The sequence below is a fragment of the Rhizobium sp. YS-1r genome, from assembly GCF_000757525.1.
Lineage (GTDB): Bacteria > Pseudomonadota > Alphaproteobacteria > Rhizobiales > Rhizobiaceae > Neorhizobium > Neorhizobium petrolearium.
The window spans coordinates 1-41,820 of the sequence record NZ_JPYQ01000047.1 but is presented as its reverse complement, the minus strand read 5'-3'; the positions used below and the strand labels follow the sequence as shown (position 1 = coordinate 41,820).

Genomic DNA, 41,820 nt, shown 5'->3' with positions numbered 1-41,820 from the left:
CTCCGGCTCCGGTCGCACCTGTGCCGGCAAGTCCATCGTCACGCCATAGCGCGCCAGAATGTGGGCATCGACCCGGTCGATCCTGGCTCCTGGCCAGGAAACCGACGGCCTGGGCAAACTGACGCGCCTTGCGTGGGTTGGCCTGGTGGAAGGGCTGTCCGGCTTCATGCAGCCGAAGGCACAGAGCCCGATCGTAACGACCGGTCGCTTCAAGGCCACAGAAGCCCTGCCGTCCGCCCAGCTGTGCCAGGAAGGCATCGTGCCCTTTCGCGTCGTTGGAAAACCGGCTTCGTCGGCCAGTCGGATGAAGAAAGCAATCCAGCCATTGTTTGGAAACGTCGATCCCGACGATGCAAGATGCTATCGTCATGAGGCCCGTCCTTATCCTGCGGGATCGCCGCGCCAATGGCCTCCCGATCAACTGTTCGGGTGACAGAAGTCGAAACGGCAGCCTACCGGGCTCGGCCACCGTTTCTCACTACCAAAGATTGACCAAGGTACGCTCCCGCCCCCCTCAATCTAACAAATCGACACGGCCAGCATAGATAAGAATGACGTCATGCATGCCGGAAGGTGCGTCAACAAGCTGGGGCCGCATATAGCGGCCCCAGCTTGTTGTGTCAGACGTAGCGGTTGACGACGTTTTCCAGATATTCCTGGCGGCCGGAAACCGGTTCCGGATTGATGTTCTCACGCTCCACCATGGCGGCGATCTCGTCGAGCTTGTATTCGCCGCGCAGCATCTTCTGCGCCTCGGGGCTCTCCCACTTCTCGTAGCGGGCATCGAGCGGGGTCTTGAGCGCGCCGTCGTCCAGCATCTTCGCGGCTGCCTTGAGGCCGCGGGCGCAGCAATCCATGCCGCCGATATGGCCGATCAGCAGGTCCTGCGGATCGAGCGACTGGCGGCGCAGCTTGGCATCGAAATTCGTGCCCCCGTTCTTGAAGCCGCCGCCCGCAAGGACGTGATAGTAGGCGAGCGCCATTTCCGGCACGTTGTTCGGGAACTGGTCGGTATCCCAGCCGGACTGATAATCGTTGCGGTTCATGTCGATCGAACCGAAGATGCCGAACGTGTTCGCCATGGCGATCTCATGTTCGAAGGAATGGCCGGCAAGGATCGCGTGGCCCTGCTCGATATTGACCTTCACCTCGTTTTCCAATCCGTTCTTCTGTAGGAAGGCATAGACGGTCGAAACGTCGTAGTCATACTGGTGCTTGGTCGGCTCCTGCGGTTTCGGCTCGATGAGAATCGTGCCTTCGAAACCGATCTTGTACTTGTATTCGACCACAAGATTCAGGAAACGGCCCATCTGGTCGAGTTCGCGGGTGAAGTCGGTATTGAGGATGGTCTCGTAGCCTTCGCGCCCGCCCCAGAGCACGTAGTTGGAGCCGCCGAGTCGCTTGGTGGCGTCGAGGCAGGTCTTGACGGTCGCCGCGGCGAAGGCGAAGACGTCCGGGTCGGGATTGGTGGCGGCACCGGACATATAGCGCCGATTGGAGAAGAGGTTCGCCGTGCCCCAGAGAAGCTTCACACCGGTTTCGGCCTGCTTTTTCTCGAAATAGTCGACGATCTCGTTGAGGTTCTTCGTGTTTTCCGCGAAATTCGTGCCTTCCGGGCGCACGTCCGCATCGTGGAAGCAGTAGAACGGGCTGCCCAGGAGCTGGAAGAATTCGAAGGCGACGTCCGCCTTCATCTTGGCCGCTTCCATCGTGTCGGAAAACCAGGGGCGCAGGAATGTCTGGCCACCGAAGGGATCGCCACCCGGCCAGGTGAAGGTGTGCCAGTAGGCGACGGCAAAGCGCAGGTGGTCCTCCATGCGCTTGCCCGCGACGATCTCGTCGGGATTGTAGTGGCGGAAGGCGAGCGGATTGGCGCTCTCCGGGCCTTTGTATTTGATCTTCTGAATGTCGCCGAAAAAGCCTGTGCTCATAGTCATGTCCTCCTTGGGGAATGTTCATTCATATCTGACGCTTGCCCCTCATCCGCCTGCCGGCACCTTCTCGCCGTAAACGGGGCGAAGGAGACGCGCGGTGAGCTATCCACCCCCTCGAACGGTGAGCGGGGCACGTCCCCTCTCCCCGCGGGCGGGGAGAGGGTTAGGGTGAGGGGCAAACCCCGGTTCAATGCGCCAGCGACCTGATCGCCGGATACGCCGCCCGATAACGCGCGTATGCGGCCTCATAGGTATCGGAAAGCGCCGTAACGGGCTCGATCGTCTCCTCCGTCTTCGGCGCCGAGCAGACCGCCACCGGATCGGCCCCGGTCGCGGCGATGAGACCGAGCCGGGCGGCACCGAAGGCCGCGCCGAAATCGCCGTCCGCCGGGATATCGACAGGCATTCCGAGCGAGGTCGCGATCGAGGCCAGCCAGTAACGCGAGCGCGAACCGCCGCCGATCGCCGTGACGCGGGAAATCGATGTGCCGGCGGATTTCAGCGCTTCCAGATTGTCGCGGATCGCAAAGGTGACGCCTTCCAGCACCGCCTGGGTCAGCACGGCCCGGCTGCTTTCGTGTCCAAGGCCGATGAAGGCGCCGCGGATAACCGCATCGTTATGCGGTGTGCGTTCGCCGGAAAGATAGGGCAGGAAGGTGACGCCGGTCGGGGCCTTCAGACTATCGCCCAGTTCTTCCGTGAGTTCGGCAGCAGATCTGCCGGCAATGTGCGAATACCAGTTGAGCGCGTCGGTGGCCGACAGGATGACGCCCATCTGGTGCCAGGTCTTCGGCAGCGCGTGGCAGAAGGCGTGCACGGCGCTTTCCGGCTTCGGCAGGTAGGAGGCGTTGGCCGCGAACAACACGCCGGACGTGCCGAGCGAGACGAAGGCGCGGCCTTCCGCAACCGTGCCCATGCCGCAGGCGGATGCCGCATTGTCCCCCGCCCCGCCGGCCACCACAACATTGCCGGTGATGCCCCATTTGGAGGCCAGTTCGCCGCGCAGCTTGCCCGCCTGTTCCGTGCCTTCCACCAGCGACGGCATCTGCGTCTCGGACAATCCGGTCGCATCGAGCAATTCGGACGACCATTTGCGGGCGCCTGTATCGAGCCAGGAGGTTCCGGCCGAGTCCGACATTTCGGAAATGTGCTCCCCGGTGAGCCACAGGCGCAGATAATCCTTCGGCAGCAGTACCTTGGCGACCTTCGCAAAAACCTCCGGCTCGTGCTTCCGCACCCAGACGAGTTTCGGCGCGGTGAAGCCCGGAAAGACGATATTGCCGGTGATTTGCCGGAAGCGGGAATCGGCGTCGAGCATCGCCGCCTCCTCGTAGGAGCGCGTGTCGTTCCAGAGGATGCAAGGCCGCAGCACCTTGTCGTCCGCATCGAGCAGCGTCGCGCCATGCATCTGGCCGGAGAGCCCGATGCCCTTCACGGCGGCGAGTCCCTTCGGGAACTTCGCCTTGAGGCCGGCGACGGCTTCCTCCGTGGCGCGGATCCAGTGGGCAGGCTCCTGCTCCGACCAGCCGGAATGCGGGCGCGAAACGTCGAGCGCGCCACTCGCCGAACCGATGATCCTCTGATCGCCGTCGATCAGCATCGCCTTGACGCCGGAAGTGCCGAGATCGAGACCGAGATACATGGTGTTTCTCCTTCATGCTCTGCTTCTCAGGGCAGATTGTCTTTCAAGAATATGTCGATGCGGATGCGCTCCTGCCCGGCGATCACCGGCAGGCCATCCGCCTTGGCCTTCAGCACGCGGATGGCGCTGCGCACCTCATGGCCCGCATCCTGGTTCAGCACCGCATCGATCACGCCTTCGGCGAGTGCGGCGCGGGTCGAGGCGGTGAGTTCGTGGGCGATGACAAGAGGCCGCCTGGACATTCCCGCTTTTTGCACCGCCCGGATGAGGCCTCGATTGCCCGCACCGAGACTATAGATGCCAGCGATGTCAGCATGACGGCGCAACGCATCGGCAACCACCGTTTCGGCGAGCGCCGGATCGTCCCGGCCCTCCAGCACCGGCAGGATAAGGACATTCGGATAGCTCTCTCCGATGACCGACGAAAACCCTTCGAGCCGCTCGCGATGGTCGCGCACCAGCATGGAGCCGGCAAGCACCGCCACCGTCGCCCCTCGCTCACCCATGAACGGGCCGCTCAGGAAACGGCCCATCAGGCTGCCTGCGGTACGGCCGGCGGCGATATTGTCGATGCCGGCGTAATGATCGCGGGAGGCGTCCGGCAGGTCCGAGACAAGCGTGACGGTCGGTATGCCCGCTTCCTTCAAGCGGCCGACGGCAGCGCGGACTTCAGGCGCATCGATGGCGACGAAGGCGACTCCGGACGGCTTTTCTGCCAGCACCTTTTCGAGCGCGTCAACCAGTGCATCCGGATCAAAGGGTGGCACGTCGACGATGCGGATGTGCGTGCGCTCGGCGCTCGAACGGGCAATCGCGCCGCGCACTTCCTCGTGCAGGCCGATCATGAAGGAATTGTCGTTTTCCGGCAGGATGAAGACGAAGGAATAGGTGCGGCCCTTGGCAAGGTTCGCGGCCGCAAGATCCCGCACATAACCGAGCGCAGCGATCGCCTCTTCCACCTTCGAGCGGGTCACCGCGCGCACGCCCGGCCGGTCGTTCAACACGCGATCGACCGTGGCAAGGCTGACGCCTGCGCTCTTCGCGATGTCATGGACAGTGGGCTTCATGAACTCCTCCGCGGAAGGTCGTAGCCCAATTTTTGAGGTACGTAAATCAGAATTTACCGAAGGTGTCGGAAAACAGCCCTCCGACAGGGGGCCAGGTCACCGGTCGACAGGAAAAAGGGCCGCCACTTCAAGCGGCGACCCCTTTCCGGCGGTGGAGGGCTGTGATCAGTGGCCGCCCCCACCGGCTCCGGCTGGCCGCGCGGGTTTGGCAATCAGGAAGACGAAGAAGATGAGGCTGCCGAAAAGCACGGTCAGCAGCAGGAAAACGTCCGCGAAGGACAAGAGCCAGGACTGCTGGGTGATCATTCCGGAAAGCCTCTGCAGGGCAGCCGCGCTGCCGTCGAAACCATAGGAGTTGTAGTTGGCGCCGACGCTGTCGAGCCAGCTCATCGCAGCCGGGTTGCCGTAATTGACGTGCTCGGAGAGCCGGGCATAGTGTTCGTCCGTCCGCTGGGTCAGCATGGTGTTGATAATCGCCAGCCCCACCGCGCCCCCGAGATTGCGGGTCAGGTTGAACAGGCCGGAAGCGCCCTGGATGCGCTGCGGCGCGAGTGTGCCGAGCGCAATATTGTTGATCGGCACCATGCACATCATCATCGAGGCCCCGCGCAGGATCTGCGGCAGGAACAGTTCCCAGAAATCCCAGTCTTCCGTAATTCCCGTCATCAGCCAGGTGCCGAGGGCGAAGCCGACAAAGCCGACCGCCATCATCACCCTGAGATCGAGGAGGTTCGTCAGGCGCCCGACAATCGGCGCGGAGACGAACATGGCAAGCCCGGAGACGAACATGGTCTCGCCGATCATCAGGGAATCATAGCCTCGGATGCGTCCCAGATAGAGCGGATAGAGATAGGTGAGACCGTAGAGGCCGACACCCATCACGAAGGAGAAAAGCGAACCGAAGGCGAAGTTGGCATTGCTGAAGGCCCTGAGATCCACGACCGGGAACTCGACCCTGAAGGCGCGCCAGAAGAACACCACGGCGCCGACGAAGATCATCACCGTGCCGATGACGATACGCTCGTCGCCGAACCAGTCCTTGTTGTTACCCTCCTCGAGCACGTATTCGAGCGACCCCAGGAACACGGCCATGGAGAAAAGCCCCCACCAGTCGAACTTCTTCCAGAGCTGCATCTGGGGCTTGTCGAAGTCGATCAGGCTCCAGGCGGCGGCCGTCACGAGGATGCCCGGGATGATGTTGACGAGGAAAAGCCAGTGCCAGGAAAAGGCGTGCGACAGATAGCCGCCGACCGTCGGCCCGATCGTCGGCGCGAGCGTTGCGACAAGGCCGATGATCGGCGAGACGATGCTGCGCTTCGAGGGCGGGAAGATGGTGAAGGCGGCTGCGAAGACCGAGGGGATCATGCCGCCGCCGATAAAGCCCTGAAGCGCCCGGTAGACGATCATCTGCTCGATATTGGTGGCAGTGGCGCAGAGCGCGCTCGCCATCGTGAAGCCGCCCGCGCAGATGGTGAAAAGCACGCGCGTCGAAAGAATCCGCGCCAGCGTCCCCGACAGCGGGATCATGATCACTTCGGCGATCAGGTAGGAAGTCTGCACCCAGGCGACTTCGTCCGAGCCGGCGGAAAGGCCGGCCTGGATCTCGGCGAGCGAGGCCGAGACGATCTGGATGTCGAGGATCGACATGAACATGCCGAAGACCATCGCGAAGAAGGCGATGACCTTGCGTCTGTCCATCGGTGGGTCGACGGGTATCGCACCTGCCGCGGCCGTTGCTGTTGCCATGGCCGTTCTCCGTAGGTTTATTTTGCAGCGACCGCGTTGCTGTCGGCGGGAGCCGTTCGGGTGTCGACGTCGACGACGACGCTCAAACCGGCCCTCAGATGCTCGCGCTCCAGGACGTCCTTCGGGATCGAGATCCGCACCGGCACGCGCTGCACGACCTTGGTGAAATTGCCCGTGGCGTTTTCAGGCGGAAGCAGGGAGAAGACCGAACCGGAAGCAGGCGCGATGGAAACGACCGTACCCGTAACGGTGTGGTCGTCGAAGGCATCTATATGCACGCGGACCTTGGAACCCGGCTTCAGGTGGCCGATCTGGGTTTCCTTGAAATTCGCATCGATATAAAGCTCGGTAAGCGGCACCAGAGAGGCCAGCCGCTTGCCGGCGGTGACCAGATCGCCCGTCTGGACGGCGAGATTGCCGATGACACCATCGTAAGGCGCCTTCAGGACCGTGAAATCCAGATCGCGCTGGGCCTGGTCGCGGGCAATCTCCTCGGCACGGACATCGTTGACCGCTTCCTTGCGCTGTGCCTGCAAGAGGCCGAGATTGGCCTCCGCGGAAGCAACGGCCGCCTGACCGGCGACCAGATCGGCACGGGCCTTTTCGAGCGCGACCTCTGCATTGTCGAGGTCGGCGGTCGTACCCACGGATTTTGCGGCCAGTTCCGCCTGGCGCTTCTGGGTTATTTCGGCACCGCGAACGGCCGCTTCAAGCGCGCCCTGCTGGGCCTTGGCCTGCTCGATCGCCGCCTTGCCGCCAACGATCTGCGCATCGATGCGCGATATCGCGAGATTGGCGGATTCGACGGCTGCTGCGGCCTTTTCGAGCGCCAGCCTGTAATCGCCGTCGTCAAGTGTCACAAGCGGATCGCCCGCTTTGACGGACTGGTTTTCGACGACATTCACCTTGGCAACGTAACCTGATACCTTGGGAGAAATGACGGCGATATCGCCTTCCACATAAGCGTCATCGGTCGAAACGAGGAAGCGGCCATCGGTCCACCAGTCATAACCATACCAGGCTGCGCCGCCCAGAAGAGCAAGCCCGATGATCGGCAGCAGGAAACCGCGCTTCTTCTTTGCGGGCGCCTTCTGATCTGCCGGCGCCGGGATCGTTTCCGCCGCGGCAGGCTTTTCTGCAGCAGGATTCTCCTCGCGCGCTTTGGCTTCGGCAGGACCCGCATTGTCCGTCGTCACGGCGCGCAGTGCGCCGGCGTTTTGGGAGACCGTCATTTTTCTATTACCGTCTTGGGAGTGCAGTCTTTCATCGAACCGTTCGGTTCAGTGAGCTTGACATAGACCTTTCCATGGCACATATCAAGAGCAATCGAACCACTCGGTTCGAAAAGGTTAAAGAAGGCATTAAAATGTCCAAACAGACAGGGAAGCTGGCAATATCCGATCCGGGCCCGGCCGGGCGTTTCGCGGCGGGCGAGGACCCGGCGAAACGGGAACAGATCATCGATGGCGCGAAGGCCGTCTTCATGAAGCTCGGCTTCGATGCGGCAAGCATGAACGACATTACCCGCGAGGCCGGTGTCTCGAAGGGAACGATCTACGTCTATTTCCAGAACAAGGAACATCTCTTCACCGCAATGGTCGCGCGCGAGCGCGAGCGTATCACCACGAGGATGCGCGACATTCTTGAAGGCAGCGAGGAGGTCGAGGACGGACTTTATCATTTCGGCGTGAGCTTCGCCGCGCATATCACCTCGCCTCAGGTGATCAATGCGATGCGCACCGTAATCGGTGTCGCCGACCGGATGCCGAGCCTCTGTCGGCATTTCTTCAATTCCCCCTCGGTGAACGTGCGGACGGTTCTGGACGACTTCATCAAGCGTCATGTGGCGCTCGGCAACCTGAAGGCCGAAGATACCGATCTGGCAGCTCGCCAGTTCATCGACATGACGAGCGGCACCTTCTTCAAGTTCCGCCTGTTTGGCGATATCGACGACGTGCCGCCGCGGGAAGAACTGGATCACGTCGTCAGGGGCGCGATCCGGGTGTTCATGGCGGCCTATGGCGCCCATGACACGTCAGTGAAGGCGAAAACGGTAGAACACGCCTGATTTCAGGTGGTTGTTGCACAACCTCCTCTTGTCTTTGCGTTTCCACTTCTTAAATCGGTCGGGCAATTACGCCCTGAGATTGAGAAAAGGAGATGTGGATGGACATTGCAGCGCTCGTAGCAGACCCGGCGGCCTGGGTAGCGCTCGTTACTCTTGTGGTCATGGAGGTCGTGCTCGGCATCGACAACCTGATCTTCATCTCCATCCTCACCAATAAGCTGCCGGCCGAGCATCGCGTCAAAGCCCGCCGCATCGGTATCGGGCTCGCGCTCATCATGCGGCTCGCGCTGCTCGGCACCATCGCCTGGATCGTCCAGCTGACCACCCCGATCTTCGAAGCCTTCGGACACGGTTTCTCGTGGAAGGATCTGATCCTGATCGCCGGCGGTCTTTTCCTCGTCTGGAAGGCCACCAAGGAAATCCACCACAATGTCGATCCGGCCGATCACAACGAGGATTTCATCGCAAGCTCGGCAACCACGGGCTTCGCGGCTGCTATCGGCCAGATCCTGCTTCTCGACCTCGTCTTCTCGATCGACAGCATCATTACCGCCGTCGGCATGACCGAGCATTTGCCGATCATGGTGACCGCCGTTGTTATCGCCGTGACCGTGATGCTGGTCGCCGCAACGCCGCTCGCCAACTTCATCGAGAAGAACCCGACGATCGTCATGCTGGCCCTCGCCTTCCTCCTGATGATCGGCACGACGCTGATTGCCGACGGCATGGGCTTCCATGTGCCGAAGGGCTACGTTTACGCCGCCATGGCCTTCTCGGCGCTGGTCGAAGTGCTGAACATGCTGGCCCGCAACGGGAGACGGAAGAAGAAGGGCGAGCAGCAGACGCTGCATTGACGGAAAATCCGCCCCTCATCCCGCTGTTGCGACCTTCTCCCTATAAAGCGGGGAGAAGGTCAGGGTGAGGGCAGAGGCGAACGCCGAAGCTCTCCTCACCCCTTCGCCAGTTCCTTCTCGATCGCCGAAACGAGGCGGCTGTCTTCCGCTGTCACATCCGGCGCGAAACGGGCGACGATCTTGCCGTCGCGGTCGATCAGGAACTTCTCGAAGTTCCAGAGGATTTCCTGGTCGTCGGGAACCTCCATGCCATAACCGCGCAGGCGCTCCTTCATCGGACCATCCCCGGTCGTCGCCACGCCCGAACCGGTCAGTTCCTTGTAGAGCGGATGCTTGTCCTCGCCCTTCACCGAGATCTTCGAGAAGATCGGGAATTTGACGTCGTAGGTGAGCGTGCAGAACTCGACGATCTCTGTATCCGTACCCGGTTCCTGGCCCTTGAAATTGTTGGCCGGAAAGGCGGCGATGACGAACCCGTGCTGGCGCTTGTCCTCATAGAGCTTTTCGAGACCTTCGTATTGCTTGGTGAGCCCGCATTTGGAGGCGACATTGACGACCAGCATGACCTTGCCCTTATATTCGGACAGCGTCGTCTGGCGGCCGTCCGCCAGCTTGACCGGAATATCCAGAACGGCGCTCATCGGCAAATCTCCCTGAAATTGACAAAGCAGTAGGCGGACACAAACTATTCCAACAGTCATGCTTGTCCAGTGGACAGACATTGCCCGGCGGAACTTTAACCGGTCGGTGGGATTGATACGCCACCCGAAAGCGTCAATTCTTCTTTTTCGGCGGATGCTCATCCGTCGTTCAGCCTCAGAGCCGCCGGAGCCCATGACAACCGACCAGATTCTCGCCTTTACCGTCATCGCCATCATGATGGCGGTCTTCATCTGGGATCGCTTTCGCTATGACGTGGTTGCCTGCTGCGCCCTCGTGCTGGCAGTCACGCTCGGCATCGTGCCGGTCGACAAGGCTTTTTCCGGCTTTTCCGACGACATCGTCGTCATCGTCGGCAGCGCGTTGGTTGTCAGTGCAGGTGTGGCCCGCTCGGGGATCGTCGATACCGCCATCAAGAAATTCTTCCCGAACCTCAACACGCTGCCCACCCAGCTTGCGCTTCTGATGATCGTGGTGGCTGTGCTTTCCGCCTTCATCAAGAACATCGGAGCACTGGCGATCATGATGCCGGTAGCCTTTCAGTTTGCGCGCAAATCCGGCGCCTCGCCGTCCAAATACCTGATGCCCATGGCCTTTGCCGCCTTGCTTGGCGGCCTGATGACGCAGATCGGCACGTCTCCCAACATCGTCGTGTCGCGGCTGAGGAGCGAGCTCACCGGAACGCCCTTCACCATGTTCGATTTCACGCCGATGGGCGCAATCCTCACCATTGTCGGCATTACCTTTCTGCTCTTTTTCCACTGGCTGGTGCCGAGTCGGACGAAGCAGAACAATTCCATCGAGGAAGCGGTCGAGATTACCAACTATACGTCGGAAGTGTCGGTAACAGCGCAATCCTCCGTCCTGGACAAACCCATGAGCGAACTCTTGAAGCTCGGCGATGGCGAGGTGATCGCGACAGCCGTGCTGCGCGGCCCGGCCCGCATGTCACCCTTCCCCGATCTCGTGATGCGCGAAGGCGACGTGGCGCTTCTGGAAGGCCCGTCGAAGGCGCTCGATCGCATCGTCTCGGCAGGCAGACTGCAACTTTCCGGCAAGCCGCTGCGAGAAAAGGGGCAGGCCCAGCCCGACGTGATCTCCGTGGAGGCGATTATCTCGCAGGAATCGCCGCTCCGGGGGCTCTCCGCCAAGGAACTTGCGCTTTCCTACACGCGCGGCGTCAACCTTCTGGCCGTCAGCCGGCGCGGCGAACGGCTGAAGGAACGGCTCGGCGATCTCACGCTGATGGCAGGCGACGTGCTGGTGCTGCAGGGAAGCCGCAGGAACCTGCCGGGGGTGTTGCAGGATTTCTCGCTTCTGCCGCTCGCCCAGCGCGAGGTGCTGCTCGGCACGCATCGGCGCGCCTACGTTCCGCTCATCATCCTCGCGCTTGCGATGGCGACGACGGCGGTCGGTATTGCGCCGGTACCGGTCGCCTTCTTTGCCGCGGCACTTGGCATGGTCGTCTTCCGGGCAATCCCGCTTGCCGATATCTACAAGGCGGTCGACGGACCGATCCTCGTCATGCTCGCGGCGCTGATCCCGGTGTCGGATTCGCTTCGGAGCACCGGGGGCAGCGCGCTGATTGCAGGCTGGTTGGGCGATGTCGCGACGAATCTGCCCGCCTGGGGCGCGCTCGCGCTGATCCTTGTCACCGCCATGGCCGTGACGCCCTTCCTCAACAATGCCGCAACCGTCCTCGTCATGGGGCCGATCGCCGTCAGTTTCGCCACCAATCTCGGCTTCAAGCCGGAAGCCTTTCTCATGGCTGTGGCAATTGGCGCCGGCTCGGATTTCCTGACCCCCGTCGGCCATCAATGCAATACGCTTGTCTTCGGCCCCGGCGGCTACAAGTTCTCTGATTACCCGCGCCTCGGCCTGCCGTTGTCGTTTATCATCGTGCTCGTGAGTGTCCCGGCGCTGCTCTATATCTGGCCGGTAAGGTAGGGTTGCGCGGATATGCGGCCAAAAACCTTGACGCCTGCGATTGAATATGCGCTAAGGCCTGCCACAAATCCCGCATAGGCAAAAGCAGGTCCGCGCCTCGCATGACAGGCGCTAGAAATCGAGCATTATTCATGAACACACATGGCCCCCGCGTCCGTATTGCCCCCTCGCCTACCGGCGAACCGCATGTCGGCACCGTCTATATCGCCCTGTTCAACTATCTTTTCGCCAAAAAGATGGGCGGCGAATTCATCCTGCGCATCGAGGATACCGACGCCACCCGTTCCACGCCGGAATTCGAACAGAAGGTGCTGGACGCGCTGAAATGGACGGGGCTGACCTGGGCCGAAGGCCCGGATGTCGGCGGCCCCTATGGCCCCTACCGCCAGTCCGACCGCAAGGAAATGTACCAGCCCTATGCCCAGGAACTCCTGGACAAGGGCCATGCCTTCCGCTGCTTCTGCACGCCCGAGCGGCTGGAGCAGATGCGCGAAGCGCAGCGCGCCGCCGGCAAGCCGCCGAAATACGATGGTCTCTGCCTCCACCTGACGGCCGAGGAAGTCACGTCCAAGATGGCGGCGGGCGAAAGCTCGGTCATCCGCATGAAGATCCCGACCGAAGGCTCCTGCGATTTCCATGACGGCGTCTATGGCGATGTGTCCATCCCGTGGGACTCGGTCGACATGCAGGTGCTGATCAAGGGCGATGGCATGCCGACCTATCACATGGCGAATGTCATCGACGACCATCTGATGAAGATCACCCATGTGGCACGCGGCGAGGAATGGCTGGCCTCGGTGCCGAAGCACATCCTGCTCTACCGCTATTTCGAGTGGGAACAGCCGGTCTTCATGCACCTGTCCTTGATGCGCAATGCCGACAAGTCGAAGCTGTCGAAGCGCAAGAACCCGACGTCGATCTCCTACTATTCCGCGCTCGGCTACCTGCCGGAAGCGCTGATGAACTTCCTTGGCCTGTTCTTCATCCAGATCGCCGAGGGCGAGGAACTGCTGACCATGGACGAGCTCTGCGAAAAGTTCGATCCGGACAATCTCTCCAAGGCCGGCGCGATCTTCGACATCCAGAAGCTCGACTGGCTGAACGGCCGCTGGCTCCGCGAAAAGCTTTCGCCGGAGGATTTCGTTGCCCGCACGCTCGAATGGGCGTCGGAGAACAACCGCCTGACGGAAGGCCTGAAACTGTCGCAGAGCCGCATTTCCAAGCTCGGCGAACTGCCACAGCTCGCAGGCTTCCTGCTTTCGAATGACGTCGGCTTGACGCCTGCCTCCTTCGCCGGCCTGAAGACCAGCCCGGCCGAGACGCTGGAGATCCTCAATACCGTTCAGGCCGATCTCGAAAAGCTCATGGAATGGAACGTTGAGACGATCGACGCCGAGCTGCGCGCCGTTTCCGACAAGTTGGCCAAGAAGCTGCGCGTCGTCACGCCGCCGCTCTTCGTCGCCATGTCGGGTTCGTCCCGCTCGCTGCCGCTGTTCGACTCGATGGCGCTGCTCGGCCGCTCGGTCGTGCGCCAGAGACTGAAAGTCGCAGCGACCGTGATGGCTTCGATGGTGGGAAGCGGGAATTGAGGATCAGATGCCTTCATTCCTGAAGGAAAGAATATGAAGATACCCCCCTCTGCCCTGCCGGGCATCTCCCCCTCAAGGGGGGAGATCGGCAAGTGGTAGAGCGGCATATTCCCAACAATCTCCCCCTCGAGGGGGAGATGTCACGAAGTGACAGAGGGGGGTGAACTGAGGCGCTTGCTGCCCTTTAAGGCGAAACACGATGACCGACACGAATACCGAAACCGCCCTCTCCTCCGACGCCACGCAGGTGCGCGCCCAGAAGCTCAAGCTGCTTCGCGAGCAGATCGGCGATGTCTATCCCGCCCATTTCCACCGGACGATCTCGAACGCGGAACTGGCCGAAAGATATGCCGGCGTCGAGCCGGACACGGAAACCGGCGATATCGTCACCGTGGCGGGGCGCGTCTACTCCTCGCGCAATTCCGGCATGTTCATGGACATCCGCGATGCAGGCGGCAAGGTGCAGATCTTCTCCCACAAGGATACTACGCCGGAAGAGGCCCGCGCGCTGTTGCCGATGATCGATATCGGCGACATCATCGGGGTGACCGGCGAGGTGCGGCGCACCAAGCGCGGCGAGCTGACGGTGAACGCCAAGGAAATCACCATGCTCACCAAGTCGCTGCTGCCAATGCCCGAAAAATGGCATGGCCTGTCGGATATCGAGACCCGCTACCGCAAGCGCCATCTCGACATCATGACGAACGAGGAGTCCAAGCTCCGCTTCCGTCAGCGTTCGAAGATCATCTCCGGCATCCGCCGCTTCATGGAGGACGAGAACTTCCTGGAGGTCGAGACGCCGATGCTGCATTCGGTCTATGGCGGCGCGACGGCCGAACCCTTCAAGACCCACCACAACACGCTGAAGCTCGACATGTACCTGCGCATCGCGCCGGAACTGTTCTTGAAGCGCACGCTGGTCTCCGGCCTCACCGACAAGGTGTTCGAGATCAACCGCAACTTCCGTAACGAAGGCGTCTCGACCCGGCACAATCCCGAATTCACCATGATGGAATGCTATTGGGCCTATGCCGATTACGAGGACGTCATGGGCCTTGTCGAGCGGCTCTTCGCGCATCTGGCGATGAGCATCCACGGCTCGACCGAGTTCAAGTTCGGCGACAAGGAAATCTCCTTCAAGGGTCCGTTCCGCCGCGTGCCGATGCCCGAGGCTGTCAGGGAGGCGACCGGCATCGACTTCCTTGCGATCAAGACGGACGAGGGAGCCCGCGCCGCCGCCAAGGCCGCCGGCTTCGAGGTCGAGAAGGACTGGACCTGGGGCGAATGCCTTGCCTTCATCTTCGAGGAGAAGGTGGAGGGCACACTGATCCAGCCGGCTCACGTCACCCACTTCCCGAAGGACATCTCACCCTTTGCCAAGGAAGTTCCGGGCGAGCCGCGCCTCGTCGAGCGTTTCGAGACCTATTGCAACGCCTGGGAAATCGGCAACGCCTTTTCCGAACTCAACGACCCGGAAGAACAGCGCCGCCGCATGGTCGAACAGCTCGAGCAGGCGCACGCTCGCGGCGAGAAGGAAAAGCAGCTCGACGAGGAATTCCTCGATGCGATCGACCAAGGCATGCCGCCGGCCGGCGGCCTCGGCATCGGGGTCGACCGCCTGGTGATGCTGCTCACCGATTCGCCGTCGATCCGCGACGTCATTCTGTTCCCGGCAAGACGTGCCAAGGCGGATTGATTGGGAATGGTGGGCTTTGCAAACCCCTCACTTGCGATTTTCTAACACTTAGCTGCGCTAAGGTGTTGAATCGCTTTCTCTCCCGCAAGGGGAGAAATAGATATGCCACACCGCCGCGAGTCTACCTCTCCCTTGGCGGGAGAGGTTACAAAATCAGCATTAGCATGGCTAAGTGCTAGATTTTGTTGGTGAGGGGGTATGCCCAAAAGCCTAGTGTACGTCCTTTTTCGACCCAGCCTCTGACGCTTCCCCACCAGCTTTTGCCGCCGCCGCCGCCTCCTCCCCTCTGAGCTTCGCAAGCCAGGCGGCGCCGGCGGCGTCCGCATCGCTGGCGTCGCCTGCCGGAGACGGTGCCGCATCGGCATGAACGGCCTCGGCGGAGTCGTGACCGGACCGGATTTCGTCGGCCTCGGTGCCCTTGGACCATTTCTTGCCGCCTTCCACAGCAGTCCCGGGTTGCGGCGCGGGTAGAGACGCCTCCGGGACAGGCCGGGCATCGCCTGAAGCTTCGTCATGAGACGCTTCGGGCTTTTCGTCTTCACCGCCCCCGAAGAGCATGTTCTTCACCGACGCGAAGAAACTTTCTTTCTCTTTCGACTGGGCCAAGATGGGCTCGATGTGACCGGCAGGCTGATTGTCATGACCTTCCGCTTTGGTCTCTGCGGGGGGCGCAGGCTGATCGCCATGGTCTTCCCCCGCGGCTTTGCCATGTTCATCTGCAGGTGCGTCGTGCGCCTTAGCCGGAGCCACGGCATGGGCGCTGCCTTCGCCCATTTGGCCCTCCGCCGGGGCTTCGTGACCTGAGCCGAAGATCATCCCTGTGATAGAGCTGAGCAATCCGCCGCTCTCCGCGGCCGCAGCTTCACCTCCTTCGCCATGGCCTTCGGCCGGCGCGCCGTGACCGTCTGAAGTTTCCCCATGTCCGCCGGCTTCACCATGACCACCGCCGCCTGCTTTCTCTCCATGTCCGTCGGCTGGCGCTCCGTGCTCACCGGCTGGAGCGACCGCTGCCGGATCAATGCAATCGGCCTTGTCGGTCAGGCTTGCAGTGAGGGCCTCGACGTCTTCCAGCGGCAGGTCGATGCGCATGCCGTAATATTCGCCGTTCGAATTGGGCGAACCATCGAGATAATAGGCCGAATAGATCTCGGCGTCGGCGCCTTCGGGCACTTTCTTGAGATCAGGAATATAGACGACCTGCGCACCGATCATGCGGCCACGCATCCGGGCGCGGTCCTGGGGGCCGGCCTTGTCGATCATTGCCACCTGGACGAGATCAGCCTTCTCTTTTTCCTGTACCGCTCGGGCAACACGCAGCGCCGTCTTGATGCGCGCGACGCCATCGCCGGACTGATCGCTGGTCACATATTTGCGGATCCAGTAGCGCTGATCGCGCCTGATCTTGATGGTTTCGAGAGCGGTGCATTCGAGGCCATTGATCTCCCGGTAGGAGGGGCCGAGAATCTTGTCCGTGCCGATGATGACCGCCGCAGTGCCGCTGCCGCCGCCGAGAACCACAATGCCGCCCATGATCAGGACAAGCGTCTTGGAAAACCGGAACTTCAGACCCTTCACTTGCCGAGCTCCGGCATAATCAACTCCATCTTACGCAGGACACCTATGGAATATCGGCGGGATATTCCCTCATTCTTCTTGAAGAAGCTTTAACCCGCGGCAGCCGATGCCGACGCAATTTGGAACAGCCGCCGATCCCGGCAGGTCCGGGCCAAGGCCGGCGATGACCCCGCGGCAAATGCATCCTTGTTGCGAATGAGTTGCAATAGCGTTGACAACCAAGAAATATTTGTTACTTGGTATTGCGACTTAGTCGCAAAAAAGGTTTGATCCGCTCATGAGATATTTCCATCCTGTTCTTCGACTGGCTCTGGCTGCCACCCTCTTCTCCCTCCCCGTGGCGGGGCAAGCGCAGGAAAAGCCGAAGGTGGTGACCACCTTCACCGTGATCGCCGATATGGCAAAGAACGTCGCAGGCGATGTAGCCGACGTGGAAAGCATCACCAAGCCCGGCGCGGAAATCCATAACTACCAGCCCACACCCCGCGACCTCCTGCGCGCCCGCGATGCCGATCTGGTGCTGCGCAACGGCCTGAACCTCGAACTCTGGTTCGAGAAGTTCCTCACCAATTTGGGCGATATCCCGAACGTGACGGTCTCCGACGGCATAGAACCCATGGCGATCGCCGGCGGCGCCTACCAGGGAAAGCCGAACCCGCACGCCTGGATGTCGCCGGAAAACGCGGTGATCTATGTCGAGAACATCCGTAAGGGGCTGACTGAAATCGACCCGGCCCATGCCGATGTCTATGCCGCCAACGCCAGGGCCTACACCGATAAGATCAAGGCGCAGGTCCAGCCGATCCGCGATGAACTCGCCGCTCTTCCGGAAGACCACCGCTGGCTGGCGACGAGCGAAGGCGCCTTTTCCTATCTCGCCCGCGATTTCGGTCTCAAGGAGCTTTATCTCTGGCCGGTCAACGCCGACAGCCAGGGCACGCCGCAGCAGGTGCGCGCCGTCATCGACGCCATGCGCGAGCATGATATCAAGGTGATCTTCAGCGAAAGCACTGTGTCCGACAAGCCGGCCAGGCAGGTCGCTTCCGAAACCGGCGCCCGGTATGGCGGCGTCCTCTATGTCGACTCGCTGAGCGAGACGGACGGTCCGGTACCGACCTATCTCGACCTCCTCCGCGTAACGACGGAAACCATCGCGAAAGGCCTCTCCCAGTGATGATGGGCAAGAAGAAACCCGAGGCCGCCGGCCTTGATGTAAGCAATGTCACGGTTGCCTATCGCAACGGCCTGACGGCGCTGAGACACGCGACCTTTACCGTGCCGAAAGGCACGGTCACTGCGCTGGTGGGCGTCAACGGCGCCGGCAAGTCGACGATCTTCAAGGCGATCATGGGGTTCGTGCCGCTGGCCGAAGGTTCCGTCGAGATCTTCGGCATGCCGGCCCGGGAGGCGCTCAGGAAGAACCTCGTCGCCTATGTGCCGCAGGCCGAAGAGGTCGACTGGGATTTCCCGGTCCTCGTCGAGGACGTGGTGATGATGGGCCGCTACGGGCACATGAACTTCCTGCGCATCCCTTCGCGCCGCGACCACGAGATGGTGACCCAGGCACTGAAGCGAGTAAACATGGAGGAATACCGCAAGCGCCAGATCGGCGAGCTTTCCGGCGGCCAGAGGAAGCGTGTCTTTTTGGCCCGCGCGCTCGCGCAGGAAGGCCAGGTCATCCTGCTCGACGAGCCCTTTACCGGCGTCGACGTAACCACCGAGGAGCAGATCATCACGCTCTTGAAGGCGCTGCGTGACGAAGGCCGGGTGATGCTGGTCTCGACCCACAATCTCGGCAGCGTGCCGGAATTCTGCGACCGAACCGTCTTCGTCAAGGGCACGGTGCTCGCCTATGGCAAGACGGAGGACACGTTCACCGAAGCCAATCTTGAAAAGGCCTTCGGCGGCGTGCTGCGCCATTTTGTCCTCGGCGGCTCCGATCTTCACGAAGATGCCGACGAAAGAAGGATCAAGGTCATCAGCGACGACGAACGGCCCTTCGTCACCTATGGCAACGGCAAGGGTGAATCGAAGGAGAAGGCGGATGCTGCAGACGCTTCTTGAACCCTTCACCTATAGCTACATGCTGAACGCCATCTGGGTCAGCGCCCTGGTGGGTGGTGTCTGCGGTTTCCTGTCCGCCTATCTGATGCTGAAAGGCTGGTCGCTGATCGGCGACGCGCTCTCCCATTCCATCGTTCCAGGCGTTGCCGGCGCCTATATGCTCGGCCTCCCCTTCTCGCTCGGCGCCTTCATCTCCGGCGGACTGGCGGCCGGCGCCATGCTCTTCCTCAACCAGCGGACACGATTGAAGGAAGACGCCATCATCGGGCTCATCTTCACATCCTTCTTTGGCCTCGGCTTGTTCATGGTGTCGCTCTCTCCGACCTCGGTGAACATACAGACGATCGTGCTCGGCAACATCCTCGCCATCACGCCGGAGGACACGCTGCAACTCGTCATCATCGGCGGCGTCAGCCTCGTCATCCTGGCGCTCAAGTGGAAGGACCTGATGGTCACTTTCTTCGACGAGAACCACGCCCGCACCATCGGCCTGAACCCGGACTTCCTCAAAATACTGTTCTTCACCCTGCTGGCCGCCTCGACCGTCGCGGCGTTGCAGACGGTCGGCGCCTTCCTCGTCATCGCCATGGTGGTAACGCCCGGCGCGACCGCCTATCTGCTGACCGACCGGTTCGAGAGACTGATCCTCATGGGCCTTGCGATCGGTGCCGCGACCAGTTTCGTCGGCGCCTATCTGAGCTATTTCCTGAACGGCGCCACGGGCGGCATCATCGTCGTGCTGCAGACCGCGTTGTTCCTGCTGGCCTTTCTGCTCGCGCCGAAGCACGGCATGCTCGCTGCCCGCCGCCGGCTGCGCCGCACCCTGGAGGAAACGCCGTGAGCGACTTCATCGACCTCGCAACCTTCCCCTTCCAGATCGATTTCATGCAGCGTGCCTTCATCGTCACGCTGATGATCGCGCTGCCGATGGCGATCCTCTCCTGCTTCCTGGTGCTGAAAGGCTGGTCGCTGATGGGTGACGCCGTCTCGCATGCCGTGCTGCCGGGCGTTGTGATCGCCTATATCCTGTCGATCCCGCTTTCGGTCGGCGCGTTCGTGGCTGGCATGATCTGTGCGCTCGCGACCGGTTTTCTGAAGGAGAACAGCCGCATCAAGGAGGATACCGTTCTTGGTATCGTCTTTTCCGGCATGTTCGGACTGGGGCTGGTGCTCTTCGTGAAAGTGCAGAGCGATGTGCATCTCGACCATATCCTGTTCGGCGACATGCTCGGCATCCTGCCATCGGATCTGGTCGAAACCGGCCTCATCGCGCTGGCGGCCATGCTCTTCCTGGTGATCTTCCGCAAGGATCTGCTGGTGCATTCCTTCGATGAGCAGCACGCCCGGGCAATCGGCCTGCCGACGCGACTCCTGCATTACGGCCTGCTTGCGGTGCTCTCGCTGACGGTGGTGGGCGCGCTGAAGGCGATCGGCATCATCCTCTCCGTGGCGCTCCTGGTTGCTCCTGGCGCAATCGCCTTTCTCCTCACCCGGCGGTTCACCCCGATGCTGCTGACGGCAGTTGCCATCGCGGCCGGCTGTTCCCTTGCCGGCATCTATATCAGCTTCTTTCTCGACAGCGCACCGGCCCCGACCATCGTGCTTCTGATGACGGCACTGTTCATCGGAGCATTCGTCAAAACGACGATCAAGGCGCGGGCGACAGTGTAAATCAGCCCTCTTGCGCAAATCACACTGTGGGTATATACCCGCATGCATGCCAAGCGAAACCTGCCACTGTATTGTGCTGCGCCAAGCCTCTCGAAAGGTCTCGTCCTATTATGACGAGGCACTGGCGCCGCTCGGCGTGAACATCGGCCAGTTCAGCCTGCTCCGCAACATCAGGCGGCTGGAGCCGGTCTCGCTTACCGAACTTGCCGGCAAGGTGGAGCTTGACCGCTCCACCGTCGGCCGCAACACGAAAGTGCTGGAGCGCATGGGTCTCGTCACGATAGGCCACGGGGAAGACCAGCGGGAAGCGATGCTGACGCTGACCGACAGGGGCCACGACCTGCTTCGGCAAGGCGCCCCCCTCTGGGACGGCGTTCAGGAGGATATCGAGGACCGGCTTGGACCGGAAAAGACGAAACAATTGCTGGAGCTGCTCAAGGAGCTCTGATTTTTATATTCTAAAGCGGGCATATACCCGAATTATCTGCTGCGGATGCGGCAAGGATCAGGAAAGGGACTAGACATGATCTCCACCAGCGCCGCACGATGGATGGCCGGCAGAGACCTCCACTACGGATGGATGGTCGCCGCGACCACCTTCCTGACCATGCTGGCAACCGCCGGCGCCATGGGGTCGGCGGGCGTGATGATCCAGCCGTTGCACCAGGAATTCGGCTGGGACATTGCCGACATCTCGTCGGCCATGGCCGTGCGCCTGGTGCTCTTCGGCCTGCTCGGCCCCTTCGCCGCCGCCTTCATGAACCATTTCGGCATCCGGCAGGTGGTGGCGACAGCCTTGGCGCTCATCATGGGCGGCATCGTCGTCTCGCTGTTCATGACAGAGGTCTGGCAACTTGTCCTTCTCTGGGGCGTGGTGATCGGCGTCGGCACCGGCATGACCGCGCTGGTCCTGGGAGCGACGGTCGCGACCCGCTGGTTCTCCAAGCGCCGCGGCCTCGTCATCGGGCTGATGACGGCAAGCAACGCCACCGGCCAGCTCGTTTTCCTGCCGCTTCTGGCCGCGATGACCGAAGCCTATGGCTGGCGCTCGGCGCTGACGCTGACCGTTGCAGTCATCGCCGCCGCGATGGTGCTGGTCCTGTTGTTGATGCGCGATCATCCCGCCGACGTCGGACTGCCGGCATATGGCGAGACGGCAGTATCGAAGCCGCCGAAGCAGGACCACAAGCTGCTCGCGACGCTTGCCTCCCCGCTCGTCACCCTCTACAGCGTCGCCGGCAACCCGGTCTTCTGGGTTCTGTTCGGCACGTTCTTCGTCTGCGGGCTTTCGACGAACGGGCTCATCCAGACCCACTGGATCTCGATCTGTGGCGATTTCGGCATGGCCGCCGTGACGGCCGCCAGCACACTCGCGGTGATCGGTATTTTCGATTTCTTCGGCACGATCTTCGCGGGCTGGCTCTCCGACCGGTTCGACAACCGCTATCTGCTCTTCTGGTTCTACGGCCTGCGCGGCCTGTCGCTGATCTACCTGTCCCTCTCGGGCTTCAGCTTCGTGGAACTGTCGGTCTTCGCGATCTTCTACGGGCTTGACTGGGTGGCGACCGTTCCGCCGACCGTGAAGCTCGCCGCCGAAAAGTTCGGCCGCGAGAAGGCCGGCCTCGTCTTCGGTTGGGTATTTGCCGGCCATCAGATCGGGGCTGCCACAGCCGCCTTCGGCGCCGGCTTTTTCAAGAGCGACTTCAACACCTATATGCCCGCCCTGCAGATCGCCGGCGTGATGTGCATGATCGCCGCGATCTCGGTTCTCCTGCTGAAGAAGCCGGGTTCCGCGACCATGGTGCCGCAGGCGGCATAAGGCATTGATTGATTGCCCTCACCTTGTGAAAAAGGCCCGGATCGCTCCGGGCCTTCTGCTTGTAAGCCTGTCGAAACGATCACGCAGCCGCGAGCGTCAGCTCCTTGCGGACCATCTGGCGCAGCGCCACGAGGTCCTTGGCGAAAAGGCGGATGCCATCGGAAAGCTTTTCCGTCGCCATCTGGTCCTCGTTCAGCATCCAGCGGAACGTCTTCTCGTCGAGCGACTGGAGCGGCTCGGCCTTGAACGTGTCGGGCGAAAGCTTGCGCGTCAGCGTGCCCGTATCCTTGTCAAGCTCCTCGAGCAGCGCCGGGCTGATCGTCAACCGGTCGCAACCGGCCAGCGCTTCGATCTCGCCGGCATTGCGGAAGGAGGCACCCATGACGATCGTGTTGATATTGTTCGCCTTGTAGTAATTGTAGATCTGCCGGACGGAGAGAACGCCCGGATCGGTTTCGGCCGTATAATCCTGGCCGGTCGACTTCTTGTACCAGTCGAGAATGCGGCCGACGAAGGGCGAGATCAGGAAGACCTTGGCCTCGGCGCAGGCGATCGCCTGGGCCATGGAGAAGAGAAGCGTCAGGTTGCAGTCGATACCTTCCGTCTGCAGCACTTCCGCTGCGCGGATGCCTTCCCAGGTGGAGGCGAGCTTGATCAGGATGCGGTCGCGGTCGATGCCGCGCTCCTTATAGGCGGCGATGATGGAGCGTGCCTTGGCGATCGATGCTTCCGTGTCGAAGGAAAGGTCGGCATCGACCTCGGTCGAGACGCGACCGGGCACGATCCCGGCAAGCGCGGCGCCCACGTCGATCGCGAGCCGGTCGGCCACGGCGGACACGACCGCTTCTTCCTGACCGCCCTGCTTGCGCCCCCAGGCGATCGCTTCTTTCACCTTGTCGGCGAAAACGGGCGTGCCGAGCGCCTTGAGCACGATGGTGGGGTTGGTGGTGCAATCCACGGGCTTCAGGCGGGCGACCGCCTCGATATCGCCGGTGTCGGCGACGACCGTGGTCATGGAACGAAGTTGCTCTAGTTTCGACGTCATCCGGGTAATCCTCGATATCAATCTTAACGCTTCAGGCGCAATTTTGCTCCCAGCGCACCCTCAGGGACTATCGTCCCTCGGCGGCCGGGAAGTCAAGACATTTGCCCTTCGGAATTGACATATGTTTCACATGAGCCAATATCGTCGGATATTGAACCATGCCCGCCGGAGGCCCATTGGCCAAGCTCAGACGCGAGACCCACACCGCCTATTCCGAAGCCGGCTCGCTGAGGCTGCGCGCGGCCTGGCTCTACTATAACCAGGGTCTGACACAGAAAGATGTCGCGGAACGGCTCGGCATCAGCCGATCGACGGTGATCCGCCTTCTCGACGAGGCGATGAAACGTTCCGAAGTGCAGATCTGGATCAGCGAGGGCATCGACACCTGCGTCGAGCTCGCAACCCGGCTGGAAAAGGCATACGGGCTGGACGAGGCGATCGTGGTCCCGGCGCCGCGCGACGAGAGCGCAACGGCGATGGCAAGCGCCGTCGGCCTGGCGCTCGGGCAGTTCCTTTCCGAAGTGATACAGAATGACATGACGATCGGCGTGGGCTGGGGCCGCACCATGACCGCCTCGCTGTCGAGCTTCCGCCCGCCCAGGCGCGAGAACTGCAAGGTCGTCTCGCTGCTTGGCGGCATCGTCGCCGTGCACCAGACCAACCCGATCGATTATACATGGCGGTTCGCGGGCCATCTTGGCGCCGAATGCTACATGTTCCTCGCGCCGCTGCTGGTCGACTCGGTCACCACCAAGCGGGCGCTGATCGACAAATGCGGGCTGAACACCATTTACGACCTTGCCGAAAACCTCGACCTCGCGGTGGTGAGCTGCGGCGATATCGGTCCGCACTCCACCTCGCTTTCGGAAGGTTTTATCTCCAAGGCGGAACTCGACCGGCTGATCGCAGCGGGCTGCGTCTGCGACACCATGTTCAACTTCCTCGACGCTGAAGGCAACTCGGTCGATCACAAGCTCAACGAACGGGTAATGTCGATCGACCTCGACACGCTGAAAAAGGCAAAGCACATCGTGCTTTCCTCCGGCGGCGCACACCGCGCCGTCGCCATCCGCGCCACGATCCGCCGCATCGGCTGCAATACGCTGATCACCGACGAGACGGGGGCGAGGGAACTGTTGAGACTGGCCGGAGAGGCTTAGGCATTCCCCGCTTCCCAGCCGAGGATCGCCCGCTTGCGGGTGAGCCCCCAATGGTAGCCGGTGAGCGCGCCGCTTTTTCCGACCGCCCGGTGGCAGGGTACGACGAAGGAGACGGGATTGGCCCCGATCGCGGCGCCGACCGCGCGGCTCGCGGTCGGCTGGCCGATATCGCAGGCGACATCCGAATAGGTGACCGCCTTGCCGAACGGGATTTTCAACAGGCTCTGCCAGACCCGCACCTGGAAATCCGTGCCGATCAGAACGACCTTGAGCGGCTGATCGCAGGACCATTGCGAGCGATCGAAGATACGGCTGACATAGGGCGCGGTCGCCTCCTGATCCTCGATATACGCCGCATTCGGCCAGCGACGGGCCATGTCCTCGAAGGCGGCCTTTTCCCCATCAAGATCGGCGAATGCAAGCCCAGACAGGCCGCGATCCGTCGCCATGACGAGCGCTACGCCGAAAGGCGACGGGTGGAAGCCGTAACGGATCGTCAGGCCGCCGCCGCGTGCCTTCCATTCGCCGGGCGACATGGCTTCGTGGGTGACGAAAAGATCGTGCAGACGGCCGGGGCCGGACAAGCCCAGCTCGTAGGAAGCTTCGAGCAGCGGCATCTCCTCCTTGCCGAGCAGGCGCTTGGCATGATCGAGCGTCACGGCCTGCAGGAAAGCTTTCGGCGAGAGGCCGGCCCAGCGGGTAAAGACTTTCTGGAGCTGGGTGGGCGACTGGCCGAGTTCTGCGGCGATGGTTTCAAGCGACGGCTGGTCGCGGTAGTCGAGCGTGATCAGCTCGATGACACGGCGGACGGTCTCGTAATCGGAATCCTCCGGCGTCACGTCGATGACGGGCTGAGTGATCTGAGCAAAAGCGTTCATGACATCTCTCCTTTCGCTCATAAATGTCCCTTCGGCTTCGCCGAAACCACCCGTTTCTTGCCGGATCATAACCTTTGTTTGACAGTTGCCAACGCGCCCCGAAAGGCTTTCGCAAAACTCTCGCGATCGTCCGGATTGAGAAACGAACCGATATCCGTGAAGCGTCCCTCGCCCGTCACATACATGGAGGTGATCCCGAACTCCTGGTGACGATTGACGCGGAAGCGCGCCCAGAACGGATTGAAGCAATGCTCCACCATGCGGCCGGCCGGCGAGAACTTCCTGATCGACAGATGGGTACGCGAGACCATCACTTCCTCCCGCGCCCGGCCGGAGCGATAACTCATCTTCAGCGCGAAATAGAGCAGGAGAAAATCGAACCCGAAGAAGAAACCGATCGGCCATGCACCGGTGATCAGAAAGAAGGCGCCGTAAAGGAAACAGATACTGCCGGACAGCATGAGCACGACATGCAAACCGCGCCGGCCGAGCGAGCGATGCGGCGTGAGTTCGGCGGCAAAAACGGGTTGATCGTTGCAAACGTCCACGTTGCTTTCCTTCGGACAGGCTGGCTATACAGGGATATGGCGACTCCGAAACCCAAATCCAGCACCAGCACCTTGCAAAAGTCAAATCACGCGTCGGCACGCAAGCCGAAGCGCTTCAGATCCGCCTATTCGAAAGCGGAGCTGGAGGAAATCTTCCGCCGCTTCTCCGTGCAGCGGCCGGAACCGAAGGGCGAACTGGAGCATGTGAATCCGTTCACGCTGGTGGTTGCCGTGGCGCTCTCGGCGCAGGCGACCGATGCGGGCGTCAACAAGGCGACAAGGGCCCTCTTCAAGGTGGCCGATACGCCGGAGAAGATGCTGGCACTCGGCGAGGAAGGCGTCACTCAATATATCAGGACGATCGGGCTCTACCGCAACAAGGCAAAGAACGTCATTGCGCTGTCGCGCATGCTGATCAATGAGTTCGGTTCCGAAGTGCCGAAGACCCGCGAGGAGCTGATGCGGCTGCCCGGCGTCGGCCGCAAGACGGCAAATGTCGTCATGTCCATGGCCTTCGGCATCCCGACGATCGCCGTCGACACGCATATCTTCCGGCTCGCCAACCGGCTGCTGCTGGCCCCCGGCAAGACACCGGACGAGGTGGAACAGCACCTGCTCAAGGTCATTCCGGACCACTATCTCTTCCGCGCGCATCACTGGCTGATCCTGCACGGGCGTTACACCTGCAAGGCGCGAAAGCCCGAATGCGAGCGCTGCATCATCGCCGACCTCTGTCGTTCGCCCGAAAAGACCTGCGACGTGCCGGCACCGCTCGCCGAACTACCGCCGCAGGTGATCGGTGTTGCCGAGGCCGTCGAGTAGAGCCGCGATCGCCGCTTCATAATCCTCGCGATTGCCGCCGCAATCGATGGCGATTGCTGCGCGCTCGAAAGCAGCCGAGATCAGCACCGTCAGCGGATCGAGCAGGGAGAGCAGGTCCGAGCCGGCCAGCAGGTGGGAAAGGCCCGTCCTGAGGCCCGCTTCCGCGGGGTCCTCGCCTTCCCCGGAATCGATCGCAATCTGGGCCGGCGCCTCCGTCAGCAGGAGCCGCGTTCGGCCCGGCGCCGCCATGGCATCGAAATAAGCGGAGGCACCCTGCAGCAGAGCGTCCCGCGCCGATAAAGCCTCCGCGGAGCGTGCCTCGATATCTGCCGCGACATGATCGGCTTCACGTTCGATCACGGCCCAGAACAGAGCCTTCTTGTCAGGAAAATGATGATAGAGCGCACCCCGCGTAACCTTGGCCGCCGCGGCGATCTCGGGCGTTGCGGTCTCCGCATATCCCTTCTCGATAAAGAGCGCCCTACCCGCATCCAGAAGAGCGGTTCGGGTCGCGTCCGTGCGTTCGCGATTGCTGCGCGCCATATTTTTTCTCCCCATGTTTACATACAGACAGAATGTATCTATAAAACATACAGACAGAATGTATCTGAAGTGCGCGGAAAGGGAAAGCTATGAAATCGACCAGCTATTATCCCGTCATCATGACCGACGACGTCGGCGGAACGGCGGCCTTCTACGTCGAACACCTCGGCTTTGAGGCTCTGTTTTCGGCAGACTGGTATGTGCATCTGCAATCGGGGGAGAGCGAACACGTAACACTCGCCATCCTCGACGGCAGTCATGACACGATCCCGGAAAGCGGCCGCGGCAAGGTCTCCGGTCTCATCCTGAATTTCGAAGTGGAGGATGTCGACGCGGTCTACGCCCGCCTCAAGGCGGCCGGCCTGCCGATCCGGCAGGACCTCCGCGACGAGGATTTCGGCCAGCGGCACTTCATCACCGCCGATCCGAATGGCGTGCTGATCGATGTGATCACGCCGATTCCGCCAAGCCCGGAATTTGCCGCCCTCTACGACACATCCGCTCTGCCCACCTAACCCCTGAACGCCGGATCGCGCTTCGAAATCATCTTGTGGAGATGCACCATCAGGCCGGCCGCGAAGAGCGGCGTCAGAAGGTTGACGATCGGGACCGCCAGGAAGCAGGCGATCAGGAGCCCCGCCATGAACACGGTCGAGGCATGTTTCGCGCGGAAGGCGCGGGCCTCCAGCGGCGACCGGAAGCGCATCGCCGCGAACTCGAAGAATTCCCGGCCAAGCAGGTAACCGTTCACCATGAAGAAGGCGACCAGGTTGATGCCGGGAATGAACAGCAAGAAAAGCGCGATGATGTTGCCGACGATGACGACGCCCAGGAACTTGATGGAGCTTGCGACCGCCTCCCCGAGCGGCATCGCCTTTCCGGGCGGATCGTTGGGGTAGTCGCGTTTTTCGACCACCTCGGCGACATCGTCGAGAAAGAGACCGGCGATCAGCGCCGTGATCGGCGCGATCAGAAGCGCCAGCGCCAGCGCCAAACCGATACCGGCGGCAATCGCCGCAATCAGGGTGAGCCAGCCGGTCCAGTCGGGCATGTTGGGGAAGAAGGCCGCGAACCACGGCCAGGCGTAGAGAATGAAAATCTCGCGCAAGGCGAACCAGATGCCGACGAGCACTAGGATGGTGAGCCCCAGCGTCTTCCAGAAGACCGCGCGCGTCTCCGGCGCGAAAAGGTTGATCAGCGAAAGGCGTGCGGCGTCGAGGATCATCGGCGTCTCCAGTTAAGCGGGAAACATGTAGGTTCAGGAAGGTGCCGGAGCAAGCGTCAGTCGGATGGGGCACCACCAAGAAAATTTTGTGGGGCATGTCACACCGGCAAATCCTGTCTCGTCATGGTGTCGTAACCAACAGAAGGAAACCGACCATGACTGCCAAGATTGATGTCTTCTCCGCCGCTCCTGCGCTGATGAAAAAGTGGATGGGAGTATCGGTCGATGTTGCCGCGAGCCTCGAGCCGAGCCTCATCGAACTCGTGAAGATCCGCGCGTCGCAGATCAACGGCTGCGCCAACTGCATCAATATGCACACGGCGGAAGCCCGCGCACAGGGCGAAACCGAACAGCGCATCTATCTCCTGTCTGCCTGGCGTGAAGCGCCTTGCTATTCCGATCGTGAACGTGCTGCGCTAGGCTGGACCGAAGCCTTGACCCGGCTTTCGGAAGGACATGCACAGGAAAGCGCCTATGAAGCCCTGTGGGGCCATTTCACGGCGGAGGAACAGGTGAAGCTCACTTTGATGATCAACGTCATCAACGGATGGAATCGCCTCGCGGTCGGCTTCGGCCTTTGGGTCGAACCCGCAGTCGCGAAGGCCGCCCAGGCGGACGTGGCCGCGTGATGGCGGATCTTGGCCAAGAGGATGCAGCGGCGAGCTTCGATCCGCTGCGTCCGAAACTCATGCGTGTCGCCTACCGCATGCTCGGATCAGTGGCCGATGCGGAGGACATGCTGCAGGAGGCCTTCATCCGATGGATGAAGGCCGACCGGAGCGAAGTGCGCGAGCCGGAAGCGTTCCTGCGCCGCACGGTGACGCGCCTCTGCCTCGACCAGTTGAAGTCAGCGCGACGCCAGCGCGAGACTTATGTCGGCCCCTGGCTTCCCGACCCCGTGGTGGAGGAGGATGAAGAGGAGGACGTCACATTGCCGCTGATGCTGGCCCTGGAGCGCCTGTCGCCGCTCGAACGGGCGGCCTTCCTGCTGCATGACGTGTTCGGTCTCGGCTTCGAGGAGGTCGCGGCGACCATCGAGCGTGACGCAGCCGCCTGCCGCCAGCTCGCCACCCGTGCCCGCACCCACGTTCGCGAGGCGAGAGCCCGCTTCCAGATCGACAAGAAGCGGGGTGTCGAGCTTGCCGAGGCTTTCTATGCGGCATCGCGCAGTGGCGACATGAAGGCGCTTGGCGCGATGCTGGCGGCCGATGTCAGCGTTCATTCGGATGGCGGCGGCAAACGCCCGGCAGCCGTGAAGCCCAGCTTCGGCTTCGATGCCGTGATGCAGTTGCACGAAAATCTGGCGGCTCTCTTCCAGAAGCACGGTTCGAAACTGGTGCGCGCTGGATTCGTCAACGGCCTGCCCGGTTTCGTCACGCTGGAGGCGGATGGCGAACTCCAGACGACCGCGCTCGACATCGAGGACGGCAAGATCACGGCCATCTATGTGGTGCGCAACCCGGACAAGCTGAGACATCTGCATTAGCAGCCCTCTCTGCTTTGAACGTGATTTGGGCATTCAGACCGTGTATGATCGCCGCCACATGGACGGGAGGAGACCATGCGCCTTCGCATATTGACTGTCCTGATGACGCTGCTTGCTGGCACCTGCGCATTTGCGCAGGCCGAGCAGACAAAGCGGATGTCGATCGAGGTATTTCCCTTCGAACTGGAAGATAAGAGCGCCGGAGCGGGAATAATCCCACCGGATGAACACGACAGGCGCTATCTGTCCGAATCCGCTCGGGTTGCGAAGGACATGCTCTCCCAATCGGGGCGCTTCACGATCATAGAGGCGCAGGCCGGGAATGAGCAGCCGGCGGCGCCGCACGGTTTGCGCAACTGTGGCGGCTGTGAAGGCAAGATTGCCAAGGAGCACGGCGCGTCCCTTGCTCTGCTGGGCGTCGTCACCCGCGTCAACCGGACCGAGCATACGATGTTCATCCGCATCCTTGACGCTGAAACCGGCAAGCCCGTTTCGGTGGGTTTCACCGATCTGCGCATGGGCGCGAACTACGCCTGGCCCCGCTCCGTGAAATGGCTGATGACGAACCGGATCCTGCCGTAGAGCGGCTAAAGCTGAGCCTCGATGGCCGCCTTGTCGATGACCGACCAGACTTCCGCGATCTTTTCCGCCTGAAACCGGTAGAAGACGTTTTCGCCAAACGCCACCCTCTTCCCATGGACGTCGAGGCCGAGAAACGTCCCCTTGGGCGTGCAGTCGAACGCAAGCCTGCTCGCCACATGCGGCGGATCGCACACGAGCAGCTCGATGTCGAAATGCAGGTCCGGAATTTGCTCGAAGTCCCGTGTCAGCATATCCCGATAACCGGAAATGCCGAGCTGCCGGCCATTGTGGATAACCTCATCATCGACGAAGCGATCGAGGCTGTCCCAGTCCTGGCTATTCAGGCAGGCAATGTATGCGCGGTAGATGCCGGAAAGCTCGGTCTCATTCATCACCAATCCCCCGCAACTCTTCCCGGTGCCGGATCATCGCGAGGAACCGCCGATAGTCCCGGCCATACTGCTCCGTCCGGGCGGGGTTCGGCAGCCGCTCGGTGCCGCCACCGTCCATCGCCTGGCCGGCATCGAACAGGCTGCCGTGCACGCCGCCCGCGACCGCAGCCGCCATCGCCGTGCCGAGCAGGACGGCGTCGCGGGTTTCGGGGATCACGACCTTGCAGCCGGTGACGTCCGCATAGAGTTCGACGAGCAGCGGGTTGTTCACATGCCCGCCGGTGACATGCAGGATCTCGAAGCGGTAGCCGTAATCCGAGATCGCGTCCAGGATGTGCCGGATCCCGAGCGCGACTGCCACACAGCTCCGCCAGTAGAGCCTGCAGAGCCCGTCAAAGGACGTGTCGAGCGTCAGCCCGCTGATCACGCCGGTCGCGTGCGGATCGGCAAGCGGCGAGCGGTTGCCGTGAAAGTCCGGCAGTATATGCAGGTTGGGAGCGATGTCGCCCTCGTTCTCGGCGCGCAGCTCGCCGATACGGGCGATGATCCGGCCATGCAGTTCCGCCGTCGGCTCGCCGCCGGCCGCGTGCATGCGGACGATATGGTCGAGCAGCGCGCCGGCCGCCGACTGACCGCCCTCGACAAGCCAGTGACCGGGCAGGATCGCCTCGTAATAGGGGCCCCACAGGCTGCGGCCGGGCTTGGCATCCTTCGCGAAGGCGACGATGCAGCTCGACGTACCACCGATCAGGGCGACGCTGGTTTCCAGCTTGCTGGCTCCGGAAACGCCACCAAGAACCCCGAAAGCGCCGGCATAGGCATCGATCATGCCCGGCGCCACCTGGACGCCGCTATCGAGGCCGAGTTCTTCGGCGGCCTGCGGGCTGAGCCTCCCCATGCTCGTCCCCACCCCTATCGTATCTTCCGGCAGACTGCCCTTTTCCAGAAGATCATCAAGACCGGCAAGCGCCAGATAATCTGCACTCCAGCCCGGATTCTCATGGGCGAGATAGTTCCACTTGGCCGTCAGCGTGCAGCGCGAGCGGGCCGGTGAGCCGGTCGCCTTCCAGGTCAGGAAATCCGCAAGGTCGAAGAAATACCCTGCCCTCGCCCAGCTTCGCGGCAGGTTCTTCTTCAGCCACATCAGCTTAGGCATTTCCATCTCGGGCGACAGCGAGCCGCCGGAGAATTCCAGCACCTTGTGTCCGGTAGCGGAAAGCTGGTCGGCCTCCCTGATGGCCCGGTGGTCGAGCCAGACGATCGTGTCCTGGCTGTCCTTGCCGCTAGTGGAGACGCTAAGCTGCGCGCCCCCGCGGTCGCGGGCGACGAGCGAGCAGGTGGCGTCGAAACCGATCGCGGCGACTTGCGAAGCCTGAATGCCGGCCTCGGCCATCGCCTCCCGCACCGAGCGGCAGGTGGCGGCCCAGATGTCCTCGGAATCGTGTTCGGCGTGGTTCTCCTTCGGGCGGAACATCAGGATCGGGTGCTTCGCCTTGGCGAGCAGATGCCCGTTGCGGTCAAACACCCCGGCGCGTGCGCTGCCGGTGCCGATGTCGACCGCAACCAAGTGATCACGCATCCGGATTTGTTTCCTGTCCCTCAAGTTCGCCTCAGTCGGCCCCGACGCGCAGCGCGGTTACCAGAAAGCCGATCCTCCGCGATCCTCTATATGTTTTTGGACAAGGTGGATCAAATCCGGCATGGCGTCAAACACGACTTCCGGCGAAAGCGCGTCGATCCGCTCCCGGTAGCCGGGAGTGCCGGCATGCGAACCGCCGACAAAGGCGAAGACCGCCATGCCGGCGCGATGCCCCGCTTCAATGCCGGCGGGGCTGTCTTCGATGACGATGCAGTTTTGCGGATCGGCGCCCATCTGGCTCGCCGCATGCAGGAAAAGGTCGGGTGCAGGCTTGCCGCGCGCCACCATGGCGGCGGAGAAGATGTTCGGCTCCAGTCTGCCGATCAGTCCGGTGATCGAAAGCGACAGGCGGATACGTTCCGGCTGGCTGGAGGAAGCTACGCAACGGCGGAAGCTCAGGGCATCCAGCGTTTCGGCAATGCCACGCATCGGCTTGAGCTCGGCACGGAAGCGCGCATAGAGCTCATGGCGCATGTCCTCAAGGAACACCTCGTCGGCATCGATGCCGAATTCCTCGCGTATGGTCCGTGTGACGGTACCGAGGCTGCGGCCAAGGAAATGGCGATAGGCCTCCGCCTCATCCATTTCGAGGCCCTTGCTGCGAAGCCCGTCGAGCAGCACGCGGATCGAGACGGTTTCGCTATCGACCAGCACCCCGTCGCAATCGAAGATCACCAATGGCTCTGCCGTCTGCAGCACGTGTCCTGCCTGCCCGTTATTTGACGAGTTCACCCGAAAGATAAAGTTCGAGCGTCTTCGCCGTCCCCTCTTTCCAGAGCGTCGCGAGCGCATGAGCGAAGCGCTTCCGAAACAGCTCGGAATTCGAAACTTCCCCAAAGATCTCGTCGAAGGCAAGGAAGGCCTCCGGGTTATCCCCGGCTTTCAACGCCGCCGCATGCAGTTTGTCGGCACTCGCATCGTTGAAGGCGATCTGCTTGCCGCTGTCCGATGTGCCGGCGAAATAACGGCACCAGAGAGCGGAGACGAGCGAGAGGCCGACGATGTCGAGGCCCTTGGCAAGGCGGTCGCGCGTGGAAGGCAGGATGAATTTCGGCTGGCGATTGGAACCATCCTGGGCAAGCCGCGGAATGGTGTCGCCGATCTTCGGATTGAGAAAGCGGCGCTCGATCAGCGCGAAATAGTCATTGAGACTGGTATCCGGCACCGGCGGGATGATCGGGATGATCTCGTCCGTTTCGAGCTTCGCGAGGAAGGCGCGGATCAGCGGATGCTCCATCGCCTCATGGACGAAATGGATGTCGAGCAGAGCGGCCGGATAGGCGATCGCCGCATGGCCGCCGTTCAGGATGCGGATCTTCATCAGCTCGTAGGGAGCCACATCCGGCACGAACTGGACACCCACCTCTTCCAGCCGCGGACGCCCGGCAGGAAACTTGTCCTCCATCACCCATTGCTTGAACTCTTCGCAGAAGACCGGCCAGTTGTCGTCGATATTGAAGTCGTTCCTGAGGATGTCGATCTCGCGCTGTCCGGTGGCCGGCGTGATCCGGTCGACCATCGAATTCGGAAACGCGACGTTCTGGTGGATCCAGCGGGCGAAGTCCGGGTCGGAAAGCCTGGCGAGGCCGATAACGGCGTTTTCCGTGACCTCGCCGTTTCCGGGAATGTTGTCACAGGACATGATGGTGAAGGGAGGTACTCCCCTCGCCTTGCGCTCCTTGAGTCCGGCGAGGATAAGGCCGAACACGGTCTCCGGGTTTTGCGGGTTGCTGGCATCCGCGGCGATCGCCGGATGGGCCGGGTTGAACTGGCCCGAGGCATCGATGAAATAGCCACCTTCGGTGATTGTCATCGAAACGATGCGGATCGCCGGATCGGCGAGTTTTTCGATCAGCGCCTCTTTTTGGTCGGGCGCAATGATATCCACCATCGGCGCAGTGATGCGGGCGGCGGTCCTGTTGTTGTCCTGTTCGACGACGGTGGTCAGGAAATCCTGGGCTTTCAGCTTCTCGCGCATGGCTGCATCGGACGGCATGACGCCGGCGCCGATGATCGCAAAGTCGTGGTCCTTGCCGGTATTGAACAAATCATCGAGATAGACAGCCTGATGCGCCCGGTGGAAATTGCCGACGCCGAAATGCACGATGCCGCCTGTCAGGTTCTTCGGATCATAGGCCGGCACGGCGGCAGTTGCCGCAGCGTCTTTCAAGCTCGCCAGCGAAAGCTTCACAGTCATTGTCTTATACTCCGGTGCGGCCCAAGAAATCTTAGGCCAGATAAATCAGACCAACACTCCGACCTCGATCGCAAGGCTCCGGTTTAACGGCACGTTGCACTCCCTTGCCGTCATCCTCGGGCTTGTCCCGAGGATCTATCCGCGTCGAGACTATCGGATCGTTTGCAGATGCTCGGGACAAGCCCGAGCATGACGACCGAACATTTGCAGCCTCGTCACAATCTCAGGCCTTGATCGCCAACCCCTTGTCGTCGAAACGATGCAGCTTGGTCTCGTCGGGTGTGAGATGAATCCGGTCGCCATATTGAGCGCCGAATTCGCCGTCGCATCGTGCAGTGATCTGGCCGATGCCATCGACATCGAGATGCAGGAAAGTGTCGGCGCCGAGATGTTCCGCAACCTTCACCGTACCGGTCCAGACACCGCTGTCTTTCGACAGGCCAAGATGTTCCGGCCGGATGCCGGCGGTCCTGGCGCCCTTCGACTGCGCATAGGTGCCTTCGATGAAGTTCATCCGCGGCGAGCCGATGAAGCCTGCGACGAAGAGATTGCGAGGGCTGCGGTAGAGGTCGAGCGGCGAGCCGACCTGCTCGATATTGCCGCGGTTCAAAACGACGATCTTGTCGGCCATGGTCATGGCCTCCACCTGGTCGTGAGTGACGTAGACCATCGTCGTCTTCAGTTGATGGTGCAGATCGCTGATCTCGAGACGCATCGTGCCACGCAACGCCGCATCGAGGTTCGACAACGGCTCGTCGAACAGGAAGGCGGACGGTTCACGCACGATGGCGCGGCCGATCGCGACGCGCTGGCGCTGGCCGCCCGAAAGTTGCGAGGGGCGGCGCTCAAGGTAGTCGGTGAGGTTCAGTACCCGCGCCGCATCCGCAACCTTCTTGTCGATGATGGCCTTGTCGGCCTTCGCCATCTTGAGCGGGAATGCGATGTTGTTCCTGACACTCATATGCGGATAGAGCGCATAGGATTGAAACACCATTGCCAGACCGCGTTCGGCCGGCGCTGCCGCCGTCACGTCCTTTCCGTCGATCAGGATATTGCCGCCGGAAACATCTTCCAGACCCGCAATGAGGCGCAAGAGCGTGGATTTGCCACAACCCGAAGGACCGACGAAGACGACGAATTCGCCATCGGTGATGTCGAGGTCGATCGAAGGGATGACCTTCGCCTCGCCAAAAACCTTCGACACGTTTTTGAGGGTTATGCTGCCCATGTCTTTTTTCCCCTACTTAACCGCGCCGAAGGTGAGGCCGCGAACGAGTTGTTTCTGAGAGAACCAGCCGAGGATGAGGATCGGCGCGATCGCCATGGTGGAGGCTGCCGAAAGCTTCGCCCAGAAGAGACCTTGAGGGCTGGAGAACGAGGCGATGAAGGCCGTCAGCGGCGCCGCATTGGTGGTCGTCAGCCGGATCGTCCAGAAGGACTCGTTCCAGGCCAGGATGATGTTGAGGAGCAGCGTCGAGGCGATGCCGGGCACCGCCATCGGCGTCAGCACGTAGACGATTTCCTGCCAGAGACCGGCGCCGTCCATCCGCGCCGCTTCCAGAATCTCGCCGGGGATCTCGCGGAAATAGGTGTAGAGCATCCACACCACGATCGGCAGGTTGATCAGCATCAGCATGACGGTGAGCCCGATGCGGCTGTCGAGCAGGCCGAAATCGCGGAACATCAGGTAGATCGGCACCAGGACGGCGACCGCTGGCATCATCTTCGTGGAGAGCATCCACATCAGGATGTCCTTGGTGCGCCTGGTCGGCGAGAACGCCATCGCCCAGGCGGCGGGGATCGCGATGATCAGCGCCAGGACGGTCGACCCGACCGAAATGATCACCGAGTTCATGAACGGCTTGAGGTAGTCGCGCTGCGTCTGAACCGTGATGTAGTTCTCGAATGTGCCGGATGGGATGAGGCTGAAACCCGCAATCGCTTCCGGCTCCGTCTTTATGCTGGTGATCAGCGTGTAGAGGATCGGGAAGAAGATGAGGAGCGCAACAAGCCAGGCAAAGACCGTGGCGGTGATCTTGTGTCTTGTGGTGACTGCACGTGCCATGGTCTTGCTCCTACCGGTCCAGATTTCTGCCGACCGCGCGCATCAGGAAGATCGCGACGATATTGGCGAGTATGACCGCGATGATGCCGCCCGCCGAGGCTCCACCGACGTCGTAGCCGAGCAGCGCCGTGCGGTAGATCAGGAAGGCGAGGTTGGTGGAGGCGTAACCGGGGCCGCCATTGGTGGTCACGAGGATTTCCGCATAGACGCCAAGTAGGAAGATCGTCTGGATCAGGATGACGACCGTGATGGCGCGGGCAAGGTGCGGCAGCGTCAGGTAGATGAAACGGTTGACGAAATTGGCGCCGTCCATTTCCGCCGCCTCCTTCTGCTCGCTGTCGAGCGATTGCAGCGCGGTGAGCAGGATCAGCGTCGCGAACGGCAGCCACTGCCAGGCGACGATGACGACGATCGAGAAAAGCGGATATTGTGCGAACCAGTCGATCGGGCGAAGGCCGAAGAACTTAGCAATATCGGCCAGCACGCCATAGCCCGGATGCATGATCATGTTCTTCCAGATCAGCGCCGCAACCGGCGGCATGACGAAGAAGGGCGAAATGACCAGGATACGCACGATCCCCTGCCCGAAGATCGGCTGGTCGAGAAGGAGCGCGATCGCGATGCCGCCGACGACGGTGATCAGGAGCACGCCGCCAACGATCACAAGCGTGTTCCAGATCGACTGGAAGAAGGCCGGATCGGTGTAGAAGAACTGGTAATTGAAGAGACCGGCGAAGCTCACATTGGCGGGGTTGAGCAGATTGTAGTTCTGGAACGAGAACCACAACGTCATTGCCAGGGGAACGATCATCCAGATCAGAAGAAGCAGAAGGGAGGGCGCCATCATCAGGCGCGCCAACGTCTTGGTGTTCTGCGTAGCCATGTCGACGCCCTCCCTGATAGTCCCTGCGCCTTTTCTTTGCGGGATGAGAAGGACGCAGGATTCCAAGTTTCTTGTTATTTCGGCGATTTACCTGAGATTTCGGCCGCCCGGGGAGACAGGGGTACCGGGCGGCCGATGCTCGGGAGGATTACTTGATGTAACCGGCGCGCATCATCTCACGCTTGGTGGCGGTCTGCGCCTGGGCGAGCGCATCGTCGACCGAGGACTGGCCGGCGACGACAGCCGAGAAGAGCTGTCCGACATTCGTGCCGATCGCCTGGAATTCCGGGATCGCCACGAACTGGCCGCCCGTATAGGGCACCGGCTTGACGGTCGGCTTGGTGATGTCTGCCGCATTCATGGCCGCCAGCGTCGGTTCGGCAAAAGGCGCCGCCTTCTTGTATTCCTCGTTCTCATAAAGCGAGGTGCGTGTGCCCGGAGGAACGTTCGCCCAGCCTTCCTTGGAGGCTACAAGCTGGGTATATTCCTTGCTGGTCGCCCAGGAGATGAACTTCTGGGCCGCTTCCGCCTTGGTCGATGACGTCGGTACGGCAAGGTTCCACGACCACAGCCAGTTGCCGTGGTTGTCGACGCCTTCCTTGGTCGGGAAGATCGCATAGCCGACCTTGTCCGCAACCGTCGAGTTCTTCGGGTCGGACACGAACGATGCGGCGACGGTGGCATCCATCCACATGCCGCATTTGCCTTGCTGGAAGAGCGTCAGGTTTTCGTTGAAGCCGTTCGAGGAGGCGCCGGACGGGCCGGCATCCTTCATCAGGTCGACATAGAACTGCAGCGCATCCTTCCATTCCGGCTGATCGAACTGCGGGTTCCACTTTTCATCGAACCAGCGGCCGCCGTAGGAATTGGCAAGCGCCGTGACGAATGCCATGTTCTCGCCCCAGCCGGCCTTGCCGCGCAGGCAGATGCCGTTGATGTCGGCGGAACGGTCGGTGATCTTGCGGGCCGCCTCGCCGATGAATTCCCAGGTCGGGCTTTCCGGCATCGTAAGGCCGGCCTTCTCGAACAGGTCCTTGCGATACATGATCATCGCCGACTCGCCGTAGAACGGCGCGGCATAGAGCTTGCCATCCACCGTCAGGCCGCCGCGGATCGCCGGCAGAAGGTCGTCGATGTCATAAGCGTCGCCGAGCCCGCTCAGCTCCAGCAGCCAGCCCTGCTTGGCCCAGATCGGCACTTCGTAATTGCCGATCGTCATGATGTCGTATTGGCCGCCCTTGGTGGCGATATCCGTGGTGACGCGCTCGCGGAGCACGTTTTCTTCCAGCGTGACCCAGTTGACCTGGATATCCGGGTTGGCCTTGGTGAACTCCGAGGTCAGGCCCTGCATGCGGACCATGTCGCCGTTGTTGACCGTCGCGATCGTGAGAGTTTCGGCCGAAGCCCCGGTGGAAAAAATCCCGGCAAACGCCAGCGCCGAGCAGGCGCCCAGCAAAACCGTCTTCAATGTCATATCTTCCTCCCGAGAAGATTGGATGCGAGCATTCGCTTTGCTCGTGAGCAATTACTCACAGAATGTCACAAAAAGTCAATCGACTTTCGTCGCTGCACTGCAACGGACATAGGGCATGCCATTGATTTGACAAGGAATAATTTTTGCTCAGTCAGCGAGCAAATGCTCCGCAGTCACCTCGTCGGTGATGATACCGTTGATGATATGCCCCTTGAGCGCGGCGGAAATCGCGGCGAGCTTCTTCTTGCCCTGAGCGATTCCGATCACCGCGGATGTCTCCCGCGAGGGGATGGGAACGCTGGCGACCCGGTCGTTGATCGCGTCGCCGAGCAGCCGCCCCTCTTGATCGTAGACCCAGCCGCAGATTTCGCCGGCCGCACCGCCCTCGACCAGTTTCAGCATCTCCTCCTTGCCGAGGAAGCCGTCGACGCAGAGCGGACCATCGACGCCGAGCTCACCGATGCCGACGAAGGTCACGTCCGCCTGTGCGCCGAGCTTGAGCGTCGAGCGCACCAGCGCCTGGTCGTGCAGGGTCTCCCGCTCTTCGGCGGATGAACAGAGAACCGGCAGCGGCATCGGGAAATGCCGCGCCTTGATGGCGTCGGCCATCGAGAAGATGACGTTGTAGAAGGCAGCCGATCCGTCCGGGCCGATATTGCCGGTAAGCGACACGATGCGGTGCTGCGGGCATTCCATCGGCGGCAACTGGTCGACGGCGGCCTTCAGCGTGCGGCCCGTGCCGATGGCGACGACGATCGGGTCCGGCCGCTTCAGCCAGCGTTCGATTTCGGCGGCAGCCGCTTCGGCGATCCCGACCGTAGTCGAAACACCGGCCGGATCGCTCGGCACCACTTCGACATGCTTGAGGTCGTATTTCTTCCTCAAGGCCTCAGCGAGTTCCAGACAGGCGGAAATCGGATGGTCGAGCCGCACCTTGATAAGCCGTTCGGCCACGGCGAGCGACACCAACCGCTGCGCCGACTGCCTCGATATGCTCATGGCCGCGGCAATCTCGTCCTGGGTGCGCCCAGCGACGTAATAGAGCCAACCGGCCCGCGCTGCATCGTCGAGCCGCCCTTGCGTATCAGACCGTTTTGCCATGACAGAAATTCTCCTCCCGGCGTTGCTGCCACGATTTCGGAGAAGTTGTCAAACGGCTGGAACAACAATAATAGGAACCGGGTATCCCTAGAAACGCATCGAAAATTCACTTATTTCCTGCGCGTGACAATTCAAACAGACGTCTCAATCCTGAAAGCTGTCAGGCGCGATCGGCCCCGCGCCATCTTTTCCGGATCATAAGATTGGAAACAAACTTAAAGAATGTTGTTAATAAGAATAATGGACTCAATGCGAACATTCTTAGTTCGAAGCCGGCAGGAGCGAACGAAGCGCGATGCACAAACATTCACTCGATCAATTGGTATCCAAGCGAGCAGCTAAACACCTTCGGTCGTTTAGGGCGGATGTTGAGAAACGGTTCGGAACGCGCGTTAAAAGCATCAAGCTATTTGGCTCAAGAGCCAGAGGGGATGCCAAGAGCAATTCTGACTACGATGTAGTTGTTTTCATTGAGAATGATGAAAGCCGCCGAGCAACCGATCATATCCTTTCCGATTTAGCTTATCCCCACGTACTTGCCGGCGTTGATATTCAGGCATTCTCTGTGCCACCAGACTTTTTGGACCGGCCACGATCACTTCCCCTCGCAATTAGCGTCCAAGAAGAGGGTATTGAGCTGCGCTAATGGCTAAAAACCTCAGTCATCCACCGAAAAAGAAAAAGACAAACAAACCTCGCAAGGAGCCTGTGACACCCATTGGTGAGGAGGTGCGTAAACACAAGGCCCGTCTCGAATTCTCCAAAAGCATCATTCACTTGAAGGAAGCTCAACGTCTTGCGGCGTGGGAGCAGGCCCCGAATGCGTGCGTTCACTCAGCCTACTATGCCATGTACCACTGCGCCACAGCGGTCATTCTGGCATCTGGAGGTGTTGGAAAGAAGCTCGATGCGCCCGAAAGTCATACCCATGTCATCGAGCATTTTGGCAAGATTATTCGAAACCAACAAAAAGACCTCGAACACTTGGGTATGACTCTCAACCGGGCGCGAACCGACCGCATGATTTCTGACTATGGCCTAGTCGAAGGCGTCGACAATGAACTAGCGGCCTCTACCACGGAAGACGCGACCACATTTGTTCAAACGTGCAGGGAAGTCTGGGCGCTGGAGCCATCTAGTAGCCTATTAGGGGAACTGGAGGGCCCCTAACATCCGAAAACTCCCCCCTATCCCACCTGGACGACATGCCCGTGTGAGACCTCTCGGTATTCGCGCTTGGGCGGCACATAGTTGACGGGGCGGATCGGGCTCTTGATCTCGTCGGTCGACATGTTGCGCTTGATCCGGCGGCGCGACGGATCGGGCACCGGCACGGCCGACATCAGCTTCTTCGTATAGGGATGCTGCGGGTTCTCGAACACCGCTGCCCGCGGGCCGATCTCGACGATCTCGCCGAGATACATCACCGCCACCCGGTGGCTCACCCG

General features: G+C 61.4%; 42 protein-coding genes. 20 read left to right on the top strand and 22 right to left on the bottom strand.

Annotation, left to right across the window (positions count from 1 at the left end):
- Positions 1-145 precede the first annotated feature (145 nt).
- On the top strand, positions 146-433 hold the full coding sequence (locus JL39_RS21765) for a hypothetical protein (protein WP_152601101.1): 288 nt from the start codon (positions 146-148) through the stop codon (positions 431-433).
- A gap of 187 nt (positions 434-620) precedes the next feature.
- Here the strand turns inward: JL39_RS21765 and xylA are convergent, their stop codons facing one another.
- The 5 genes from xylA to JL39_RS21740 all read right to left on the bottom strand — a co-directional run bounded on the left by xylA (position 621) and on the right by JL39_RS21740 (position 7,621).
- Positions 621-1,931 carry a xylose isomerase gene (gene xylA / locus JL39_RS21760; protein ID WP_037155784.1) on the bottom strand — a complete coding sequence of 437 codons (1,311 nt, stop codon included), beginning with the start codon at positions 1,929-1,931 and terminating at the stop codon, positions 621-623.
- 190 nt (positions 1,932-2,121) lie between these two features.
- Entirely contained in the window at positions 2,122-3,576 is a 1,455-nt protein-coding gene (gene xylB / locus JL39_RS21755; RefSeq protein WP_037155781.1) for a xylulokinase, read from the bottom strand.
- Positions 3,577-3,602: 26 nt separating this feature from the next.
- Positions 3,603-4,643: a LacI family DNA-binding transcriptional regulator gene (locus tag JL39_RS21750; protein ID WP_037155778.1), complete on the bottom strand. Its 1,041-nt coding sequence runs from the start codon at positions 4,641-4,643 to the stop codon at positions 3,603-3,605.
- A 165-nt stretch (positions 4,644-4,808) separates the two neighbouring features.
- Positions 4,809-6,389 carry a DHA2 family efflux MFS transporter permease subunit gene (locus JL39_RS21745; protein ID WP_037155776.1) on the bottom strand — a complete coding sequence of 527 codons (1,581 nt, stop codon included), beginning with the start codon at positions 6,387-6,389 and terminating at the stop codon, positions 4,809-4,811.
- Positions 6,390-6,406: 17 nt separating this feature from the next.
- Positions 6,407-7,621: an HlyD family secretion protein gene (locus JL39_RS21740; protein WP_037155773.1), complete on the bottom strand. Its 1,215-nt coding sequence runs from the start codon at positions 7,619-7,621 to the stop codon at positions 6,407-6,409.
- A gap of 134 nt (positions 7,622-7,755) precedes the next feature.
- On the opposite strand from JL39_RS21740, the gene JL39_RS21735 reads away from it, so the two are divergent.
- Both JL39_RS21735 and JL39_RS21730 read left to right on the top strand, forming a co-directional pair.
- Positions 7,756-8,457 (top strand): TetR/AcrR family transcriptional regulator, encoded by a 702-nt coding sequence (locus tag JL39_RS21735; protein ID WP_037155770.1) that lies wholly within the window; start codon positions 7,756-7,758, stop codon positions 8,455-8,457.
- 98 nt (positions 8,458-8,555) lie between these two features.
- Positions 8,556-9,311 carry a TerC family protein gene (locus tag JL39_RS21730; RefSeq protein ID WP_037155767.1) on the top strand — a complete coding sequence of 252 codons (756 nt, stop codon included), beginning with the start codon at positions 8,556-8,558 and terminating at the stop codon, positions 9,309-9,311.
- Between the two features lie 95 nt (positions 9,312-9,406).
- Here the strand turns inward: JL39_RS21730 and JL39_RS21725 are convergent, their stop codons facing one another.
- A complete protein-coding gene (locus tag JL39_RS21725) occupies positions 9,407-9,952 on the bottom strand; it encodes a glutathione peroxidase (RefSeq protein ID WP_037155764.1) in 546 nt (181 codons plus the stop codon).
- Between the two features lie 193 nt (positions 9,953-10,145).
- Between JL39_RS21725 and JL39_RS21720 the strand changes: the two genes are divergently transcribed.
- The 3 genes from JL39_RS21720 to lysS all read left to right on the top strand — a co-directional run bounded on the left by JL39_RS21720 (position 10,146) and on the right by lysS (position 15,203).
- Positions 10,146-11,918: an SLC13 family permease gene (locus JL39_RS21720; protein ID WP_037156123.1), complete on the top strand. Its 1,773-nt coding sequence runs from the start codon at positions 10,146-10,148 to the stop codon at positions 11,916-11,918.
- Positions 11,919-12,049: 131 nt separating this feature from the next.
- Positions 12,050-13,507, top strand: coding sequence for a glutamate--tRNA ligase (gene gltX, locus JL39_RS21715; RefSeq protein WP_037155761.1), 1,458 nt, complete (start codon positions 12,050-12,052; stop codon positions 13,505-13,507).
- A gap of 199 nt (positions 13,508-13,706) precedes the next feature.
- Entirely contained in the window at positions 13,707-15,203 is a 1,497-nt protein-coding gene (lysS, locus tag JL39_RS21710) for a lysine--tRNA ligase (RefSeq protein ID WP_037155757.1), read from the top strand.
- Positions 15,204-15,413: 210 nt separating this feature from the next.
- On the opposite strand, the gene JL39_RS32220 is transcribed toward lysS, so the two are convergent.
- On the bottom strand, positions 15,414-16,778 hold the full coding sequence (locus JL39_RS32220; protein WP_200883989.1) for a hypothetical protein: 1,365 nt from the start codon (positions 16,776-16,778) through the stop codon (positions 15,414-15,416).
- A gap of 277 nt (positions 16,779-17,055) precedes the next feature.
- Here JL39_RS32220 and JL39_RS21700 point away from each other — a divergent pair, with 277 nt between their 5' ends.
- The 6 genes from JL39_RS21700 to JL39_RS21675 all read left to right on the top strand — a co-directional run bounded on the left by JL39_RS21700 (position 17,056) and on the right by JL39_RS21675 (position 22,332).
- Positions 17,056-17,952 carry a metal ABC transporter substrate-binding protein gene (locus tag JL39_RS21700; RefSeq protein ID WP_052183040.1) on the top strand — a complete coding sequence of 299 codons (897 nt, stop codon included), beginning with the start codon at positions 17,056-17,058 and terminating at the stop codon, positions 17,950-17,952.
- Between the two features lie 2 nt (positions 17,953-17,954).
- Positions 17,955-18,842 (top strand): manganese/iron ABC transporter ATP-binding protein, encoded by an 888-nt coding sequence (locus JL39_RS21695; RefSeq protein ID WP_052183050.1) that lies wholly within the window; start codon positions 17,955-17,957, stop codon positions 18,840-18,842.
- Complete coding sequence (locus tag JL39_RS21690) at positions 18,823-19,683, top strand: metal ABC transporter permease (RefSeq protein ID WP_037155754.1); 861 nt, start codon at positions 18,823-18,825, stop codon at positions 19,681-19,683. The genes JL39_RS21695 and JL39_RS21690 overlap by 20 nt, the downstream gene beginning before the upstream one ends.
- Positions 19,680-20,513, top strand: a complete 834-nt coding sequence (locus JL39_RS21685) for a metal ABC transporter permease (protein WP_037155752.1) — start codon at positions 19,680-19,682, stop codon at positions 20,511-20,513. The genes JL39_RS21690 and JL39_RS21685 overlap by 4 nt, the downstream gene beginning before the upstream one ends.
- A 46-nt stretch (positions 20,514-20,559) precedes the next feature.
- A complete protein-coding gene (locus tag JL39_RS21680) occupies positions 20,560-20,961 on the top strand; it encodes a MarR family transcriptional regulator (protein WP_037155749.1) in 402 nt (133 codons plus the stop codon).
- Between the two features lie 75 nt (positions 20,962-21,036).
- Entirely contained in the window at positions 21,037-22,332 is a 1,296-nt protein-coding gene (locus JL39_RS21675) for an MFS transporter (RefSeq protein ID WP_037155746.1), read from the top strand.
- Positions 22,333-22,411: 79 nt separating this feature from the next.
- Here the strand turns inward: JL39_RS21675 and tal are convergent, their stop codons facing one another.
- The gene (gene tal, locus JL39_RS21670) at positions 22,412-23,377 is read right to left on the bottom strand and encodes a transaldolase (protein WP_037155744.1); all 966 of its coding nucleotides are present in this window, start codon (positions 23,375-23,377) and stop codon (positions 22,412-22,414) included.
- A gap of 176 nt (positions 23,378-23,553) precedes the next feature.
- Here tal and JL39_RS21665 point away from each other — a divergent pair, with 176 nt between their 5' ends.
- Positions 23,554-24,537 carry a sugar-binding transcriptional regulator gene (locus JL39_RS21665; protein ID WP_037155740.1) on the top strand — a complete coding sequence of 328 codons (984 nt, stop codon included), beginning with the start codon at positions 23,554-23,556 and terminating at the stop codon, positions 24,535-24,537.
- Here the strand turns inward: JL39_RS21665 and JL39_RS21660 are convergent.
- Together JL39_RS21660 and JL39_RS21655 are read right to left on the bottom strand one after the other, a co-directional pair.
- Entirely contained in the window at positions 24,534-25,415 is an 882-nt protein-coding gene (locus JL39_RS21660; protein ID WP_037155738.1) for a bifunctional helix-turn-helix domain-containing protein/methylated-DNA--[protein]-cysteine S-methyltransferase, read from the bottom strand. The two genes, JL39_RS21665 and JL39_RS21660, sit on opposite strands and share 4 nt — an antisense overlap.
- 65 nt (positions 25,416-25,480) lie before the next feature.
- On the bottom strand, positions 25,481-25,963 hold the full coding sequence (locus tag JL39_RS21655) for a DUF2244 domain-containing protein (RefSeq protein WP_037155736.1): 483 nt from the start codon (positions 25,961-25,963) through the stop codon (positions 25,481-25,483).
- A 36-nt stretch (positions 25,964-25,999) separates the two neighbouring features.
- Here JL39_RS21655 and nth point away from each other — a divergent pair, with 36 nt between their 5' ends.
- The gene (gene nth / locus JL39_RS21650) at positions 26,000-26,785 is read left to right on the top strand and encodes an endonuclease III (protein WP_037155733.1); all 786 of its coding nucleotides are present in this window, start codon (positions 26,000-26,002) and stop codon (positions 26,783-26,785) included.
- Here nth and JL39_RS21645 read toward each other — a convergent pair.
- Positions 26,744-27,328, bottom strand: a complete 585-nt coding sequence (locus tag JL39_RS21645; protein ID WP_037155731.1) for a TetR/AcrR family transcriptional regulator — start codon at positions 27,326-27,328, stop codon at positions 26,744-26,746. The two genes, nth and JL39_RS21645, sit on opposite strands and share 42 nt — an antisense overlap.
- Positions 27,329-27,417: 89 nt before the next feature.
- Here JL39_RS21645 and JL39_RS21640 point away from each other — a divergent pair, with 89 nt between their 5' ends.
- On the top strand, positions 27,418-27,843 hold the full coding sequence (locus JL39_RS21640) for a VOC family protein (RefSeq protein WP_037155729.1): 426 nt from the start codon (positions 27,418-27,420) through the stop codon (positions 27,841-27,843).
- Here the strand turns inward: JL39_RS21640 and JL39_RS21635 are convergent.
- Entirely contained in the window at positions 27,840-28,553 is a 714-nt protein-coding gene (locus JL39_RS21635) for a sulfate transporter family protein (protein ID WP_037155726.1), read from the bottom strand. The genes JL39_RS21640 and JL39_RS21635 overlap by 4 nt on opposite strands.
- 155 nt (positions 28,554-28,708) lie before the next feature.
- Here JL39_RS21635 and JL39_RS21630 point away from each other — a divergent pair, with 155 nt between their 5' ends.
- The 3 genes from JL39_RS21630 to JL39_RS21620 all read left to right on the top strand — a co-directional run bounded on the left by JL39_RS21630 (position 28,709) and on the right by JL39_RS21620 (position 30,621).
- Positions 28,709-29,182, top strand: a complete 474-nt coding sequence (locus JL39_RS21630; protein WP_037155724.1) for a carboxymuconolactone decarboxylase family protein — start codon at positions 28,709-28,711, stop codon at positions 29,180-29,182.
- Complete coding sequence (locus JL39_RS21625) at positions 29,182-30,039, top strand: sigma-70 family RNA polymerase sigma factor (protein WP_037155722.1); 858 nt, start codon at positions 29,182-29,184, stop codon at positions 30,037-30,039. Before JL39_RS21630 ends, JL39_RS21625 begins: the two co-directional genes overlap by 1 nt.
- A gap of 75 nt (positions 30,040-30,114) precedes the next feature.
- Complete coding sequence (locus JL39_RS21620) at positions 30,115-30,621, top strand: DUF2380 domain-containing protein (RefSeq protein WP_052183039.1); 507 nt, start codon at positions 30,115-30,117, stop codon at positions 30,619-30,621.
- Positions 30,622-30,626: 5 nt separating this feature from the next.
- Here the strand turns inward: JL39_RS21620 and JL39_RS21615 are convergent, their stop codons facing one another.
- The 9 genes from JL39_RS21615 to JL39_RS21575 all read right to left on the bottom strand — a co-directional run bounded on the left by JL39_RS21615 (position 30,627) and on the right by JL39_RS21575 (position 40,372).
- Positions 30,627-31,013 (bottom strand): ester cyclase, encoded by a 387-nt coding sequence (locus JL39_RS21615; protein WP_037155720.1) that lies wholly within the window; start codon positions 31,011-31,013, stop codon positions 30,627-30,629.
- Complete coding sequence (locus tag JL39_RS21610; protein ID WP_037155717.1) at positions 31,006-32,592, bottom strand: FGGY-family carbohydrate kinase; 1,587 nt, start codon at positions 32,590-32,592, stop codon at positions 31,006-31,008. Before JL39_RS21610 ends, JL39_RS21615 begins: the two co-directional genes overlap by 8 nt.
- 57 nt (positions 32,593-32,649) lie before the next feature.
- The gene (locus JL39_RS21605) at positions 32,650-33,348 is read right to left on the bottom strand and encodes an HAD family hydrolase (protein WP_037156113.1); all 699 of its coding nucleotides are present in this window, start codon (positions 33,346-33,348) and stop codon (positions 32,650-32,652) included.
- 19 nt (positions 33,349-33,367) lie between these two features.
- On the bottom strand, positions 33,368-34,849 hold the full coding sequence (locus JL39_RS21600) for a mannitol dehydrogenase family protein (RefSeq protein ID WP_037155716.1): 1,482 nt from the start codon (positions 34,847-34,849) through the stop codon (positions 33,368-33,370).
- Between the two features lie 223 nt (positions 34,850-35,072).
- Positions 35,073-36,077: an ABC transporter ATP-binding protein gene (locus JL39_RS21595; RefSeq protein WP_037155714.1), complete on the bottom strand. Its 1,005-nt coding sequence runs from the start codon at positions 36,075-36,077 to the stop codon at positions 35,073-35,075.
- Between the two features lie 12 nt (positions 36,078-36,089).
- Positions 36,090-36,914 carry a carbohydrate ABC transporter permease gene (locus JL39_RS21590; protein WP_037155711.1) on the bottom strand — a complete coding sequence of 275 codons (825 nt, stop codon included), beginning with the start codon at positions 36,912-36,914 and terminating at the stop codon, positions 36,090-36,092.
- Positions 36,915-36,924: 10 nt separating this feature from the next.
- The gene (locus tag JL39_RS21585) at positions 36,925-37,797 is read right to left on the bottom strand and encodes a sugar ABC transporter permease (RefSeq protein ID WP_037155709.1); all 873 of its coding nucleotides are present in this window, start codon (positions 37,795-37,797) and stop codon (positions 36,925-36,927) included.
- A 148-nt stretch (positions 37,798-37,945) separates the two neighbouring features.
- Positions 37,946-39,271 (bottom strand): sugar ABC transporter substrate-binding protein, encoded by a 1,326-nt coding sequence (locus JL39_RS21580; protein ID WP_037155707.1) that lies wholly within the window; start codon positions 39,269-39,271, stop codon positions 37,946-37,948.
- 147 nt (positions 39,272-39,418) lie between these two features.
- Complete coding sequence (locus tag JL39_RS21575; RefSeq protein WP_037155705.1) at positions 39,419-40,372, bottom strand: sugar-binding transcriptional regulator; 954 nt, start codon at positions 40,370-40,372, stop codon at positions 39,419-39,421.
- Positions 40,373-40,667: 295 nt separating this feature from the next.
- Here JL39_RS21575 and JL39_RS31200 point away from each other — a divergent pair, with 295 nt between their 5' ends.
- Both JL39_RS31200 and JL39_RS21570 read left to right on the top strand, forming a co-directional pair.
- On the top strand, positions 40,668-41,018 hold the full coding sequence (locus JL39_RS31200) for a nucleotidyltransferase domain-containing protein (RefSeq protein WP_081952937.1): 351 nt from the start codon (positions 40,668-40,670) through the stop codon (positions 41,016-41,018).
- A complete protein-coding gene (locus JL39_RS21570; protein WP_037155703.1) occupies positions 41,018-41,542 on the top strand; it encodes a HEPN domain-containing protein in 525 nt (174 codons plus the stop codon). Before JL39_RS31200 ends, JL39_RS21570 begins: the two co-directional genes overlap by 1 nt.
- 17 nt (positions 41,543-41,559) lie before the next feature.
- Here the strand turns inward: JL39_RS21570 and JL39_RS21565 are convergent.
- A partial coding sequence (locus JL39_RS21565; RefSeq protein ID WP_037155701.1) for an oligopeptide/dipeptide ABC transporter ATP-binding protein occupies positions 41,560-41,820 on the bottom strand: 261 nt, incomplete at its 5' end.

Bases quoted from the DNA above. Each gene is read 5' to 3' on its own strand.
- xylA (WP_037155784.1), bottom strand. From the start codon at position 1,931: ATGAGCACAGGCTTTTTCGGCGACATTCAGAAGATCAAATACAAAGGC.
- xylB (WP_037155781.1), bottom strand. From the start codon at position 3,576: ATGTATCTCGGTCTCGATCTCGGCACTTCCGGCGTCAAGGCGATGCTG.
- JL39_RS21750 (WP_037155778.1), bottom strand. From the start codon at position 4,643: ATGAAGCCCACTGTCCATGACATCGCGAAGAGCGCAGGCGTCAGCCTT.
- JL39_RS21745 (WP_037155776.1), bottom strand. From the start codon at position 6,389: ATGGCAACAGCAACGGCCGCGGCAGGTGCGATACCCGTCGACCCACCG.
- JL39_RS21740 (WP_037155773.1), bottom strand. From the start codon at position 7,621: ATGACGGTCTCCCAAAACGCCGGCGCACTGCGCGCCGTGACGACGGAC.
- JL39_RS21735 (WP_037155770.1), top strand. From the start codon at position 7,756: ATGTCCAAACAGACAGGGAAGCTGGCAATATCCGATCCGGGCCCGGCC.
- JL39_RS21730 (WP_037155767.1), top strand. From the start codon at position 8,556: ATGGACATTGCAGCGCTCGTAGCAGACCCGGCGGCCTGGGTAGCGCTC.
- JL39_RS21725 (WP_037155764.1), bottom strand. From the start codon at position 9,952: ATGAGCGCCGTTCTGGATATTCCGGTCAAGCTGGCGGACGGCCGCCAG.
- JL39_RS21720 (WP_037156123.1), top strand. From the start codon at position 10,146: ATGACAACCGACCAGATTCTCGCCTTTACCGTCATCGCCATCATGATG.
- gltX (WP_037155761.1), top strand. From the start codon at position 12,050: ATGAACACACATGGCCCCCGCGTCCGTATTGCCCCCTCGCCTACCGGC.
- lysS (WP_037155757.1), top strand. From the start codon at position 13,707: ATGACCGACACGAATACCGAAACCGCCCTCTCCTCCGACGCCACGCAG.
- JL39_RS21700 (WP_052183040.1), top strand. From the start codon at position 17,056: ATGAGATATTTCCATCCTGTTCTTCGACTGGCTCTGGCTGCCACCCTC.
- JL39_RS21695 (WP_052183050.1), top strand. From the start codon at position 17,955: ATGGGCAAGAAGAAACCCGAGGCCGCCGGCCTTGATGTAAGCAATGTC.
- JL39_RS21690 (WP_037155754.1), top strand. From the start codon at position 18,823: ATGCTGCAGACGCTTCTTGAACCCTTCACCTATAGCTACATGCTGAAC.
- JL39_RS21680 (WP_037155749.1), top strand. From the start codon at position 20,560: ATGCCAAGCGAAACCTGCCACTGTATTGTGCTGCGCCAAGCCTCTCGA.
- JL39_RS21675 (WP_037155746.1), top strand. From the start codon at position 21,037: ATGATCTCCACCAGCGCCGCACGATGGATGGCCGGCAGAGACCTCCAC.
- tal (WP_037155744.1), bottom strand. From the start codon at position 23,377: ATGACGTCGAAACTAGAGCAACTTCGTTCCATGACCACGGTCGTCGCC.
- JL39_RS21660 (WP_037155738.1), bottom strand. From the start codon at position 25,415: ATGAACGCTTTTGCTCAGATCACTCAGCCCGTCATCGACGTGACGCCG.
- nth (WP_037155733.1), top strand. From the start codon at position 26,000: ATGGCGACTCCGAAACCCAAATCCAGCACCAGCACCTTGCAAAAGTCA.
- JL39_RS21645 (WP_037155731.1), bottom strand. From the start codon at position 27,328: ATGGCGCGCAGCAATCGCGAACGCACGGACGCGACCCGAACCGCTCTT.
- JL39_RS21640 (WP_037155729.1), top strand. From the start codon at position 27,418: ATGAAATCGACCAGCTATTATCCCGTCATCATGACCGACGACGTCGGC.
- JL39_RS21635 (WP_037155726.1), bottom strand. From the start codon at position 28,553: ATGATCCTCGACGCCGCACGCCTTTCGCTGATCAACCTTTTCGCGCCG.
- JL39_RS21630 (WP_037155724.1), top strand. From the start codon at position 28,709: ATGACTGCCAAGATTGATGTCTTCTCCGCCGCTCCTGCGCTGATGAAA.
- JL39_RS21625 (WP_037155722.1), top strand. From the start codon at position 29,182: ATGGCGGATCTTGGCCAAGAGGATGCAGCGGCGAGCTTCGATCCGCTG.
- JL39_RS21620 (WP_052183039.1), top strand. From the start codon at position 30,115: ATGCGCCTTCGCATATTGACTGTCCTGATGACGCTGCTTGCTGGCACC.
- JL39_RS21615 (WP_037155720.1), bottom strand. From the start codon at position 31,013: ATGAATGAGACCGAGCTTTCCGGCATCTACCGCGCATACATTGCCTGC.
- JL39_RS21610 (WP_037155717.1), bottom strand. From the start codon at position 32,592: ATGCGTGATCACTTGGTTGCGGTCGACATCGGCACCGGCAGCGCACGC.
- JL39_RS21600 (WP_037155716.1), bottom strand. From the start codon at position 34,849: ATGACTGTGAAGCTTTCGCTGGCGAGCTTGAAAGACGCTGCGGCAACT.
- JL39_RS21595 (WP_037155714.1), bottom strand. From the start codon at position 36,077: ATGGGCAGCATAACCCTCAAAAACGTGTCGAAGGTTTTTGGCGAGGCG.
- JL39_RS21590 (WP_037155711.1), bottom strand. From the start codon at position 36,914: ATGGCACGTGCAGTCACCACAAGACACAAGATCACCGCCACGGTCTTT.
- JL39_RS21585 (WP_037155709.1), bottom strand. From the start codon at position 37,797: ATGGCTACGCAGAACACCAAGACGTTGGCGCGCCTGATGATGGCGCCC.
- JL39_RS21580 (WP_037155707.1), bottom strand. From the start codon at position 39,271: ATGACATTGAAGACGGTTTTGCTGGGCGCCTGCTCGGCGCTGGCGTTT.
- JL39_RS21575 (WP_037155705.1), bottom strand. From the start codon at position 40,372: ATGGCAAAACGGTCTGATACGCAAGGGCGGCTCGACGATGCAGCGCGG.
- JL39_RS31200 (WP_081952937.1), top strand. From the start codon at position 40,668: ATGCACAAACATTCACTCGATCAATTGGTATCCAAGCGAGCAGCTAAA.
- JL39_RS21570 (WP_037155703.1), top strand. From the start codon at position 41,018: ATGGCTAAAAACCTCAGTCATCCACCGAAAAAGAAAAAGACAAACAAA.